This window comes from Streptomyces sp. NPDC051041, from assembly GCF_044456065.1.
GTDB lineage: Bacteria > Actinomycetota > Actinomycetes > Streptomycetales > Streptomycetaceae > Streptomyces > Streptomyces glaucus.
Genome location: NZ_JBITFM010000012.1, coordinates 140,578 through 182,155, shown reverse-complemented (window position 1 = coordinate 182,155; position 41,578 = coordinate 140,578). Strand labels below are relative to the sequence as shown.

The window sequence follows — 41,578 nt, the reverse complement described above, 5'->3', positions numbered from 1 at the left end:
GCCCGGTTACATTCCGAACCCGGAAGCTAAGCCTTACAGCGCCGATGGTACTGCAGGGGGGACCCTGTGGGAGAGTAGGACGCCGCCGAACAATTCTTGGAGGACCCCTGGTCGCCAGCGTACAGCTGGGACCAGGGGTCCTTTCGTTTTTCCGGAGCGCACCGGGTACCCGGCTGCGCGAGAATGATGTGCGGTACCGAAGACAGGAGTCACCGATGTCCACCAACTCTCCCGACGACCGACCGGAGCGCGATCAGCGGCGACGGGACAGTGGTGACCGTGGCGACCGCGGTGGCCACCGCGGAGACCGCGGCGGCTTCCGCCGTGACAACGAGCGCGGTGGCTACGGCCGTCGCGAAGGCGACCGAAGCGGTTTCCGCCGGGACGACCGTGGGGACCGTCCTTCCTTCCGTCGGGACGACGAGCGCGGTGAGCGTGGCGGTTTCCGGCGCGACGACCGGCGGGACGACCGTCGTGAGGGCGACCGTGGTGGGTACGGTCGGCGCGATGACCGTCGGGACGATCGGGACCGGGGCTTCCGGCGTGACGACCGGGGCGGTTTCCGGGGGCGCGACGACCGGCGGGACGACGACCGGGGCGGTTTCCGCCGGGACGACCGTGGGGACCGTCCCTCCTCCCGCCGCGACGACGACCGCGGCGAGCGTGGCGGTTTCCGGCGCGACGACCGTGGGGACCGTCCTTCCTTCCGCCGTGACGACAGCCGTGGTGGCGGCTACGGCCGGCGCGACGACCGTGACCGGGGCGGCTTCCGCCGGGACGACGACCGTGACCGGCGTGACCGGGGCGGTTTCCGTCGGGACGACCGTGGGGACCGTCCTTCCTTCCGTCGGGACGACGAGCGCGGTGAGCGTGGCGGTTTCCGGCGCGACGACCGGCGGGACGACCGTCGTGAGGGCGACCGTGGTGGGTACGGTCGGCGCGATGACCGTCGGGACGATCGGGACCGGGGCTTCCGGCGTGACGACCGGGGCGGTTTCCGGGGGCGCGACGACCGGCGGGACGACGACCGGGGCGGTTTCCGCCGGGACGACCGTGGGGACCGTCCCTCCTCCCGCCGCGACGACGAGCGCGGTGAGCGTGGCGGTTTCCGCCGGGACGACCGTGGGGACCGTCCTTCCTTCCGCCGCGACGACGAGCGCGGTGAGCGTGGCGGTTTCCGGCGCGACGACCGTGGGGACCGTCCTTCCTTCCGCCGCGACGACAGCCGTGGTGGCGGCTACGGCCGGCGCGACGACCGTGACCGGGGCGGCTTCCGCCGGGACGACCGCGGTGGGCGGTCCGGTGGCTTCCGCGGACGGGACGACCGCCGCGGCGGTGGGCGGTTCCACGAGGAGCGCGAGCGGGACCGGGAGCCGATCAAGCGGCTGCCGATCCCGGAAGGCGTCACCGGCGAGGAGCTCGACAAGGACGTACGGCAGGAACTGCAGAGTCTGCCGAAGACCCTGGCGGACGACGTCGCCAGGAACCTGGTGATGGTCGCGCGGCTCATCGACGAGGACCCCGAGGCCGCGTACGGCTACTCCAAGGTGGCGCTGCGGTTGGCGTCGCGCGTCGCCGCCGTGCGGGAGGCGGCCGGGTTCGCCGCGTACGCCAACCAGAAGTACGGTGAGGCGCTCGCCGAGTTCCGGGCCGCGCGGCGGATGACCGGGAACGTGGACCTGTGGCCCGTCATGGCCGACTGCGAGCGCGGGCTCGGGCGGCCGGAGAAGGCGCTGGAGATGGCCGGAGCGCCCGAGGTGCACAAGCTCGACAAGGCCGGACAGGTCGAGATGCGGCTCGTCGCGGCCGGCGCCCGGCGCGACATGGGGCAGCTGGACGCGGCCATCGTGACGCTGCAGAGCCCCGAGCTGGCCTCCAACGCCGTACAGCCGTGGACCGCGCGGCTGCGGTACGCCTACGCGGACGCGCTGCTGGCCGCCGGGCGGGAGAGCGAGGCACGGGAGTGGTTCGCGAAGGCCGTCGAGTCCGACCGGGACGGCAGCACGGACGCCTCCGACCGGCTCGCCGAGCTGGACGGGGTGGAGTTCGTCGACGCCCTCGACGAGAGCGAGGGTGAGGACGCCCCCGGGGAGGACGACAAGGACGACAGGAACTGACGTCTGACGTCCGTGCGAACTCGCGGGCGGGAAAGGGGCGGGGCCGTACGGTCCCGCCCCTTTCCCGTGTCACAGGTCCAGAGCGCGCAGCACCAGGCCCGAGGCCGGTTTCGGACCGAACGACGTCGACTTGCGGGGCATCATGACGCCCTGGCCGGCCAGGGCGCGGACGACGTCCTCGCGGACCGGGTGCATCAGGACCGCCGTACCGCCGTCGCGTTCCGCCTTCTCGATCGTGGCGGCCGTGTCGTGGATGTAGGAGACGCGGTCGGCCGAGTCCTCGGGGATGTGCCAGACGTGGGCGAGGAGCGTGGCGTGCAGGACCGTCGCGTCCAGGGCACGCCAGGCGGCGGGGCGGTCGGCGGGGACCGTGCGGGCCAGCAGGTCCGGGGCCGGGCGGTCGACCAGGTGGAAGGCGCCGTCGCCGGCGAGGAGGTAGGCGTTGCCCTCGCGGGCCGCGTCGGCGAGCGCGGCCAGGGCCTCGGCCTGCGGCACGTCGAGGCGGCGGACGCGGAACAGGCCGTCCAGGGCGGCCAGCGCGCCGGCCACCGGCAGCCCGTGCAGGAGGCGGTGGATGGCGCGGACGCGCAGCGGGTAGCGGGCCGTGTCGACCAGGAGGACCAGGCCGTGGTCCCAGGGACCGGGCGAGGGATGCTCCGCGCGGAGCCGGCGATAGGTCGCCCAGCGGTGGTGGCCGTCGGCGATGAGGGCCTGGCGCCGGGCCAGGTCCGCCTGGACCTCCGCCACCTCGGCGGGATCGGTGACCGACCACAGGCGGTGGCTGGAGCCGTCCTCCGTGGTGGTGGCGAGGAGCGGGGGCCGCTCGGCGGTGCGTTCCACGACGTCGGCCGCCGCGGCCGGCGAGCCGTCGCCGCGGTAGGTGAGCAGCAGAGGCTCCAGGTTCGCCGAGGTGGCGCGCATCAGGGCCGCGCGGTCGGCCACGACGTGCGGCATGACGTCCTCGTGCGGCAGGACTACCCGCTCCGCGGGATCCGACACGCGCAGGGCGCCGATGACGCCGCGTTGCAGCACGCCGTCGCCGTCGCGCTGCTCGTAGACGTACAGGCCCGGCTCGGGGTCGGCGGTCAGGACGCCCTCGGAGCGCCAGCGGCGCAGGGTGCCGGCGGCCTGCTCGTTGCGGGCGGCGGGGGTGGGGGCCTGCGGAAGGATCAGGCGCACGATGTTGTGCGGGTCGGCGGACTGGAGGTGGTGCAGGCCGTCGGGGCGGACCACGACGTCGTACGGCGGGGAGGTCACGGCGGCCAGGCTGCCGACCCGGTCGGGGTCGTAGCGGAGCCCTCGGAACGGGGTGAGTTCGAGGCCTCGGCGCGCCGTTGCTTCCGGGGGACCTGCTGTGTTCATCCCGGCATCGTACGTGTGCCGGTGGCATGGGGGATGATCGGGGGAAAGGCCGTCGAACGAGGAGCGATGCGGAATGAGCCGGAGCGTCAGGACGAGGCCCGAGGGCAGTGGGCAGGCCCTGAGCGAGGCGTACGACACGGCGCTGCTCGACCTGGACGGAGTGGTGTACGCGGGCGGGAACGCGATCGCGCACGCCGTCGACTCGCTCGCCGCGGCCCGGGCCGGCGGCATGCACCTGGCGTACGTCACCAACAACGCGCTGCGCACCCCGGACGCGGTGGCCGCGCACCTGACCGAGCTGGGCATACCGGCCGAGGCGGGCGACGTCGTCACGTCGGCGCAGGCCGTCGCCCGGCTGATCGCCGAGCAGGTCCCGCCGGGCGCGCGGGTGCTGGTGGTCGGCGGCGAGGGACTGCGGGTGGCGCTGCGCGAGCGCGGGCTGCGGCCCGTCGAGTCGGCTGACGACGATCCGGCCGCGGTCGTCCAGGGGTACGGCGGGCCCGAGCTGCCCTGGGGGCGGTTCGCGGAGGCGTGCTACGCCATCGCGCGCGGGGTGCCGTGGTTCGCGTCCAACACCGACCTGACGATCCCCGGCGCACGCGGCATCGCACCCGGCAACGGCGCCGCCGTGGAGGTGGTCCGGATCGCCACCGGCGCCGAACCGCAGGTCGCGGGCAAGCCGCTGCCGCCGATGCACCGGGAGACGATCCTGCGGACCGGCGCCGAGCGGCCCCTGGTGGTGGGGGACCGGCTGGACACGGACATCGAGGGCGCGTTCAACGGGGACGTGGACTCGCTGCTCGTGCTGACCGGGGTGACCGACGGCGCCCGGCTGCTGGCCGCGCCCCCGCAGCACCGGCCGACGTACGTCGACGCCGACCTGCGGGGGCTGCTCGCCGGGCAGCCGGAGGTCGCCGAGGCCGACGGCGGCTTCCGCTGCGGGGGCTGGACGGCCGCGGCCCGCGGCGAGCGGCTGGAACTGGAGGGGGAGGGCGAGGCCCTGGACGGGCTGCGCGCGCTGTGCGCGGCGGCCTGGACGGCGGCCGGGGAAGGTGTGTGCGAGCTCGATCCGGGGAAGGCCCTGGCACGGCTGGAGTTGTGACCCGGCGCCTGCGGCCGGCGGGACCGCGGTCGAGCGGCTCTCGGGATCGTGATCGCTTGCCAGGGTAGGCTAACCTAACCGCGTGTTGGTCGACAGTCCTCCCGAACAGCGCGCGGTGACCGCCCCCGCGCCCCCGAACCGCCGGGCGATACGTGCCGTCGGGCTGCTGGTCTCCGTCGCGATCCTGGTGCTCGTCGCCGTGGCGAGCATCGCGGTCGGCGCGAAGGAGCTGTCCCTGGAACAGGTCTGGCACGGCCTGTTCGACGACTCGGGCACCTACGGCGACGTGGTGGTGGGCGAGCGGCTGTCGCGGACCGTCCTCGGGCTGCTGGCGGGCGCCGCGCTCGGACTGGCCGGAGCCGTCCTGCAGGCGCTCACCCGCAACCCGCTGGCCGATCCCGGGCTGCTCGGCATCAACGCAGGCGCCTCCGCCGCGGTCGTCACCGCCCTCACCTACTTCGGCGTCACCTCGCTGACCGGCTATGTGTGGTTCGCCTTCCTCGGCGCGGCGGCGGTCGGGGCGCTGGTGTGGTTCCTCGGCGGCAGCCGGGGCGCGACACCGGTGCGGCTCGCGCTCGCCGGCACCGCGATCAGCGCGGCCCTCTACGGCTACCTCCAGGCCGTGATGATCATGGACGAGGCGGCGCTCGGCAAGATGCGGTTCTGGACGGTCGGTTCGCTGTCCTCGGCGAACGACTCGGTCATCTGGCAGGTCCTGCCGTTCCTGGCGGCCGGCTCGGTCCTCGCGCTGTTCCTCGCCCGGCCGCTGAACGCCATGGCCATGGGCGACGACACCGCCAAGGCCCTCGGCGCCGACCTCAACCGCACCCGGGCGCTGGCCATGCTGGCCGCGACCGTGCTGTGCGGGGCCGCGACCGCCGCCTGCGGTCCGATCATGTTCGTCGGACTGATGGTCCCGCACGTCGTCCGCTCCTTCACCGGGCCCGACCTGCGCTGGATCCTGCCGTACGCCACGGTCCTGTCGCCCGTGCTGCTGCTCGGCGCCGACGTCCTCGGACGGATCGTCGCCCGGCCCGCGGAACTCCAGGTCGGGATCGTCACCGCGATCATCGGCGGCCCGGTCTTCATCTTTCTCGTACGACGGCGGAGGACGGCCCAGCTGTGAGGACCAACCGTGCTGTGCGCACCCCGGGCGGGCTCTCGGTCCGGGTGGACGTACGGGCCCTGGCCGTCGTCGTGCTGCTGCTGCTCGCCGCGCTAGCCGCGAGCGTGGTGCTGATCGGCACCGGCGACTTCCCGATCCCGGCCGCCGACGTGCTCAAGACGCTGTTCGGCGAGGGCGACGCGGGACAGGAGTTCATCGTCACCGAGCTGCGGCTGCCGCGAGTCCTGGTCGGACTGCTGGTCGGCGCCTCGCTCGGGCTGGGCGGCGCGCTGTTCCAGGCCATCTCCCGCAACCCGCTGGGCAGCCCGGACGTGCTCGGCCTCGGCCAGGGGGCGACGGCCGGGGCGCTCACGGTGATCGTGCTGATGTCCGGGAGCGCCACCGAGGTCACCGTCGGCGCGCTGGTGGGCGGCCTGGCGACCGGTGCCGGCATCTATCTGCTCGCCTGGAAGCAGGGCGTGCACGGATACCGGCTCGTCCTGGTCGGCATCGGCGTGTCGGCGATCGTCACGGCGGTCAACGGCTACCTGCTCACCAAGGCCGACCTCGTCGACGCCACCCGCGCGGTGGTGTGGATGACCGGGTCCCTCAACGGCCGTGACTGGTCGCAGGTCTGGCCGCTGCTCGCCCTGTGCGCGGTGCTCGTGCCGCTGGTCCTCGCCAACGCGCGGGGGCTGCGGATGATGGAGATGGGCGACGACGTCTCCTACGCCCTCGGGGTGCGCGTCGAGCGCGTGCGGATGCTGCTGATGGTGGCCGCCGTGCTGCTCACCGCGGCCGCGACCGCCGCCGCCGGCCCGGTCAGCTTCGTCGCGCTCACCGCGCCGCAGCTCGCCCGCCGGCTGACCCGCTCGCCCGGCCCCAACCTGCTGCCCTCGCTGTGCATGGGCGCGGCCCTGCTGGTCACCGCCGACTGGGCCTCGCAGCGGGCCTTCGGCGCCGACCAGCTGCCCGTGGGCGTGGTCACCGGCGTGCTCGGCGGTGTCTACCTGCTGTGGCTGCTGGTCGCCGAGCGCAGGGCGGGACGGATATGAGCCGCCGCGGCGGCGCCGCGCGGGGCGGACCGGACACCAGCCACGGCAGCAGCACCGGCAGCGACCCGAACAACCCGAGGAGCACTGTGAACCGCCTGTCCGCCGAGAACGTCACGCTCGCCTACGACCAGCGGGTCATCGCCGAGCAGCTGTCGGTCGAGATCCCCGACCACTCCTTCACCGTGATCGTCGGCCCGAACGCGTGCGGCAAGTCGACGCTGCTGCGGGCGCTGTCGCGGATGCTCAAGCCGAGCCAGGGCCGGGTGCTGCTCGACGGGGAGGTCATCCAGTCGATGCCCGCGAAGCAGGTCGCGCGGACGCTGGGGCTGCTGCCGCAGTCGTCGATCGCGCCCGACGGGATCACCGTCGCGGACCTGGTGGGCCGCGGCCGCTACCCGCACCAGGGCATCCTGCGCCAGTGGTCGGCCGAGGACGAGCGGGTCGTGCGGGAGTCGATGGCGCAGACCGGGGTGGCGGAACTCGCCGACCGGTACGTCGACGAGCTCTCCGGCGGCCAGCGCCAGCGGGTGTGGATCGCGATGGCGCTCGCCCAGCAGACGCCGCTGCTGCTGCTGGACGAGCCGACGACCTACCTGGACATCCAGCACCAGATCGACGTCCTGGACCTGTGCGCCCAGCTGCACGAGGAGCAGGGCCGCACGCTCGTCGCCGTGCTGCACGACCTCAACCACGCCGCCCGGTACGCCACCCACCTCATCGCCCTGCGCGGCGGCAGGGTCATCGCCGAGGGCGCCCCCGACGACATCGTCACGGCCGAGCTGGTCGAGGAGGTGTTCGGGCTGCGCTGCCAGGTCATCGACGACCCGGAGACGGGCACGCCGCTGGTGGTGCCGGCGGCGCGCAGGGCGCGGGGACGGGCGGCAGGCGAGAAGGCCCTGGCCGAGGAGGTCTCCTGAGACAGGAGGCCGGGCGGCGGGGCCTGCCGGCCACGGAAGCTACAGAAGCTTCCTGAGGTGGAACAGGTCCCGCAGCCCCGCCTCCAGCCTCACCCGGCCCGAGCCCCAGGCCCGGGCGAAGTGCAGCTCGCCGTCGACGAGGGCCACCAGGTCGTCGCCGGTCATGGCGAGCCTGATCTGGGCCTTCTCACGGGGCGGGCCCTGGAGCGTCTCGTGCACCTCGATCCGGCCGCCCGTCATGCGGCCGGCGAACGTGACGTCCAGGTCCTTGATGTGGCAGCTCACCGACCGGTCCAGGGACGCCGCCTCGCGTGCGTCCCCCTCGGCGCGCTGCATGTTGTCCGAGAGCTTGTCGAGTGCGGCACGGCACTCCTCGATCGTGGCCATCGCGATCGACGGTACCCCAGCGGTTCGAGGTAGCGTCGGGGCATGAGCGACTCGGTTCCGCAGACGCAGGCCCCGGGGCGGACGGTGGAGGCCGGGCCCGCGCACGACCCCGCCGCCCCCGCCCCGCTGGACGTGCCCCGCACGCCCACCGGCAACGCCGAGGTGGACGCCCTGCTGGAGCGGCTCGCGGACGCCGACCACCTCGCCACGGACGGGCACATCGAGGTGTACGAGGATGTGCACCGGGGGCTGCGCGACGCGCTCACCGCGCTCGACGCCCGCCCGGAACCCCCGGCGGCCGCCCCCCGAGGAGGCCCTCCGGGCCACCAGCCGGACACGCCGTACGAACACAGGAGCTGAACCGAACGTGGCAGGAGCCGCACGCCGCCGTCTCGACGCGGAACTGGTCCGCCGGAAGCTCGCGCGCTCGCGCGAGCACGCCGGCCAGCTGATCGCCGCCGGGCGGGTCACCGTCGGCCGGACCGTGGCGACCAAGCCCGCCACGCAGGTGGAGACGGCGGCGGCCATCGTCGTCGCCGCCGACGACAGCGACCCGGACTACGTGTCGCGCGGCGGCCACAAGCTCGCCGGGGCGCTGGAGGTGTTCGTGCCCCGGGGACTGGTCGTCGAGGGGCGGCGGGCCCTGGACGCCGGGGCCTCCACCGGCGGCTTCACCGACGTCCTGCTGCGGGCGGGCGCCGCGCACGTCGTCGCGGTGGACGTCGGATACGGACAGCTCGCCTGGTCCCTCCGCAACGATGAACGCGTCACGGTCAAGGACCGTACGAACGTACGCGAGTTGACGCTCGAGGCGATCGGCGGGGCGCCGGTGGATCTCGTCGTGGGGGATCTGTCCTTCATCCCGCTGGGACTGGTGCTGCCCGCCCTGGCGGGGTGCGTGACACCGGACGCCGACCTGGTGATGATGGTGAAGCCGCAGTTCGAGGTGGGCAGGGAAAGGCTGGGCAGCGGAGGCGTCGTCCGCAGTCCGCAGCTGCGGGCCGAGGCGGTGCGGGGGGTCGCCGCGAAGGCCTGGGAGCTGGGGCTCGGGGTGCGCGGAGTCACCGCCAGTCCGCTGCCCGGGCCGTCCGGGAACGTCGAGTACTTTCTGTGGCTGCGGGCCGGGGCCCCGGAACTGGACCCGGCCGACGTCGACCGTGCAGTGGCGGAGGGGCCGCATTGACCGAGAACCGAGCTCGTACTGTTTTCCTGCTCGCCCACACCGGCCGGCCCGCGGCCGTGCGCAGCGCCGAGCTCGTGGTCAAGGGGCTGCTGCGCTCCGGGCTCGGTGTGCGCGTCCTGCGGGCGGAGGCGCGGGACCTGCCGCTTCCGCAGGAGGTGCAGCTCGTCGAGGAGGCCACCCCGCAGTGCCTCGACGGGTGCGAGCTGCTGATCGTGCTGGGCGGCGACGGGACGCTGCTGCGCGGCGCCGAGTTCGCGCGGGCGTCCGGGGTGCCGATGCTCGGGGTGAACCTCGGGCGGGTGGGGTTCCTCGCGGAGGCCGAGCGGGACGACCTCGAAAAGGTCGTCGACCGGGTGGTGTCGAAGGCGTACGAGGTCGAGGAGCGGATGACCGTCGACGTCGTCGTGCACCGCAACGGGGACGTCGTGCACACCGACTGGGCGCTGAACGAGGCGGCCGTGCAGAAGGTGTCCGCCGAGCGGATGCTCGAGGTGGTCCTGGAGATCGACGGGCGGCCGGTGACCGGGTTCGGCTGCGACGGGATCGTGTGCGCGACGCCCACCGGGTCGACCGCGTACGCCTTCTCGGCCGGGGGGCCGGTGGTGTGGCCCGAGGTCGAGGCGCTGCTGATGGTGCCGATCAGCGCGCACGCGCTGTTCGCCAAGCCGCTGGTGACCTCGCCGGACTCCGTGCTGGCGGTGGAGGTCCTGCCGCACGTGCCGCCGGGGGTGCTGTGGTGCGACGGGCGGCGGACGGTGGAGCTGCCCGCGGGGGCGCGGGTGGAGGTGCGGCGGGGGGCCGTGCCGGTGCGGCTGGCCCGGCTGCACCACGCGTCGTTCACGGACCGGCTGGTGGCGAAGTTCGCGTTGCCGGTCTCCGGGTGGCGCGGCGCCCCGCACTAGCACCGGGTTCCGCCGTCCGGACCGTCCCGGCCTCGCGCCGGCGCCGGCCCTCTCCTCGGCCCGGCAGCCGTGCGCGCCGGACCCCGCCGGGAGCGGCCGGAAGGCGCCGCGCCCTGGCCGGCCCGGCCCGGACGACGGGTCCCGGCAGTCCGCGGGCGCGGCGGAGCCGCGCGCCGGCACGGCCCCGCGCCCCTGGGCACGTCCACTCACGTGGGTGACACGGGCGGGCCGGTCGCACACGCCGCCCCCGACCTCGTAAGGTCGTGTCCGTGTTGGAGGAGATGCGGATACGGTCGCTCGGAGTCATCGACGACGCGGTCGTCGAGCTGTCGCCCGGATTCACCGCCGTCACCGGTGAGACCGGCGCGGGCAAGACCATGGTGGTCACCAGCCTCGGGCTGCTGCTGGGCGGGCGCGCGGACCCGGCGCTCGTGCGGATCGGTGCCGAGAAGGCGGTCGTGGAGGGGCGGGTCAGCGTGCCCCCGGACGCGCCGGCCGCCCTGCGGGCCGAGGAGGCCGGGGCCGAGCTCGACGACGGTGCGCTGCTGATCAGCCGTACCGTCTCCGCCGAGGGGCGGTCGCGGGCGCATCTGGGCGGGCGGTCCGTGCCGGTGGGGCTGCTGGCCGAACTCGCCGACGAGCTGGTGGCCGTGCACGGGCAGACCGACCAGCAGGGGCTGCTCAAGCACTCCCGGCAGCGGCAGGCGCTGGACCGGTACGCCGGGGACGCGGTCGCCGTGCCGCTGGCCAAGTACACCGAGGCCTACCGGCGGCTGCGGGCCGTCTCCGCGGAGCTCGAGGAGATCACCACGCGCGCGCGGGAGCGGGCCCAGGAGGCCGACATGCTGCGCTACGGCCTGGAGGAGATCGCGGCCGTCGAGCCGCGCCCCGGTGAGGACGCGGAGCTCGCGGAGGAGGCGGAGCGGCTCGGCCACGCGGAGGCGCTGGCCTCCGCGGCGAACGCCGCGCACGTGGCGCTCGCGGGCGACCCGGAGGACCCGGAGGGGATCGACGCGGCGACGCTCGTCGCGGGCGCGCAGCGCGCCCTGGACGCCGTGCGGTCGCACGATCCGGCGCTCGCCTCGCTCGCCGACCGGATCGGCGAGATCGGGATCCTGCTGCGCGATGTGGCGGGGGAACTCGCCGGGTACGCCGACGACCTGGACGCCGATCCGCTGCGGCTGGCGGCGGTGGAGGAGCGGCGGGCCGCGATCAACGGGCTGACGCGCAAGTACGGCGAGGACGTCGCCGCCGTGCTGGAGTGGGCCGAGCGGAGCGCCGCGCGCCTGACCGAGCTGGAGGGCGACGACGAGCGGATCGAGGAGCTGACCGCCGAACGGGACGCCCTGCGGGCCGAACTGGGCGGGCTGGCGCAGGCGCTGACGGACGCGCGGACGGAGGCCGCCGAGCGGTTCGCCGCCGCCGTGACCACCGAGCTGGCCTCGCTCGCCATGCCGCACGCGCGCGTGTCCTTCGCCGTCCGGCAGACCGAGGACCCGGACGGCGTGGAGGTCGGCGGGCGGACGGTCGCGTACGGGCCGTCGGGTGTCGACGAGGTCGAACTGCTGCTCGCCCCGCACCCGGGGGCGCCGCCGCGGCCCATCGCCAAGGGGGCCTCCGGCGGTGAGCTGTCCCGGGTGATGCTCGCCGTGGAGGTCGTGTTCGCGGGGACGGATCCGGTGCCGACGTACCTCTTCGACGAGGTCGACGCCGGCGTGGGCGGCAAGGCCGCGGTGGAGATCGGGCGGCGGCTGGCCCGGCTCGCCAGGACCGCGCAGGTCGTCGTGGTGACGCACCTGCCGCAGGTGGCGGCCTTCGCCGACCGTCAGCTGCTGGTGGAGAAGACCAGCGACGGCTCCGTGACCCGGTCCGGGGTGAAGGTGCTGGAGGGCGAGGAGCGGATCCGGGAGCTGTCCCGGATGCTCGCCGGGCAGGAGGACTCGCAGGCCGCCCGGGCGCACGCGGAGGAACTGCTGGCGACGGCCCGGGCGGACCTGTAGGGCCCGCACGGGCCCTCGGGCCGAGCGGGTCCATAGACTGGCCGGATGATCGACAAGGCTCGCCGGACCGGTGCGTTCGTCCTCGCGGCCGTCCTCACCCGGGCCGGGACCGCCGCCCTGCGCGCCGAGGCGCCCGGCGGCCGCGCCCGATGGGAGCGGAGGAACCACGCCGGGCGGGCCGTCGGGCTGTACGCCGGGCCCGCCTCCGCCCTGGCCGTCGCGGTCGGGGCCGGACGCGTCCGGCCCGCCGCCGGGCTGGCGGTCCTGGCCGTCGGCGCCTGCGGGGCGTACGACGACGTCGCCGGGGCCGGGGATCCGCGGCGCGGGTTCCGGGCGCATCTGGCCGCGCTGCGGGACGGTGAGGCCACCAGCGGGGCGGTCAAGCTGTTCGGCGTCTCGGCGGCCGGGCTCGCCGCGGGCGCCCTGCTCAGGGAGCGGCCGCTCGACAAGGTGCTGGCGGGCGTCGTGATCGCCTCGGCCGCGCACTGCGTCAACCTCGTCGACGTACGTCCGGGCAGGGCCGCCGCCGCGGTGCTGGCCCTCGGCGCGCCGGGACTGCTGCGGGAGGGGGCCGGGGCGGAGCTGGCCGCCACGGCGCTGGGGGCCGCCGCGGCCGTGCTGCCGGACGACCTCGGCGAGCGGACCATGATCGGGGACACCGGCGCGCACGCGCTGGGGGCCGCCCTGGGCACCGCCGTCGCCGCCGGCAGCGGACGGGCGGGGCTGGTCGCGCACGCCGTCGCGTTCGTGGCCGCGACGGTGTGGGGGGAGCGGGTGAGCGCGGTGGCGCGCGCGGGACGGCGTTCCCGGGTCACCACCGGAACTCACTCGTGTGAGTGACCCGGTCCGGTGCCGCGTCGGGTTCTCGGGGAGCCGGCGCTCCCGGAACGGCCGTGCGTCCTGGCATCCTTGGCCGAGTAGGCGTACGAAACCGCCGGTACGCCTTCCCCGTTCCATCCTTCTGTACGTTCTTCGGGACCGCCCGATGCCGAACCAGGAGCCCCGGTCACGTGACCTCCGTGAGCAGTCACTCGCCGCACGGCCAGGCACCGCTGCGCACCGTGCAGGTGCTGGGCGGAGGCAACGCCGCCAGCAGCGCGCACGTGCGCTCCCTGGCCGCGGGGCTGGTCGCACGGGGCGTGAAAGTCACCGTGTGCGCTCCCTTCGAGGCCGAACGCGTCCACGACTTCACCGGCGCCGGCGCGGACCACGTGCACGTGCCGCGCAGCAGCGACCCGGTCGCGGTGGCGGCCCTGCGGACGGCCTGCGCCGGCGCCGACCTGGTGCACGCCCACGGGCTGCACGCCTCCTTCCGCGCCGCGCTCGCCCTCGGCGGGCGGCGCGTGCGCACCCCGCTCGTCGTCACCTGGCACGACCGGGCGCACGCCGAGGGAGCCCGCGCCCATCTGCTGCGCGCGCTGGAGCGGCGGGTGATGAGGACGGCCACCGTGGTGCTCGGCACCACCTCCCAGCTGGTCGACCGGGCGAGGCGGGCCGGGGCGCGGGACGCCCGGCTCGCCGCCGTCGCGCTGCCCGCCCCCCGCCGGCCCGCCGAGCCCGGGGACCCCGACCCGCTGCGGCCCAAGGCGCGCGCCGAACTCGGCGCCACCGGCCGCCCGCTGCTCCTCGCGGCCGGCTCCCTGGACCGGCACCGGGGACACGACGTCCTGCTCGACGCCGCGGGCGCGTGGCGCGGTCTCGACCCCGTGCCGCTGCTCCTCGTCGCCGGGGAGGGGCCGCTGCGGGCGGAGCTGCAACGGCGGATCCAGGACGAGGAACTGCCGGTCCGGCTCCTCGGGCGGCGCGACGACATCGCCGAACTGCTCGCCGCGGCCGACCTCGCCCTGCTGCCGAGCGGCCGCGAGGCACGCTCCGCCCTCGCCCAGGAGGCCCTGTACGCGCGCGTGCCGCTGGTCGCGGCCGAAGCCGGCAGCGTCCCCGAACTCGTCGGCGACGCCGCCGAGTTCGTCCCGTACGGCGACTCCGGGGCGCTCGCCGACGCCGTCGTACGGCTGCTCGGCGATCCCGAGCGGCGCCGGGAACTGGGGGAGAAGGGCATACGGCAGGCGGCGACCTGGCCGACGGAGGACCAGACCGTGGCTCAGGTCCTCAGCGTTTACGACGAGTTGACGCAGCCCGAGCCGATGCTCTAGCGCCCGGGCGGGCGCCTCCCGCCCTGGCGCGTCGCCCGGCGCGTCCCCCGCCGCACGGGCGCGGGAGCCGTCCCCGCTCGCCGCACCGGCCGGGAACCCGAGCGCGTCCGGCACGGGGCTTCCGGCCGGCACGCCGGCCGGCACGCACCGGGCGCCGCGCGGGACGACGGGACGACGGCGCCGCCTGCGCCCGGAGCGGCAGGGGCTAGGAAACGTGCCGGCGGGCGCGCAGGGCCAGACTCAGCGCCAGGACGGTCTGCGGGTCGTCGAGGTCGGTGCCGAGCAGCTCGCCTATGCGGGCCAGGCGGTTGTAGAGCGTCTGCCGGTTGAGATGCAGCTCGCGTGCCGTCTCCGCCTTGCGGCCCGCGTGCGCCAGATAGGTCTCCAGGGTGGGCAGCAGGGGCGGCCTGGAGCGGTCGTCGTGGTCCCGCAGCGGACCGATCGTCCGGTCCACGAAGGCCGCCAGGTCCGGATGGTCGCGCAGCCGCCACAGCAGCAGGTCGATGTCGAGGCGCCGGGCGTCGTACCAGGGCCGGTCGGACAGGCCCTGTGCCGCGGTCGCCGTCTCCGCCGCGTGCCGCAGCCCCGCCGGGACCGCCGCCCAGCCGCCGGCCACCCCGACGACCACCACCGGCGGCCGCGTCCCCGGCCGCAGCATCCCGGCCCGCTCCGCGCCCGCCCGCAGCGCCGCCGCGACCCGGTCCGCCACCGCCGGCCGGTCCGCCTCCGACCGCAGGCCCAGCAGCAGCGGCACCCGCCCCTCCACGGGCCGTACGCCCAGCAGCGCCGGCACCCCCACCGGGGCCAGCTCCTCCGCCACCGCCCGCGCCAGCACCGCCCAGCCGCCCCCGGCGGGCGACAGGGCGTCCCCGAGCCGCATCACCACCGGCAGCAGCGGGCCGTCGCCCGGCTTGAAGCCCAGCACCCGTGCCTGGGCCGGGGCGTCCTGAGCCGCGATGCGGCCCTCGGCGAGGTCGGTGAGGAAGTCGCCGCGCCCGCGCGCGGCCAGCTCCTCCTCCTGCCGGGCCTGCATCAGCACCACCGCCAGGACGCCCGCCGCCCGCTCCGCCGCCATGCGGTGCACCGGTGCGAGCGGGGACCGCACGGGCAGCAGGACCAGCCGGGCGCGCACCGGACCCGGGCCGGGGCCGGGCACGTCCACCAGGACCGAGCCCGCCGGCGGGGCGTCCCGGTGCCGGCCGCGCAGCCCCTCCCACACCTGCAGCGGATCCGCGCCCTCGGGCCCGGCCCCGGCGGCGTACAGCAGCCGGCCGTCCGCCGTCTCCAGGAAGACCGGGTTGCCGCCGAAGTCGGCCAGGACGCCGAGGACCCGGGGCACCCCGCCCCCGTCCAGCAGGGCCCGCGTGCAGCGGCGGTGCACCTCCTCGGCCCGTTGCAGCAGCGCGTAGTGGCCGTTGACGATCTCGGTGTGGATCTCCTCGGTGACCGTCACGAACGGCACCTCGCGGTGCAGCTGGACCAGCGGCAGACCGGCCGCCCGCGCCGTGTCGACGAGGGCGGCGGGCAGCCGCGTGAAGCGCGGGCCGAGCTCGACGACGAGGGCCGCGATGCCGCGCTCGGCGAGGGTGCGCACGAACGCCCGCTGGTCGGCCGGCCGCGTGCCGAGGCCGTAGCCCGTGGTCAGCAGCAGCTCGCCGCCCTTGAGCAGCGAGGCGATGTGCGGCACCTCGCCCGCGTGCACCCAGCGCACCGTGCGGTGCAGCAGGTCGTCGCCCGCCAGCACCTCCGGCAGCCCGCTGCGCAGGCCGGGCAGCTCCAGCGCCCGCCGTACGGTGATCCCGGCGCCCCGGGTGTCGAATCCGCTCTCCGTAGCGCTGTCCATGAGCCGGACGCTACCCGCGTGCCCGCCGGGGGCCGGTCCGGGCCCGGCCCCGTGACGCGGGAGCCGCGGGGCCGGGCCGGAAACGCCCGGCCGGCAGGCGACGGGAGGGAACCACGAGCCGCGGGCCCTTCCCGGTCACCGGCGCCGGTGGGAAGGGCCCGCCGGGGCCCCGGGGCCGGACCCCGGCCTCAGCCGCCGTACGCCCCGGAGGCCGTCAGCCGCAGGGCCGTGTCGATCAGCGGCACGTGGCTGAAGGCCTGCGGGAAGTTGCCGACCTGGCGCTGCAGGCGCGGGTCCCACTCCTCCGCCAGCAGCCCGAGGTCGTTGCGCAGCGACAGCAGCTTCTCGAACAGCTTGCGGGCCTCGTCCACGCGGCCGATCATCGCCAGGTCGTCCGCCATCCAGAACGAGCAGGCGAGGAACGCGCCCTCGTCGCCGGGCAGGCCGTCGACGCCCTCGTGGTCTCCCTGCGTGGGGTAGCGCAGGATGAAGCCGTCCGGCGTGGACAGCTCCCGCTGGATCGCCTCGACGGTGCCGATGACCCGCTTGTCGTCCGGGGGCAGGAAGCCCACCTGGGGGATCAGCAGCAGCGAGGCGTCCAGCTCCTTGGAGCCGTAGGACTGCGTGAAGGTGTTGCGCTCCTTGTCGTAGCCCTTCTCGCACACGTCCCGGTGGATGTCGTCGCGCAGTTCCCTCCAGCGCTCCAGGGGGCCGTCCGCGTCGCCGGACTCGATGAGCTTGATGGTGCGGTCGACGGCGACCCAGGCCATCACCTTGGAGTGCACGAAGTGGCGGCGCGGGCCGCGCACCTCCCAGATGCCCTCGTCCGGGTCCTGCCAGTGGTTCTCCAGGTAGCTGATCAGCTTCAGCTGGAGCAGCGAGGCGTAGTCGTTGCGGGCCAGGCCGGTCATGTGGGCCAGGTGCAGGGCCTCGGTGACCTCGCCGTAGACGTCCAGCTGGAGCTGGTGCGCGGCGCCGTTGCCGACCCGGACCGGCGCGGAGTTCTCGTAGCCGGGCAGCCAGTCCAGCTCCGCCTCGCCGAGCTCGCGCTCACCGGCGATGCCGTACATGATCTGAAGGTTCTCCGGGTCGCCGGCCACCGCCCGCAGCAGCCACTCGCGCCAGGACCGGGCCTCCTCGCGGTAGCCGGTGCGCAGCAGCGAGGACAGGGTGATCGCCGCGTCCCGCAGCCAGGTGTAGCGGTAGTCCCAGTTGCGGACGCCGCCGATGTCCTCCGGCAGGGACGTGGTGGGCGCGGCCACGATGCCGCCGGTCGGGGCGTACGTGAGGGCCTTCAGCGTGATCAGGGAGCGGACCACGGCCTCGCGGTACGGACCGTGGTACGTACAGTGCTCCACCCACTCGCGCCAGAACTCCTCCGTCGCCTCCAGCGACTGCTCCGGCTCCGGCAGCGGCGGCGGCTCCTTGTGCGAGGGCTCCCACGAGATGGTGAACGCGATCCGCTCACCCGGAGCGACCGTGAAGTCCGCGTACGTGGTCAGCGACTTGCCGTAGGTCTCGACGGATGTGTCGAACCACACACTGTCCGGGCCCGCGACGGCCACCGTGCGGCCCTCGTGCTTGTGCACCCACGGCACGACCCGGCCGTAGCTGAACCGCATCCGGAGCGTCGAGCGCATCGGCACCCGGCCCGAGACGCCCTCCACGATCCGGATCAGCTGCGGGGCGCCGTCCCGCGGGGGCATGAAGTCGATCACCCGGACCGTGCCGCGCGGGGTGTCCCACTCCGATTCCAGGATCAGCGAGTCGCCGCGGTAGCCGCGCCGGGCGGCGGTGGGCGGCTGCTGGTCGGGGGCGTGCGCGGGCCCCAGCCGCCAGAAGCCGTGCTCCTCGGTGCCCAGCAGGCCGGCGAAGATGGCGTGCGAGTCGAAGCGGGGCAGGCACAGCCAGTCGACTGTCCCGTCCCGGCAGACCAGCGCAGCGGTCTGCATGTCTCCGATGAGTGCGTAGTCTTCGATGCGCCCGGCCACGTGCAACTCCAGTCGAACGGCCACGTCACCCCGCGAGGGGGCGTTCGTCAGTGCGGTCAAGGGGTTTTGTCATGCGTCGTTGAGCGTTAAAGCAAAACAGACGCTCGGCTGCGACGCCGAACAACAATTGTTGTCCAACGAACGGGCGAGCTCTCGTTGTTCCGGTGAATACGGGCGGGGGTGGTGCCGTGTTGCCGGCCGGGCTCGGCAGCGAGTGTCCGAGCAGGATACGACGCACGTAGATGATCTGCGTGCCGCTCCGGGCAACCCGCGTCCGCCGGCCGGGTGAGCGGCGGGCGGCGGACGCGCGTCCGTGTCGGCCCGTGCGCGGAGCGTGGCCGGAAGCCATCTCCCCGCGGCGCTGATACGCTGGTAGCCCGTGGACCGGTGGGCGCCCCTCCCCGGAGGGGAAAATCCGAAAAGGAACCCCCGAACCGCAGCGACGGCACCCCCCGGAAACCTCCGGCAGACACGCCGTACCGCACCCCAGACCGCGACCACGGGAGCCCCCTCTTGGCCATGCCGCCCGCTGCTTTCCGAAACAGCACAGCCTCGACGACCAAGCACATCTTCGTCACCGGGGGCGTCGCCTCCTCCCTCGGCAAGGGCCTGACCGCCTCCAGCCTCGGCATGCTGCTCAAGGCCCGGGGCCTGCGCGTCGTGATGCAGAAGCTCGACCCGTACCTCAACGTCGACCCGGGCACGATGAACCCCTTCCAGCACGGCGAGGTGTTCGTCACCAACGACGGCGCCGAGACCGACCTGGACATCGGCCACTACGAGCGCTTCCTCGACCGCGACCTGGACGGCTCGGCCAACGTCACCACCGGCCAGGTCTACTCGACGGTGATCGCCAAGGAGCGGCGCGGCGAGTATCTGGGCGACACCGTGCAGGTCATCCCGCACATCACCAACGAGATCAAGCACCGCATCCGCCGCATGGCGACGGACGAGGTGGACGTCGTCATCACCGAGGTCGGCGGCACGGTCGGCGACATCGAGTCGCTGCCGTTCCTGGAGACCGTCCGCCAGGTGCGGCACGAGGTCGGCCGCGACAACGTCTTCGTCGTCCACATCTCGCTCCTGCCGTACATCGGCCCCTCGGGCGAGCTGAAGACGAAGCCGACCCAGCACTCGGTCGCCGCCCTGCGCAACATCGGCATCCAGCCGGACGCGATCGTGCTGCGCTGCGACCGCGAGGTGCCCACCGCGATCAAGCGGAAGATCTCGCTGATGTGCGACGTGGACGAGGCCGCCGTCGTGGCCTGCCCCGACGCCCGCTCGATCTACGACATCCCCAAGGTCGTGCACTCCGAGGGCCTGGACGCCTACGTCGTGCGCAAGCTGGACCTGCCGTTCCGCGACGTGGACTGGACGACCTGGGACGACCTGCTCGACCGCGTCCACAACCCCGACCACGAGATCACCCTCGCCCTGGTCGGCAAGTACATCGACCTGCCCGACGCCTACCTGTCGGTGACCGAGGCGCTGCGCGCCGGCGGCTTCGCCCACCGGGCCCGGGTGAAGATCAAGTGGGTCACCTCCGACGACTGCAAGACCCCGGCCGGCGCCAAGGCGCAGCTGGCGGACGTCGACGGCATCTGCATCCCGGGCGGCTTCGGCGACCGCGGCGTGCTCGGCAAGGTCGGCGCCATCCGCTACGCCCGCGAGAACCGGATCCCGCTGCTCGGCCTCTGCCTCGGCCTGCAGTGCATCGTGATCGAGGCCGCGCGCAACCTGGCCGGCATCAGCGACGCCAACTCCACCGAGTTCGACCCGGCCACCGCCCACCCGGTCATCTCCACCATGGCCGAGCAGCTGGACATCGTCGCCGGCGAGGGCGACATGGGCGGCACGATGCGGCTGGGCATGTACCCGGCCAAGCTGGCCGAGGGCTCCATCGTGCGCGAGGTGTACGACGGCAAGGAGTACGTCGAGGAGCGCCACCGCCACCGCTACGAGGTGAACAACGCCTACCGGGCCGAGCTGGAGAAGAAGGCGGGCATCGTGTTCTCCGGCACCTCGCCGGACGGCAAGCTCGTCGAGTACGTCGAGTACCCGCGCGACGTGCACCCGTACCTGGTCGCCACCCAGGCGCACCCGGAGCTGCGCTCCCGGCCGACCCGTCCGCACCCGCTCTTCGCCGGCCTCGTGAAGGCCGCGGTCGAGCGGAAGAACGCGAAGTAACGCACCGGTTGTACGGTGGCCGGGGTGCATGCCTCCAGAGGCGGGCACCCCGGTTTCCTTTTGGGCACGTGGAAGGACAGGGCATGACGATCAGGGACATCCCCGAGGAGTGGGAGATCCGGGCGACGGACACCCCCTTCAGGGGCAACAAGACCTCCGTGCGCACCGACGACGTGGTCATGCCCGACGGCACGGTCGCCACCCGCGACTACCAGGTCCACCCCGGTTCCGTGGCCGTCCTCGCGCTCGACGACGCCGACCGCGTCCTGGTGCTGCGCCAGTACCGCCACCCGGTGCGCCACAAGCTGTGGGAGATCCCGGCCGGCCTGCTCGACGTCCCCGGCGAGAACCCGCTGCACGCCGCCCAGCGCGAGCTGTACGAGGAGGCGCACGTCAAGGCCGAGGACTGGCGGGTGCTGACCGACGTCTACACCACGCCCGGCGGCTGCGACGAGGCCGTGCGGATCTTCCTCGCCCGCGACCTGTCCGAGGCCGAGGGCGAGCGCTTCCAGGTGGAGCACGAAGAGGCCGACATGGAGATCGCGCGCGTCCCCGTCGAGGACCTGGTCCGCGGGATCCTGGCCGGCGAGCTGCACAACAACTGCCTCGTGGTGGGTGTCCTGTCGCTGATGGCGGCGCGGCAGGGCGACGGGCCCGACGCGCTGCGCCCGGCCGACGCGCCCTGGCCGGCGCGCCCCTTCGAGGCCTGAGCCCACCCGCCCCGACATCGATGTGACGATCGGCTGATCCGATCGGGGGATGTGCCCGCCGCGCTCCACCGGGAACGTGGCAGAGCGTCAACTAGGCTCTGCAACGCCCGAACCGGAGTCCCCGGCGGGCACCGGCATGAGGTGGGATCGGGAGTGTGGCCCGTGGCGGATCAGGCGGTGGACGCGGACGGCCTGCGCATGGCGGAAGGCGTTGCCCACGAGAGCCGGTTCCTGGGGCGCGCACGGGAGCTGAAGGAGCTGCGGGCCGACATCGAGCGCGCCGGCCTGGACACCCTCGCCGGCCGCAAGGCGCCCCGCGCGCGGGTGCTGCTCATCGCCGGCCGCCCCGGCTCGGGCCGCACCGCGCTCGCCGAGGAACTGGTCCGCCAGGTCGCCGGCGCCTACCCGGACGGGGTGCTGCGCGCCCGCCTGAGCGAGCCCGACGGCACCCCCGTGCCCGTCGAGCGGACCGCCCGGGAGCTGCTCGCGGCCCTGGACCGGCAGGCCCCGGCCGGGGCCGCCGAGGACGACCTGGCGGCCGCGTTCCGCGAGGCCCTGACCGACCGCCGGGCGCTGCTCCTGCTCGACGACGCCGCCGACGCCGGGCAGGTCGACGCCCTGCTGCCGGACACCCCGGACTGCCTGGTCGTCGCGGTCGCCCGGGGGCCGCTCACCGGCATCACGGACGTCCGCCCGTGCACCCTCGGCGGCCTCGACACCAAGTCCGCGGTGGAGCTGCTGACCCGGCACGCCGGCTCGGTGCGCATCACCGTCGACCCCCGCGCCGCCGAGAGCCTGGTCGAGATCTGCCAGGCCCAGCCCGCCGCGCTGACGCTGGCCGGCGGCTGGCTCGCCGCCCGCCCCAAGGCGACCGTCGCCGACCTCGCCAAGCAGCTGAGCGCCAGGGACGACGAGGGCGGCCCGCTCCGCCGGGTCTTCCGCCTGGCCTACACCTCCCTGCCGGGCCCCGCCGCCCGGATACTGCGGCTGCTCTCCCTCGCCCCGGCCGGCCTCGCCGATCCGCACACCGCCTCCGCGCTGGCCGGCTGCTCGGTGGACACCGCCCGCGCCACCCTGGACGACCTGGTCGCCCTCGGCCTGCTGCACGCGGTGGACTCGCCGCTGCCGCAGTACGCGGTCCCCGGCTGCCTGCACCCCCTGCTGCGGACCCTGGCCGAGACCCAGGACCGCCCGGCCGAGCTCCAGCTGGCCCGCGCCCGCATGCTGGAGCGGACCGTGCGGCTGCTGCAGTCCTGCCGCGCGATCACCGAGACCGACAGCCCCCGGGCCCACGCCAGGCTCCTCGGCATGCCGCGCGCCCTGCGCTTCCCGCACCCCCGGGCCGCCGCCGAGTGGCTGCGCATCCGCCGGCCCGCACTGCTGGCAGCGGCCCGCCTCGCGGTCGCCGACGGCGAGCTGGACACCCTGGCCCGGCGGCTGATGTCCCAGCTGGTGCGGGCGATGGCGGCCCACTTCGGCACCGAGGCCGCCGCCCCCGACCTGTACGGCATCCACCGCCTCGTCCTCGACGTGGCCGAGCGCCGGAACCTGCCCCGGGAGAAGGCCGCCGCCCTGCTGAACCTCGGGGACCTGGACGCCCGCACCGGCCGCACGGCCGACGCGCTGGCGCGCTACCGGGCCGCGCTGGACGCCGGGCGCGAGGCGGACGACCCGTACGCGACCGGCCGCGCGATGGAATCCGTGGGCGGCGCCCATCTGGAGCTCGGCGACTACGACCGGGCCGCCGACTGGTTCGGCCGGGCCCTCGTCCAGCGGCTCGCCCGCGACGAGCGCGCGGACGCCGCCCGGCTGTACGGCCGGATCGCCACCGCCCACACCTACGCCGGCCGCTACGGCGAGGCCGTACGCAACTGGCGCGCGGCGGTGGCCGGGCACCGCAGGACCGGCGACGTGGCCGCCCACGCGCGGGCGCTGAGCGAACTGGCCCGCGTCCAGGAGTACGCCGGGCACCCGGAGGAGTCGCTGCTGACCTGCCACGAGGCCGTGGAGTGGGCGCGCCGGGCCGAGGACGTCCGGCTGCAGGCGGCGCTGCACCTGCGGCTCGCCGACACCCTGGAGCACCTCGGCGACCCCACGGCGGCCCACCTGCACCGCAGCGCGGCCCGGCGGATGCTGGGGGAGGAGCGGCAGGAGGACAGCCCGGAGCCGGAACACGACGCTAACGCCTGCGAAATCCGCAGTACATCCGCTGAAGATTGATGCAATGAAAGGCTAGACAGCGGGAACACCTTCATTAAACTGGCTCTGCCGCACATTCTCCTGCGGTCTCTCCCGGTGTGCCCATGTGCGCCCGGGTATGCCTAGCAACATCCCCATCCTCTGAGCCAAGGACCGTGATCGACGTGAAGGTCGGCATCCCCCGCGAGGTCAAGAACAACGAGTTCCGGGTGGCCATCACCCCCGCCGGCGTGAACGAGCTGGTGCGCAACGGCCACCAGGTCGTCATCGAGCGCGGCGCCGGGCTCGGCTCGTCGATCACGGACGACGAGTACGCCGCCGCCGGTGCCGGGATCCTGGACACCGCCGACGAGGTGTGGGCCACCGCCGATCTGCTGCTGAAGGTCAAGGAGCCGATCGCCGAGGAGTACCACCGCCTCCGCAAGGACCAGACGCTCTTCACCTACCTGCACCTGGCCGCCTCCAAGGAGTGCACGGACGCCCTCCTGGAGTCCGGCACCACCGCCATCGCCTACGAGACGGTCGAGCTGCCCGGCCGCGGGCTGCCGCTGCTCGCCCCGATGTCCGAGGTCGCGGGCCGGCTGGCCCCGCAGGTCGGCGCCTACCACCTGATGCGGGCGGGCGGCGGCCGGGGCGTGCTGCCCGGCGGCGTCCCCGGCGTGCCGGCGGGCAGGGCCGTCGTCATCGGCGGCGGCGTCTCCGGCTGGAACGCCGCGCAGATCGCCATCGGCATGGGCTTCCACGTCACCCTGCTCGACAAGGACATCAACAAGCTCCGGGAGGCCGACAGGATCTTCGGCACGAAGATCCAGACCGTGGTCTCCAACGCCTTCGAGCTGGAGAAGGCCTGCCTGGAGGCCGACCTCGTCATCGGCGCCGTCCTCATCCCGGGCGCCAAGGCGCCGAAGCTGGTCACCAACGAGCTGGTCTCCCGGATGAAGCCCGGAAGTGTCCTTGTCGACATCGCGATCGACCAGGGCGGCTGCTTCGAGGACTCCCGGCCGACCACGCACGCCGAGCCGACCTTCCAGGTCCACGAGTCGGTCTTCTACTGCGTCGCCAACATGCCCGGCGCGGTGCCCAACACCTCCACCTACGCGCTGACCAACGCCACGCTGCCGTACATCGTCGAACTCGCCAACCACGGGTGGGTCCAGGCGCTGCGCCGCGACCCGGCGCTGGCCAAGGGCCTCAACACCCATGACGGCAAGGTCGTGTACCGCGAGGTCGCCGAGGCGCACGGACTGGAGCACGTGGCGCTCGACACCCTGCTCGGCTGAGCCGCCGGCGGCGTGAGCCGTCAAGTCGCCAAGCGGTGAAGGCGATACGTCAACGGGCGTCGTCAATGCCGTGCACCTGACCGGACCTTGTCCCACAAGGTCCGGTCAGGTGTGTGTATGGTCACTTTGCGATTCTAGGTCAACTAGTCTCGAACATAACCCTTCACCCCATTCGCGCACCGGTGAAACCTGCCGTGCGACGGCCGTACGCCCTTGACAGCGGGATGTTTCATTGCCGACACATCGGGCCGGGTCCGGCGGATTGTGTTGCTGCGAACCGCCGACACGCCATAGAGTCGCCAACCGTCGGCATGGTGCCACGCTGACCTGTCTAGAAGTTTCCTGGTCACCAAGGAGGTAAGACGACTTGTGAATGAGTCGACATTTACTCCCGGGGGTGGTCAACCAGGAATGCCCGCACGGGGCCAGGCCCCCGGGCGGCACGAGGCTGTCGGCTCCGTCGCGGTGCGCACCTTCGCAGCCCACCAGAGTCCGCAGGCGACTCGGACACACCAGAGCATGGATGGCCAACACGTGAACGCCATGGCCGGCGACGGAAGTGGCGCGTCCCACAACCACTTCGCCGACTACGACGAACTGCCCGACGGGCACTTCTACGACCCCGACGCGGAGTACGAGCCCGATCCCGAGTACGCGGCCACGCTCGCGCCCGACGCGGCCCGCCAGCGCCGCGAGCGCATCGGCCCGACCGGACGCCCGCTGCCGTACTTCCCGATCCCGGGCCCGCTGACCGACCACGGCCCCGCCAAGATCATCGCGATGTGCAACCAGAAGGGCGGCGTCGGCAAGACGACGTCGGCCATCAACCTGGGCGCCGCGCTCGCGGAGTACGGGCGCCGGGTGCTGCTCGTCGACTTCGACCCGCAGGGCGCGCTGTCGGTCGGCCTCGGCGTCAACCCGATGGAACTCGACCTCACCGTCTACAACCTGCTCATGGAGCGGGGCATGTCCGCCGACGAGGTGCTGCTGAAGACGGCGGTCCCCAACATGGACCTGCTGCCCAGCAACATCGACCTGTCGGCCGCCGAGGTCCAGCTGGTCTCCGAGGTCGCCCGCGAGTCCTCGCTCGCGCGCGCCCTGAAGCCGCTGCTGCCCGACTACGACTACATCGTCATCGACTGCCAGCCCTCGCTCGGCCTGCTCACCGTCAACGCGCTGACGGCCGCGCACAAGGTGATCGTGCCGCTGGAGTGCGAGTTCTTCGCGCTGCGCGGTGTGGCGCTGCTGACGGAGACCATCGAGAAGGTCCAGGAGCGGCTCAACCCGGAGCTGGAGCTCGACGGGATCCTCGCCACGATGTACGACTCGCGCACGGTGCACAGCCGAGAGGTGCTCGCGCGGGTCGTCGAGGCGTTCGACGACCACGTCTACCACACGGTCATCGGGCGCACGGTCCGCTTCCCGGAGACCACGGTCGCCGGCGAGCCGATCACCACGTACGCCTCCAACTCCGTCGGTGCCGCCGCCTACCGCCAGCTCGCCAGGGAGGTGCTCGCCCGGTGTCACGCCGAGTGAGTCTGCCGGGGGCCGACGAACTCTTCCGCACCACGGGGGGAATGGCGCTGCAGCCGTCCACGCCCCGGCGCCAGGCCAACGGCGACGCCCGGGTGCCCGCTCCCGCGGGCGAGGGCGACGCGGCGGCGGCGCTGGAGGACGCGCCGCAGTCGGTGCCCGCGCAGGGCGGCGACGGCGAGGGCGCCGAGCACGTCGCGGCGCACGCGGAGCCGGTGGACGCCGGGGAGTCCCGCAGCCGGGGCGCGGAGCGCGCCGCCGCGCGGCGCACGGGCGCGCAGGAAGGTTCTGCCGCGCCGCCCGCCGGCGCGGCGCCGCGCAAGCGCGGGCGGGCGGCCACGCGGCGGCCCAGCGGCCGGGAGCGGCACGACGAGAAGATCACCGTGTACGTGTCCGCCGAGGAACTCATGGACCTGGAGCACGCCCGTCTCGTGCTCCGCGGGGAGCACGGGCTGGCCGTCGACCGCGGGCGGATCGTCCGCGAGGCGGTCGCGGTGGTGCTCGCCGACCTGGAGACCCGTGGGGACGCCAGCATCCTCGTACGGCGGCTGCGCGGGCGGTAGCGGTAGCCTGCGGGGGCCATGACCTCGCACGACGCTCCCGCCCCCGGCCCGCCCGCCGGCCGCCGGCGCACGCTGGGCCGGGGGCCGGGAACGGCACCGGCGGCCCCGCCCGTACCACCGGTCGAGCCGGTCCCGCCGGTCGAGCCGGTCCCGCCGGTCGAGCCGGTCCCGGAACCGCAGGCTCCGGTGGCACCGGCGCCCGGCGCCGTACCGGAGCGGGAGCCGATCGCCGCCGCGGGGCCCGAGCCGGCGGCCGTCCTCCCGGCGGACGGGACCGGACCGGCGTCCGCGGCGACGCCGGCCGGCCCGGAAGCCGCCGGGACCGGCGGACCGCCCGCCGGCCCGAAGACGGCCGGGCCCGGCGAACCGTCCGCCGGGCAGCCCGCGCCGTCCTCCGAGGAACCCGGCGACGGGGTCTTCACGGTCCGGCTCTCGAACTTCGAGGGGCCCTTCGACCTGCTCCTCCAGCTGATCTCCAAGCACAAGCTGGACGTCACCGAGGTCGCCCTGTCCGAGGTGACCGACGAGTTCATGGCGCACATCAAGGCGATGGGGCCGGACTGGGACCTCGACGCCACGACCGAGTTCCTGGTGGTGGCGGCCACCCTGCTCGACCTGAAGGCGGCGCGGCTGCTGCCCGCCGCCGAGGTGGAGGACGAGGCCGACCTCGCGCTGCTGGAGGCCAGGGACCTGCTGTTCGCGCGGCTGCTGCAGTACCGCGCGTACAAGCAGATCGCCGCGATCTTCGGCGAGCGGCTCGACGCGGAGGCCCGCCGCCATCCGCGGACCGTCGGCCTGGAACCGCACCACGCCGAGCTGCTGCCCGAGGTCGTGATCACCGTGGGCGCGCAGGGCCTGGCCCGGCTCGCCGGCAGGGCGATGCGGCCCCGGCCCGAGCCGCGGGTGTACGTCGACCACATCCACGCCCCGCTGGTCAGCGTGCGGGAGCAGGCCGGGATCGTGGTCGCCCGGCTGCGGGAGCTGGGCGAGACCGACTTCCGGACGCTCGTCGAGGACACCGACGACACGCTCACCGTCGTCGCCCGCTTCCTCGCCCTGCTGGAGCTGTACCGGGAGAAGGCCGTGGCCCTGGAGCAGCGGACCGCCCTGGGCGAGCTGACCGTGCGCTGGACCGGCGGGGACGGCGCGCCGGCGGTCACCGACGAGTTCGACCGGCCGCCCGAAAGACTTAAGGAGACCCAGGAGAGCGAGGAGGACACGGCGTGAGCGAGGAGAGCGGCGAGCGGCCGGCGGGTCTGCGGCCCGTCGCCGAACTCGATCTCAAACCCGCCCTGGAGGCGATCCTCATGGTCGTGGACGAGCCCGCGACCGAGGAGCACCTCGCGGGCATACTGCAGCGGCCCCGGCGGCAGGTCGCGGACGCCCTGCGCGCGCTGGCCGACGAGTACACCGTCCAGGGACGCGGCTTCGAGCTCCGCCCGGTGGCGGGCGGCTGGCGCTTCTACACCCGCCCCGAGTACGCGGCGGCCGTCGAGAGCCTGGTCCTGGACGGCCGGCAGGCCCGGCTCACCCAGGCCGCGCTGGAGACCCTCGCCGTCGTCGCCTACCGCCAGCCGGTGAGCCGCAGCCGCGTCTCGGCCGTGCGCGGAGTCAACTGCGACGGCGTGATGCGCACCCTCCTGCAGCGCGGTCTGGTCGAGGAGGCGGGCACGGAACCCGAAACAGGTGCGATCCTGTACAGGACGACGAACTACTTCCTGGAGCGGATGGGCCTGCGCGGCCTGGACGAGCTCCCGGAGCTCGCGCCCTTCCTCCCGGAGGCGGAGGCGATAGAGGCCGAGACCCAGGAGGGGGTGCCGTCGTTCGACCCGGACGCGCCGGACGCGGACGACGACCACACGACGAACACGACGACGACGGAACTTTGATGCGAAGCAGCGGCAGCGGCAAGAGCGGCGGGCGGGGTAACTACCGCGGCGCCGGCAACAACAGGGACCAGAAGCAGGGGCAGGGCCGCCCCCGCAAGCCCCGCCCCGAGGAGCGCCGCTACGACGTCGGCCCCGGGGCGACGAAGGACGGCCCCAGGTCCGGGCGCGGCGGCACGGCCCGGGGCGGTGCCAAGGGCGGACCCGCGCAGGGCCCGCAGAAGGGCGGACGGGGGCGTACGGCCCCGGCGCGCCCGCGCGAGTACGAGGTGCAGCTCGAGGAGCGCAACCGGGCGCGCTACGCCGACAAGAAGGACGTCAGGCTGCCCAAGACCTTCCCGGGCGCCGAGCAGGAGGGCGAGCGGCTGCAGAAGGTGCTCGCGCGCGCGGGCTACGGCTCCCGGCGGGCCTGCGAGGAGCTGATCGAGCAGGCCCGGGTCGAGGTCAACGGCGAGATCGTCACCGAGCAGGGCCGGCGCGTCGACCCGGAGAAGGACGAGATCAGGGTCGACGGACTGACCGTCGCGACCCAGTCGTACCAGTTCTTCGCGCTCAACAAGCCCGCCGGCGTCGTGTCGACGATGGAGGACCCCGAGGGCCGGCAGTGCCTCGGGGACTACGTCACCAACCGCGAGACCCGGCTCTTCCACGTGGGGCGCCTGGACACCGAGACCGAGGGCGTCATCCTGCTCACCAACCACGGCGAGCTGGCGCACCGGCTGACCCACCCCAGGTACGGCGTGCGCAAGACCTACCTCGCGCACATCGTCGGCCCCATCCCGCGCGACCTCGGCAAGCGCCTGAAGGACGGCATCCAGCTGGAGGACGGCTACGCGCGCGCGGACCACTTCCGGGTCGTCGAGCAGACCGGCAAGAACTACCTCGTCGAGGTCACCCTGCACGAGGGCCGCAAGCACATCGTGCGCCGCATGCTGGCGGAGGCCGGCTTCCCCGTCGACAAGCTGGTGCGCACCGCCTTCGGCCCGATCACCCTGGGCGACCAGAAGTCGGGCTGGCTGCGCCGGCTGTCGAACACCGAGGTCGGCATGCTGATGAAGGAAGTCGACCTCTAGCGGCGCCGGTCACGGGCGCTGCCGGCGGCCGCGGAGCCGGTCGTCGCACGAACCCCCGGCGCGGCGCGGCCCCGGACGGGCCGCACCGCACCCGGGGCCCCGGCGTCCCGCCGCGGCGCTCGGCCGCCGCCCGCCGTCGGCGGGCGCGGCCGAACCGCGCCCGCTCCGGCCGTCCCGTCGGCCGGAGCGTCCCCTCGGCGCCGGGGAGCGGAGCGCGCCCCGGCGCTCCCGCGATGAAGCGGAAGCAACCGCGGTGAAACGGGGGCAACCGGGGGGAACGCCGTGTCGCACGCGCCGTCTCAACCGGCGGGCGCCCCGCACCGGCCCGGACCGGGCTGACTAGGCTGGACGGACCGAGGAGCCGATACGCAGGGCAGAGGAGCATCACCGTGGCGGTACGAGCGGTCCGGGGCGCCGTCCAGCTGGAACGGGACGAGGCCGGCCACATGGACGAGCAGGTCGGAGCCCTGCTCACCGCCATCCTGGAGCGCAACGGGCTGACCCCGGACGACCTGATCAGCATCTGGTTCACGGCCACGCCCGACCTGCACAGCGACTTCCCGGCGGCCGCCGCCCGCAAGCTCGGCATCGTGGACGTCCCGCTGATCTGCGCCCAGGAACTCGACATCGAGGGCGCCATGCCGCGCGTCGTCCGCGTCCTCGCGCACATCGAGTCCGACCGGCCCCGCGCCGAGATCGCGCACGTCTACCTCGGCGCCGCGGCGGCCCTGCGCAAGGACATCGCCCAGTGAGGACCGCACTCGTCATCGGCACCGGGCTGATCGGCACCTCCGCCGCCCTCGCCCTCACCCGGCGCGGCGTCGTCGTCCACCTCGCCGACCACGACCCGGAGCAGGCCCGTACGGCCGCCGCGCTCGGCGCCGGCACCGACGAGGCCCCGGACGGACCCGTCGACCTGGCGATCGTCGCCGCCCCGCCCGCGCACGTGGCCGACGTGCTCGCCGACGCCATGCGCCGCGGCGCGGCCCGCGGCTACGCCGACGTGGCCAGCGTCAAGGGCGGCCCGCGCCGCGAGCTCCGGGAACGCGGCCTGGACCTGTCGTCGTACATCGGCACGCACCCCATGTCGGGCCGTGAGAAGTCCGGCCCGCTGGCGGCCACCGCCGACCTCTTCGAGGGCCGCCCCTGGGTGCTGACCCCCACCCGGGACACGGACACCGAGGTGCTGAACCTCGCCCTGGAGCTGGTCTCGCACTGCCGGGCCGTGCCGGTCGTCATGGACGCCGACGCCCACGACCGGGCCGTCGCCCTCGTCTCCCACATGCCCCACCTGGTCTCCAGCCTGGTCGCCGCCCGTCTGGAGCACGCCGAGGAGGCCGCCGTGCGGCTGTGCGGGCAGGGCATCCGCGACGTGACCCGGATCGCCGCCTCCGACCCCCGGATGTGGATCGACATCCTCTCCGCCAACCCGGGGCCGGTCGCCGACCTGCTCACCGACGTCGCCGCCGACCTGGAGGAGACCGTCCGGGCGCTGCGGGCCCTGCAGTCCCGCGACGAGGACAAGCGGCGGGAGGGCGCCGCCGGCATCGAGGGCGTGCTGCGCCGCGGCAACGCCGGCCAGGTCCGCGTCCCCGGCAAGCACGGCTCCGCTCCACGCCGGTACGAGACGGTCGTGGTCCTCATCGACGACCAGCCCGGGCAGCTGGCGCGGATCTTCGCGGACGCGGGCCGGGCCGGCGTCAACATCGAGGACGTGCGCATCGAGCACGCCACCGGGCAGCAGGCCGGCCTGGTGCAGCTGATGGTGGAGCCGAAGGAGGCGCCCGTGCTGACGGCGGCGCTGCGGGAGCGGGGCTGGGCGATCCGGCAGTAGGGACCGGCCCCGGGTACGGCCGATCGGGGGACGCACACCCAGTAACCTTGTCCGGGGCAGTCGCGCCCCGTCCCCCGCCCCAGGTCCAGGAAGGTCCCCACTGTGGAAAGCGCCGCGCCAGTGATTGTCGCCATCGACGGCCCCTCCGGCACGGGCAAGTCCAGCACGTCGAAGGCCGTGGCCGCACAGCTCGGCCTGCGCTACCTGGACACCGGCGCCCAGTACCGGGCGATCACCTGGTGGATGGTGACCAACGGCATCGACACCGACGACCCGCAGGCGATCGCCGCCGCGGCCGGCAAGCCCGAGATCGTCTCCGGCACGGACCCGGCCGACCCCACCATCACCGTCGACGGCGTGGACGTCTCCGGCCCGATCCGCACCCAGGAGGTCACCGCCAAGGTCAGCGCGGTCAGCGCCGTCCCCGAGGTGCGCGCCCGGATCACCGAGCTGCAGCGCTCGATCGCCGCCGCCGCGGAGCACGGCATCGTCGTCGAGGGCCGCGACATCGGCACGACCGTCCTGCCCGACGCCGACCTGAAGATCTTCCTCACCGCCTCCGCCGAGGCCCGCGCCGCCCGTCGCAGCGGCGAGCTGAAGGGCGCCGACGTCGACGCCACCCGCGAGGCCCTGATCAAGCGGGACGCGGCGGACTCCAGCCGCAGGACGTCGCCGCTCGCCAAGGCGGACGACGCGGTCGAGGTGGACACCACCGACCTCACGCTGGCGCAGGTCGTCGAGTGCGTCGTCACCCTCGTCGAGGAGAAGCGGGCCGGAAAGTGAGCCTGCCGTCCGAAAGGGGCGCCGAGGTCGGACGGCGCATCGGCGTCGGCCTGATGTACGGGCTGTGGAAGCCGCGCGTGCTCGGCGCCTGGCGGGTGCCCGCGACCGGCCCGGCGATCCTCGCCGTGAACCACTCCCACAACATCGACGGTCCGATGGTGATGGGTGTGGCGCCCCGGCCGGTGCACTTCCTGATCAAGAAGGAGGCCTTCGTCGGGCCTCTCGACCCCTTCCTGACCGGGATCGGCCAGCTGAAGGTGGACCGGCACTCCACCGACCGCACGGCGATCACACGGGCGCTCGGCGTCCTCGCGGCGGGCGGCGTGCTCGGCATCTTCCCGGAGGGCACCCGCGGCGAGGGCGACTTCGCCGCGCTGCGCGCCGGGCTCGCCTACTTCGCCGTCCGCAGCGGCGCCCCGGTGGTGCCGGTGGCGGTGCTGGGAAGTTCCGACCGGCGCGGACGGTTGATACGGGGGCTGCCCCCGCTGCGCCACCGCGTCGATGTCGTCTTCGGCGACCCGTTCGAGGCCGGCGACGGCAGCGGGCGGCGCACGCGCGGGGCGCTGGACGAGGCGACCGAACGCATCCGGAAGCAACTGACCGCGCACCTGGAAAACGCCAGGCGCCTGACCGGGCGCTAGGCGACACTGAGTAGTGGATCACCCCTTTTGTGCCGGGCGGTCCACCGATCACCACGATGAACGAGGTACGGACTTCATGAACGACCAGATCCACTCCGAGGGCTCGGGCGGGGAGCACGACCACGGAGCGCTTGGCGACGCCGAGTACGCGGAGTTCATGGAGCTCGCCGCGGAAGAGGGCTTCGACCTGGAGGACGTCGAGGGCGCGATCGAGGCGGCCGGGCACGGCCCGCTGCCCGTGCTCGCCGTCGTCGGCCGGCCCAACGTCGGCAAGTCGACCCTGGTGAACCGGATCATCGGCCGCCGCGAGGCGGTCGTCGAGGACCGGCCGGGCGTCACCCGCGACCGCGTCACCTACGAGGCCGAGTGGGCGGGCCGCCGCTTCAAGGTCGTCGACACCGGCGGCTGGGAGCAGGACGTCCTCGGCATCGACGCCTCCGTGGCCGCGCAGGCCGAGTACGCCATCGAGGCCGCCGACGCGGTCGTCTTCGTCGTCGACGCCAAGGTCGGCGCGACCGACACCGACGAGGCGGTCGTACGGCTGCTGCGCAAGGCCGGCAAGCCGGTCGTGCTGTGCGCCAACAAGGTGGACGGCCCCAGCGGCGAGGCCGACGCGGCGTACCTGTGGTCGCTGGGCCTGGGGGAGCCGTACCCGGTCTCGGCGCTGCACGGCCGCGGCACCGGCGACATGCTGGACAAGGTCCTGGAGGTGCTGCCGGACGCCCCGGAGCAGACCTTCGGCACCGCCGTCGGCGGCCCGCGCCGGGTCGCGCTGATCGGCCGCCCGAACGTCGGCAAGTCCTCGCTGCTGAACAAGGTGGCCGGCGAGGAGCGCGTCGTCGTCAACGAGCTGGCCGGCACCACCCGCGACCCGGTCGACGAGCTGATCGAACTCGGCGGCAGGACCTGGAAGTTCGTCGACACGGCGGGCATCCGCAAGCGCGTCCACCTCCAGCAGGGCGCCGACTACTACGCCTCGCTGCGCACCGCCGCCGCCGTCGAGAAGGCCGAGGTCGCCGTCGTCCTCATCGACGCCTCCGAGTCCATCTCGGTGCAGGACCAGCGCATCGTCACCATGGCCGTGGAGGCGGGCCGCGCGCTCGTCCTGGCGTTCAACAAGTGGGACACCCTCGACGAGGAGCGCCGCTACTACCTGGAGCGGGAGATCGAGACCGAGCTCGGCCAGGTGGCGTGGGCGCCGCGGGTGAACGTCTCCGCGCGCACCGGGCGGCACATGGAGAAGCTGGTCCCGGCGATCGAGACGGCTCTCGCAGGCTGGGAGACCCGGGTCCCGACGGGCCGGCTCAACGCCTTCCTGGGGGAGCTGGTCGCCGCCCACCCGCACCCGATCCGGGGCGGCAAGCAGCCGCGCATCCTGTTCGGCACCCAGGCGGGCACCAAGCCGCCGCGGTTCGTCCTGTTCGCCACGGGCTTCATCGAGGCCGGCTACCGCCGCTTCATCGAGCGTCGGCTGCGCGAGGAGTTCGGCTTCGAGGGGACGCCGATCCACCTCTCGGTGCGGGTGCGCGAGAAGCGCGGCGCGAGGAAGAAGTGACGTGACGGAGAAGTGACGCGAAGGGCGGCCCCGGCGGGGCCGCCCTTCGCCGTTCCCGCCCGCCCGCTCAGACGCCTCGGCGGGGGGCCGGGGGGAGCGCGGCCGGCACGCGGTGCGTCCCGGTGCCGTACGGGCCGACGTAGCCGACGCGCTGCCACTGCGTCCTGCGGGCGATGTTCCCGAAGGCGGTGAACTCCAGGTCCTCCTCGCCGCTGCGGTCACCCGGCAGCGAGCGGAAGGACATGACGTACTCGGCGTAGAGGGCGTCGTAGATCGGCGTGGCCGAAGGGCCGTCCTGAGGGGCGTGGGCCGCCCGGGCGGACGGGACCGACGGGTAGGACGGGCGGCGGGGGACGTCGTAGGTGTGCACGTATGTCCAAACGACCCGGCAGCCGAAGGGATGCGGCCGCGCGGTGCCGCCGAAGGGGTGCGGGGCCGCGGCGTGGCGCGGGCACGGCCGGCCGCGCCCGGCCCGCGGCCGCCGAACGAGGCGTGGTCCCCCGGGCCGCACGCGGTGTCAGGCCCCGGCGAGAGGCAGCGCGGCGGCGACCAACCGCCCGTCGGCCGCCGCCTTGTCCAGCGCCTCGCGCAGCAGGTCCTCGCGGGGCTGCCGCCCGATCGATCCCACCGGCGCGGCGAACATCAGCACCTGCTGATGCTTGCCGGCCGCGGCGCGCCAGCCCTCGGTGACCTGGAGCGGCTGGTGCGCCTGCCACCAGGCCACCGGCTGCCCGCCGCCCGCCGTCGGCTGCAGCACGGCGTGCAGCCGCCCCAGGGCGAGCAGCACCGACCAGCCGTGCAGCACCGGCGGTACGGCGGACAGCTCGGTCACCGGCGTGAATCCCTGCTCGACGAGCAGCGGCAGGAAGTCGTCGCCGCCGCCCGTCGCGCCGGGCCGTGCGATGGGCGCGGTCGGCTCCACGACCAGGGCCGGGTGCAGCTCCCCGGCGATCAGGACCAGTCCGCTGGTCACCCCGAGCACGGCCTGCTCGGAGGCGGCCTGTCCGGCTTCCGGGTCCGCGGTGCCGCCGCTGATGGACCGCACGGCACCCCGGAGCTGCTCCTCGGTGACCTGGACGACCTGCGAGGGCAGGCAGTCGGCGTGGGCGAAGGCGAGGACGGCGGTCTCCTCGCCGATGAACAGCACGGTGCTGGTGCGCTCCTGCTCCGAATCGCCCGGGGTGCGGCAGGAGGTGCAGTCGTAACTGCCCGGGGCGGTCTCTCCGGCGAGCAGGCGGTCGGCTTCTTCGTCGCCGATCTCGGCGCGTACCTCGTCGCTGACGTCGAGCATGCGCGGCACGGGTGGCTCCCTCGGGATGCGGTACGTGACGGGGCCGGGTGGCTCCCGGCCCGTGGTCCGGGCGGGTCCCCGGCTCATGAAGAAGACAACGGGCGATCCGTGGCGGGAGTCACGCCCGGCAGCGAACGGAATCGAACCATCCGGCGCGCGGAGCGACGGGCCCGGCGGAACCGGGCACTCACCGTCAACTCCTGGATGGAGGAAGGATGTTGCCGGGACGAAGTGGGGCACGGATCGACGCGGCGGCCGGTCGACAAATCCTGACATCGGCGAATGAAGGAAGTGGCCGGAAAGGGTTGTTGCTCTCGGTAATGATCAACTGGCCTCGAAAGGCGGGGAATCGGCTGATCCGCACCGGGCCGACACCCCGCGTTCCTCGGCCGTGTGCGGCGAGCGCCGCTCGGGCGCGTCCGCCGGCCCCGCGCGTGCGCGGGCGTGCGGAGGGCCTCACCGGCCCCGTGGCCGCCGTGCGGCCGGCGCCGCGTGCGGGCGGGGCCGGGACCGGGCGAGCCCGCGCTGCCCGCTGCCGGACCGGGGCCGGCGCGGCGCGCGGGAAGCAGCCGCGGCCGGGGCGGGCGGCGCGCGGCAGTCCGGCGCTCCGGCGGCGGGGCCGGGTTCCCGCGGACGGTGCGGGAGCCGGCCGCCCGCCGTTCCGGCCCCGGCGGACCCGGGGCGGACCCGCGGACTTCCACCCCAAAGGCGGAAGGCGGGCCGGGAGCGTACGGAGATCCTGTGCCGGAATCGTGCGCTTCCTGTGCGATCCGGGCTGTCGCGGCTCCCGCGCCGGGCCGGAATGCAATGGAGTGCCGGAGCGCTTCCGTCGATGCTTTCCGGCGGCTATTCGAGGCGCTGCCGGGACACGCGGGAATTTCCCCCGAATGGCTGGGGAAGGTTCCTGGAACGGGCCATCCGGGTGAACGGTCCGGGCGCAAACCCCCGTCGTGATCCTGTGACAGAAGTGTGACCCCGGAGGGAGACATGACAAGGGTTCGGATGCCGGACTTCCGCGCTCACCGGTCAGCGCATAGCGTGGCCGCATGGCACCGATTCCGACACCCCCGGACGAACCGCAGGACAGCCCGGAGGCCTACGTGGGCCTCGAATCCGGCGCCGCCGAACGGCTCGCGCGGGAACGCGGATGGCCGACGGTGCGCTCCCTGCCGCCGGGCGCGGTCATCACCATGGAGTACCGCGTGGGCCGGCTGAACTTCGAGGTGAGGGACGGCCGGGTGGCGCGGGCCTGGAAGGGCTGAGGCACGGCGACGGCCCCGGCTCCCGAGGGGGAGCCGGGGCCGTCGGACGCCGGGGTGTGCGTACCGGTCCCGCGCCGCCGGCGGCGTCAGCCGCCGGACAGGGGACGGGCCGTCGGGGACGTGCCGCGCGGCGAGCGCTCCGGCTGGGCCGGGCGGCGGCTGCCGGCCGGGGTGACCGGCGTGCGCTCCGCGCGGGTGGAGTGCGGGCCCGGGGCCAGGTAGGCGGGCGGCCGGGAACGGGCCGCGGAGACCGGCTCGCGGGCCGTGGCGTCGTCCCGGTCGGCGGGGCAGGACTTGACGAGCACCACGGGCGCGGCGGCCGGGGCGGCCGGCCGCGCCGTACGGCCGCGGCGGGTGAGCAGGCGGTCGCGCAGGGCCAGGATCCAGGTCTCGGCGCGGGCGATCAGCGGCTCGCACCACGGCAGCGCCAGCAGGATCAGCAGGCCCGCGGCCCAGCCGAGCAGCACGTCGCTCAGCCAGTGCGTACCGAGGTAGACGGTGGACATCCCGACGCCGAGCGAGGTCACCGCGGACAGGGCGGACAGCCAGCGCCGCGCTCTGGGCGTCGAGGCCAGATAGGCCAGGATCCCCCAGGTCACGACGGCGTTGGCGGTGTGGCCGCTGGGGAATATATCCCCGCCGAGCCACATCTCGTTCGAGCCGATCTCGGTCGCGTAGTGCGGGCCGAGGCGGCCCATGCCGTACTTGGCGGCGCCGACCGTGACGTTGAGCAGCAGCAGCGCGGCGCCCAGCGCGAGCAGCGGGCGCAGCGTGTGCTGCCGCCAGGAGCGCCAGCCCAGCCAGGCCGCGACCATCACGGCGGTGGGGCCGCGCTGGCCCAGCACCACGTAGTAGTCGACGAACGCGTGGATCTCCGACCACTGCTGGTACGGCCGGAAGAACATGACCTGCCAGTCGAGCCGGACCAGCCAGGAGGTGATCACCACGGCCCACACGATCGCGAGATAGAAGGCGAGGGTCGAGGCGAACAGCACGACCCGGTGCCGGCTCATCCGCGGCACGTCGATGTGGGCCGGCCGTTCCGGCTCGCGGTCCAGCCTCGCGAACACCCGGTCCAGACGGGTGAGCTTCCGTTCGGTACGCACCCAATCGACGTTACAGCGAGTGAGTGCCGAACTCCGTCGAATCAACGGCTTTGTGATGACGATGTGATGTGGGATTCCTCTCAGCGGGCGGGTTATTTCCAGGCATTCTGCAAAGCGCCCGCGCTGTGGCCTTCAATTCCTTTGATCATTCCAGGGAGCCTGTTTTATTGTGCTTATGGATTCGTTCACCGAATGCTGGTGCGGAATTATCCGGCCGCTCATCGGCCGTCCGTGTCCGGTCAGGGCGGACCGGTGCCGTTCAGCCAGAACGCCCCGTAGCCGGCCGACACCAGTGCGACCGCCCCGAGCAGCAGCGCCGACCTGGCGGTCCGCAGCCGGGACAGGGCCACGGCCAGGGGCAGCAGCAGGGGGAAGGCGGGCAGCAGCAGGCGGGGTTTCGAGCCGAAGTAGCTCGACGCGCACAGGGCGAGGGCGGTGACGGCCCCCGCGTACACCAGCAGCGGCAGCGGCTGGCGCTGCCGTACGCAGACGGCGTACAGCCACAGGAGCAGGCCGACCCCGGCGATCAGCCCGACGCCCGCCAGGGCCGACGGGAACGACGTGAACTTCCCGGCGACGAAGCGCGCGAAGGCGTAACCGCCGTCGAAGCCGTTGCGCCAGCCGGCCTGCACGTCGAGATAGCCGAGCGGGCCCCTGCCGGTGCGGTGACCGACCCACAGGACGTAACCGGCGACGCCGAGGGGGGCGAGCAGCAGGCCGAGCGCGATCCGCGTGCCGGGGGCGCGTAGACGGGCGCGCGGGGTGTCCCGCGCGCTGTCCGGTGCCGGGACGCGCCGGCCGCGGTGGCTGTCGGCCGCGCGCGGGGCGCGTTCCGTGCGGCGGGCGCCGCCGGCCGGCGCGGTGCCCCGGTTCCGCACGAACGAGGCGACGCCCCCGGCCCGCCCCAGTGCCGCGACGCCGGCCGTCCACACCGCCGCCACCACCGCGAGCCCCACCGGCCGGGTCAGCCCGGCGAGCAGGGCCAGGGCACCCGCCGTCACCCAGCGGCCGGTCAGCACCGCGTACAGCGTCCAGGCGGCCGCCGCGGTGAACAGCGACTCGCTGTACGCCATCGACTGCACGATCCCGACCGGCAGCACCGCCCACAGCAGCACGGCGCAGGCCCCCGCCCGGCTGCCGTACAGACGCTCCGCCACCGCGAAGATCCCGCACGCCGCGGCGAGCGAGGCGAGCACGCCGACGGCGAAGCCCGCGTCGGCGTACGACAGCGGGGTCACCGCCGCGCCGAGCCGCTCCAGCCAGGGCAGCAGGGGGAAGAACGCGAGGTCGGAATGCACGTCCCCGCCGGGCAGGCGCACCTCGTAGCCGTAGCCCCGTTCGGCGACCCTGGCGTACCAGAGCGCGTCCCAGCGGGCGGTCAGCAGCGTGTACGCGCTCTTGCCGCGCGCGGCGCTCCACAGGGCCAGGACGATCAGGCCCAGGGCGCGTACGGCCGCGTAGCCCAGGAGCGCCGGGGCGGCCCGGCGCGGAAGTCCCGGCGTGCGCGTTCCAGGATCGGTCATCCGCCGATTATCCGGAGGCCCCGGAACCGGGCGGCCCACCGGCCCCGGGCAGGGGGAGTGGCACACGCCACACGGCTTCCACGGATCCATGAGAGGTCCGCCACGTGGCCCCCGCACGGACTCGCGTACTCTGCGTGTCACTCGCCGTTCGTTGCGCGGGCCGGGGACCGCCGCTCCTTCCCGGCCGAGTCGCGGGGACCCCCCGCCCCGCGAGCCCGCCGAGCGCGAGGGAACTTCTGGGAGGTACGTACATGTCCGGGACGACCACGGCTGCCGTCGGGCCGCGCCGCCGGACGGCCGGGGCCGGCGCCAACCGCTGGCTGGTGCTCGTCGTCCTCTGCGTCAGCCTGCTGCTCGTCGCCGTCGACGCCACCGTGCTGCACGTGGCGGTCCCCGCCGTCACCGAGGACCTCAGGCCCGGCGCGATGGAACTGCTCTGGATCGTCGACGCCTACCCGCTGGTCTGCGCCTCGCTGCTGATCCTGTTCGGCACGCTCGGCGACCGGGTGGGCCGCAGACGGGTGCTGCTCCTCGGCTACGGCCTCTTCGGCGTCGCCTCCGGTCTGGCGGCCTTCGCGGACGGCCCCCGCATGCTGATCGCGGCGCGGGCGCTGCTCGGCGTCGGCGGAGCGATGATCATGCCCGCGACGCTGTCGATCCTGCGGCAGGTCTTCCCCGACCGGCGGGAACGGGCGGTCGCGATCGGCGTCTGGAGCGCGGTGGCCGCCGTCGGCGCGGCGGTCGGCCCGCTGCTCGGCGGCTTCCTGCTGGAGCACTTCTGGTGGGGGTCGGTCTTCCTGGTCAACATTCCGCTGATGCTGGTCAGCCTGCCGGTGGGACGGCTGCTGCTGCCCGAGTCGCGGGGGAGCGGGGACGGCCCCTGGGACGTGGCCGGCGCGCTGATGGCGGCGGCCGGGCTGTTCGGCGTGGTGCTCGGCGTGAAGCGGCTCGGCGGCGGCGGGCCGGCCGCCGGCCCGGCGACCGTGCTGCCGCTGCTGGCGGGCGCCGCCCTGCTGGTGCTGTTCGTCCGCCGGCAGCGACGCCGCCGGCATCCGCTGGTGGACCTCGGGATGTTCGCCCGGCCCGCGTTCAGCACCTCCGTCGGCTGCATCGTGCTGGCGATGCTCGCGCTGGTCGGCCTGGAGCTGATCGCGGCGCAGTACCTGCAGCTCGTGCTGGGGCTGTCCCCGCTGGAGACCGGGCTGCGGCTGCTGCCGCTGACGCTCGCGGCGATGGCGGCGGGCCTCGCCGGGGCGCGGATGCTGCGGCGGTTCGGCCCCCGGCGGATGGTGTGCTCCGGCTTCTGCCTGACGGCGGCCGCGGTGGTGCTGCTGACGGCGCTGGGCCGGACGGACCACTGCGCGCTGATGCTGTGCGGGTTCGTCCTGCTCGGCTTCGGCCTGGAGACCACGCTCTTCGGGGCGTACGAGTCGATGCTCAGCGAGGCGCCGCAGGAGCGGGCCGGCGGGGCCGCCGCGATCGGGGAGACCTCGTACCAGCTGGGCGCGGGCGTCGGGATCGCCCTGCTGGGCAGCGTGATGAACGCGGCCTACGCCCCCGGCCTCGCGGGCGTGCCGGGCGTGCCGCCGTCCGCGTCGGCCGCCGCGGGGCACTCGCTCGGCGAGGCCCTGGAGGTGGCCGGGCACCTCGGCGGGCCGGCCGGGGCGGCCCTGCGCCGGGCCGCGCGGGACGCCTTCGTGCACGGACTGCATGTGACTCTCCTGGTCAGCGCCGGGCTGCTGCTGCTCGGCGCGGTGATGGCGCTGCGGCTGCCGCGGGTGATGAGCTGCGAGGCGCAGGCCGTGGCGGTGCCCGCGCCGCGGGACGCCGCGGAGTCCCGGGTCTCGGTGTGACCCCGCCGTGCCGGGCCCCGGCGCGCGCTGTGCCCGGTGGGCTGGACGTGCGGGACACTGCGACGTAACGTCCCGCTCGGAGCCGTGACTAGCGTTGCTAGTTTTAGTCCTCGGAGGGTGTCCCATGTCCGCGTCCCCGAAGCCGCCCCCGTTCGACCCCGCCGACCCGCTCGGCCTCGACG

General features: G+C 74.4%; 37 protein-coding genes and 1 rRNA gene (1 of these 38 cut by a window edge). 29 read left to right on the top strand and 9 right to left on the bottom strand.

All coding sequences use genetic code 11. The annotated features are described in order from the left end of the window. Window positions 1-91 (top strand): 5S ribosomal RNA (gene rrf / locus ACIBAI_RS20205); the annotation flags it as partial. Window positions 92-209: 118 nt separating this feature from the next. Here the strand turns inward: rrf and ACIBAI_RS20200 are convergent. Next, window positions 210-1,349 (bottom strand): hypothetical protein, encoded by a 1,140-nt coding sequence (locus tag ACIBAI_RS20200; protein WP_399036047.1) that lies wholly within the window; start codon window positions 1,347-1,349, stop codon window positions 210-212. 36 nt (window positions 1,350-1,385) lie between these two features. Between ACIBAI_RS20200 and ACIBAI_RS20195 the strand changes: the two genes are divergently transcribed. After that, on the top strand, window positions 1,386-2,117 hold the full coding sequence (locus ACIBAI_RS20195) for a tetratricopeptide repeat protein (RefSeq protein ID WP_399036045.1): 732 nt from the start codon (window positions 1,386-1,388) through the stop codon (window positions 2,115-2,117). Window positions 2,118-2,186: 69 nt separating this feature from the next. Here ACIBAI_RS20195 and ACIBAI_RS20190 read toward each other — a convergent pair whose 3' ends face one another. Further along, window positions 2,187-3,479, bottom strand: a complete 1,293-nt coding sequence (locus ACIBAI_RS20190) for a DUF1015 domain-containing protein (RefSeq protein ID WP_399036034.1) — start codon at window positions 3,477-3,479, stop codon at window positions 2,187-2,189. A gap of 73 nt (window positions 3,480-3,552) precedes the next feature. Between ACIBAI_RS20190 and ACIBAI_RS20185 the strand changes: the two genes are divergently transcribed. The 4 genes from ACIBAI_RS20185 (at window position 3,553) to ACIBAI_RS20170 (ending at window position 7,658) form a co-directional block, all read left to right on the top strand. Continuing rightward, the gene (locus ACIBAI_RS20185) at window positions 3,553-4,581 is read left to right on the top strand and encodes an HAD hydrolase-like protein (protein ID WP_399036032.1); all 1,029 of its coding nucleotides are present in this window, start codon (window positions 3,553-3,555) and stop codon (window positions 4,579-4,581) included. A gap of 82 nt (window positions 4,582-4,663) precedes the next feature. Beyond that, a complete protein-coding gene (locus tag ACIBAI_RS20180; RefSeq protein ID WP_399036030.1) occupies window positions 4,664-5,707 on the top strand; it encodes a FecCD family ABC transporter permease in 1,044 nt (347 codons plus the stop codon). Further along, a complete protein-coding gene (locus ACIBAI_RS20175; RefSeq protein WP_399036028.1) occupies window positions 5,704-6,741 on the top strand; it encodes a FecCD family ABC transporter permease in 1,038 nt (345 codons plus the stop codon). The genes ACIBAI_RS20180 and ACIBAI_RS20175 overlap by 4 nt, the downstream gene beginning before the upstream one ends. Beyond that, window positions 6,738-7,658 (top strand): ABC transporter ATP-binding protein, encoded by a 921-nt coding sequence (locus ACIBAI_RS20170; RefSeq protein ID WP_399036026.1) that lies wholly within the window; start codon window positions 6,738-6,740, stop codon window positions 7,656-7,658. The genes ACIBAI_RS20175 and ACIBAI_RS20170 overlap by 4 nt, the downstream gene beginning before the upstream one ends. Before the next feature lie 39 nt (window positions 7,659-7,697). Here ACIBAI_RS20170 and ACIBAI_RS20165 read toward each other — a convergent pair whose 3' ends face one another. Then, entirely contained in the window at window positions 7,698-8,045 is a 348-nt protein-coding gene (locus ACIBAI_RS20165; protein WP_399036024.1) for a sterol-binding protein, read from the bottom strand. Between the two features lie 42 nt (window positions 8,046-8,087). On the opposite strand from ACIBAI_RS20165, the gene ACIBAI_RS20160 reads away from it, so the two are divergent. The 6 genes from ACIBAI_RS20160 to ACIBAI_RS20135 all read left to right on the top strand — a co-directional run bounded on the left by ACIBAI_RS20160 (window position 8,088) and on the right by ACIBAI_RS20135 (window position 14,283). Continuing rightward, a complete protein-coding gene (locus ACIBAI_RS20160) occupies window positions 8,088-8,405 on the top strand; it encodes a hypothetical protein (protein WP_399036023.1) in 318 nt (105 codons plus the stop codon). Between the two features lie 7 nt (window positions 8,406-8,412). Beyond that, window positions 8,413-9,228, top strand: a complete 816-nt coding sequence (locus ACIBAI_RS20155; RefSeq protein WP_399036021.1) for a TlyA family RNA methyltransferase — start codon at window positions 8,413-8,415, stop codon at window positions 9,226-9,228. Next, complete coding sequence (locus ACIBAI_RS20150; RefSeq protein ID WP_399036019.1) at window positions 9,225-10,130, top strand: NAD kinase; 906 nt, start codon at window positions 9,225-9,227, stop codon at window positions 10,128-10,130. The genes ACIBAI_RS20155 and ACIBAI_RS20150 overlap by 4 nt, the downstream gene beginning before the upstream one ends. Before the next feature lie 281 nt (window positions 10,131-10,411). After that, the gene (gene recN, locus ACIBAI_RS20145) at window positions 10,412-12,130 is read left to right on the top strand and encodes a DNA repair protein RecN (RefSeq protein ID WP_399036043.1); all 1,719 of its coding nucleotides are present in this window, start codon (window positions 10,412-10,414) and stop codon (window positions 12,128-12,130) included. 45 nt (window positions 12,131-12,175) lie between these two features. Continuing rightward, complete coding sequence (locus ACIBAI_RS20140) at window positions 12,176-12,970, top strand: hypothetical protein (protein WP_399036018.1); 795 nt, start codon at window positions 12,176-12,178, stop codon at window positions 12,968-12,970. Between the two features lie 170 nt (window positions 12,971-13,140). Then, entirely contained in the window at window positions 13,141-14,283 is a 1,143-nt protein-coding gene (locus tag ACIBAI_RS20135; RefSeq protein ID WP_399036016.1) for a glycosyltransferase family 4 protein, read from the top strand. A gap of 205 nt (window positions 14,284-14,488) precedes the next feature. Here the strand turns inward: ACIBAI_RS20135 and ACIBAI_RS20130 are convergent, their stop codons facing one another. Both ACIBAI_RS20130 and ACIBAI_RS20125 read right to left on the bottom strand, forming a co-directional pair. Beyond that, window positions 14,489-16,126 carry a PucR family transcriptional regulator gene (locus ACIBAI_RS20130; RefSeq protein WP_399036015.1) on the bottom strand — a complete coding sequence of 546 codons (1,638 nt, stop codon included), beginning with the start codon at window positions 16,124-16,126 and terminating at the stop codon, window positions 14,489-14,491. Between the two features lie 188 nt (window positions 16,127-16,314). Then, the gene (locus tag ACIBAI_RS20125) at window positions 16,315-18,117 is read right to left on the bottom strand and encodes a glycoside hydrolase family 15 protein (protein ID WP_399036041.1); all 1,803 of its coding nucleotides are present in this window, start codon (window positions 18,115-18,117) and stop codon (window positions 16,315-16,317) included. 519 nt (window positions 18,118-18,636) lie between these two features. Between ACIBAI_RS20125 and ACIBAI_RS20120 the strand changes: the two genes are divergently transcribed. From ACIBAI_RS20120 to der, 14 genes are all read left to right on the top strand, one after another. Further along, on the top strand, window positions 18,637-20,304 hold the full coding sequence (locus tag ACIBAI_RS20120; protein ID WP_344608465.1) for a CTP synthase: 1,668 nt from the start codon (window positions 18,637-18,639) through the stop codon (window positions 20,302-20,304). Window positions 20,305-20,387: 83 nt separating this feature from the next. Continuing rightward, window positions 20,388-21,014, top strand: coding sequence for an NUDIX domain-containing protein (locus ACIBAI_RS20115; protein WP_399036013.1), 627 nt, complete (start codon window positions 20,388-20,390; stop codon window positions 21,012-21,014). A gap of 162 nt (window positions 21,015-21,176) precedes the next feature. Continuing rightward, complete coding sequence (locus tag ACIBAI_RS20110; RefSeq protein ID WP_399036011.1) at window positions 21,177-23,234, top strand: tetratricopeptide repeat protein; 2,058 nt, start codon at window positions 21,177-21,179, stop codon at window positions 23,232-23,234. 134 nt (window positions 23,235-23,368) lie between these two features. After that, window positions 23,369-24,493: an alanine dehydrogenase gene (ald, locus tag ACIBAI_RS20105; protein WP_344608471.1), complete on the top strand. Its 1,125-nt coding sequence runs from the start codon at window positions 23,369-23,371 to the stop codon at window positions 24,491-24,493. A 411-nt stretch (window positions 24,494-24,904) separates the two neighbouring features. Continuing rightward, window positions 24,905-26,029, top strand: a complete 1,125-nt coding sequence (locus ACIBAI_RS20100) for a ParA family protein (RefSeq protein WP_399036010.1) — start codon at window positions 24,905-24,907, stop codon at window positions 26,027-26,029. Continuing rightward, window positions 26,014-26,589, top strand: coding sequence for a hypothetical protein (locus ACIBAI_RS20095; RefSeq protein ID WP_399036008.1), 576 nt, complete (start codon window positions 26,014-26,016; stop codon window positions 26,587-26,589). The genes ACIBAI_RS20100 and ACIBAI_RS20095 overlap by 16 nt, the downstream gene beginning before the upstream one ends. 18 nt (window positions 26,590-26,607) lie before the next feature. Next, window positions 26,608-27,816, top strand: a complete 1,209-nt coding sequence (locus ACIBAI_RS20090; RefSeq protein WP_399036007.1) for a segregation/condensation protein A — start codon at window positions 26,608-26,610, stop codon at window positions 27,814-27,816. Further along, entirely contained in the window at window positions 27,813-28,478 is a 666-nt protein-coding gene (gene scpB / locus ACIBAI_RS20085; protein ID WP_399036005.1) for an SMC-Scp complex subunit ScpB, read from the top strand. The genes ACIBAI_RS20090 and scpB overlap by 4 nt, the downstream gene beginning before the upstream one ends. Next, window positions 28,478-29,548 (top strand): pseudouridine synthase, encoded by a 1,071-nt coding sequence (locus ACIBAI_RS20080; protein WP_399036003.1) that lies wholly within the window; start codon window positions 28,478-28,480, stop codon window positions 29,546-29,548. Before scpB ends, ACIBAI_RS20080 begins: the two co-directional genes overlap by 1 nt. 389 nt (window positions 29,549-29,937) lie before the next feature. Continuing rightward, window positions 29,938-30,300, top strand: coding sequence for a chorismate mutase (gene aroH, locus ACIBAI_RS20075; protein WP_344608483.1), 363 nt, complete (start codon window positions 29,938-29,940; stop codon window positions 30,298-30,300). Beyond that, complete coding sequence (locus ACIBAI_RS20070) at window positions 30,297-31,382, top strand: prephenate dehydrogenase (RefSeq protein ID WP_399036001.1); 1,086 nt, start codon at window positions 30,297-30,299, stop codon at window positions 31,380-31,382. The genes aroH and ACIBAI_RS20070 overlap by 4 nt, the downstream gene beginning before the upstream one ends. A gap of 120 nt (window positions 31,383-31,502) precedes the next feature. After that, window positions 31,503-32,165 (top strand): (d)CMP kinase, encoded by a 663-nt coding sequence (gene cmk / locus ACIBAI_RS20065; RefSeq protein WP_399035999.1) that lies wholly within the window; start codon window positions 31,503-31,505, stop codon window positions 32,163-32,165. Window positions 32,166-32,218: 53 nt separating this feature from the next. After that, the gene (locus ACIBAI_RS20060) at window positions 32,219-32,806 is read left to right on the top strand and encodes a lysophospholipid acyltransferase family protein (RefSeq protein WP_399036040.1); all 588 of its coding nucleotides are present in this window, start codon (window positions 32,219-32,221) and stop codon (window positions 32,804-32,806) included. Window positions 32,807-32,882: 76 nt separating this feature from the next. Next, window positions 32,883-34,361: a ribosome biogenesis GTPase Der gene (der, locus tag ACIBAI_RS20055; RefSeq protein WP_399035997.1), complete on the top strand. Its 1,479-nt coding sequence runs from the start codon at window positions 32,883-32,885 to the stop codon at window positions 34,359-34,361. Window positions 34,362-34,428: 67 nt separating this feature from the next. On the opposite strand, the gene ACIBAI_RS20050 is transcribed toward der, so the two are convergent. Both ACIBAI_RS20050 and ACIBAI_RS20045 read right to left on the bottom strand, forming a co-directional pair. Continuing rightward, on the bottom strand, window positions 34,429-34,731 hold the full coding sequence (locus ACIBAI_RS20050; RefSeq protein ID WP_399035995.1) for a hypothetical protein: 303 nt from the start codon (window positions 34,729-34,731) through the stop codon (window positions 34,429-34,431). Between the two features lie 147 nt (window positions 34,732-34,878). Beyond that, entirely contained in the window at window positions 34,879-35,661 is a 783-nt protein-coding gene (locus ACIBAI_RS20045) for a hypothetical protein (RefSeq protein WP_399035994.1), read from the bottom strand. A gap of 1,037 nt (window positions 35,662-36,698) precedes the next feature. On the opposite strand from ACIBAI_RS20045, the gene ACIBAI_RS20040 reads away from it, so the two are divergent. Beyond that, window positions 36,699-36,914 carry an I78 family peptidase inhibitor gene (locus ACIBAI_RS20040; RefSeq protein WP_399035993.1) on the top strand — a complete coding sequence of 72 codons (216 nt, stop codon included), beginning with the start codon at window positions 36,699-36,701 and terminating at the stop codon, window positions 36,912-36,914. Between the two features lie 86 nt (window positions 36,915-37,000). Here the strand turns inward: ACIBAI_RS20040 and ACIBAI_RS20035 are convergent, their stop codons facing one another. Beyond that, on the bottom strand, window positions 37,001-38,020 hold the full coding sequence (locus ACIBAI_RS20035; RefSeq protein WP_399035991.1) for a phosphatase PAP2 family protein: 1,020 nt from the start codon (window positions 38,018-38,020) through the stop codon (window positions 37,001-37,003). A gap of 239 nt (window positions 38,021-38,259) precedes the next feature. After that, entirely contained in the window at window positions 38,260-39,543 is a 1,284-nt protein-coding gene (locus ACIBAI_RS20030) for a hypothetical protein (RefSeq protein ID WP_399035990.1), read from the bottom strand. Between the two features lie 251 nt (window positions 39,544-39,794). On the opposite strand from ACIBAI_RS20030, the gene ACIBAI_RS20025 reads away from it, so the two are divergent. Both ACIBAI_RS20025 and ACIBAI_RS20020 read left to right on the top strand, forming a co-directional pair. Next, window positions 39,795-41,396, top strand: a complete 1,602-nt coding sequence (locus tag ACIBAI_RS20025; protein ID WP_399035988.1) for an MFS transporter — start codon at window positions 39,795-39,797, stop codon at window positions 41,394-41,396. A 124-nt stretch (window positions 41,397-41,520) separates the two neighbouring features. Beyond that, window positions 41,521-41,578, top strand: partial view of an acyl-CoA dehydrogenase family protein gene (locus tag ACIBAI_RS20020; RefSeq protein ID WP_399035986.1) — the start only. Its footprint extends 1,133 nt past the window's final position; only the first 58 of its 1,191 coding nucleotides appear in the window; it begins with the start codon at window positions 41,521-41,523; its stop codon lies off the right edge, out of view.

Bases quoted from the DNA above. Each gene is read 5' to 3' on its own strand.
- ACIBAI_RS20190 (WP_399036034.1), bottom strand. From the start codon at position 3,479: ATGAACACAGCAGGTCCCCCGGAAGCAACGGCGCGCCGAGGCCTCGAA.
- ACIBAI_RS20185 (WP_399036032.1), top strand. From the start codon at position 3,553: ATGAGCCGGAGCGTCAGGACGAGGCCCGAGGGCAGTGGGCAGGCCCTG.
- ACIBAI_RS20170 (WP_399036026.1), top strand. From the start codon at position 6,738: ATGAGCCGCCGCGGCGGCGCCGCGCGGGGCGGACCGGACACCAGCCAC.
- ACIBAI_RS20165 (WP_399036024.1), bottom strand. From the start codon at position 8,045: ATGGCCACGATCGAGGAGTGCCGTGCCGCACTCGACAAGCTCTCGGAC.
- ACIBAI_RS20160 (WP_399036023.1), top strand. From the start codon at position 8,088: ATGAGCGACTCGGTTCCGCAGACGCAGGCCCCGGGGCGGACGGTGGAG.
- recN (WP_399036043.1), top strand. From the start codon at position 10,412: ATGCGGATACGGTCGCTCGGAGTCATCGACGACGCGGTCGTCGAGCTG.
- ACIBAI_RS20140 (WP_399036018.1), top strand. From the start codon at position 12,176: ATGATCGACAAGGCTCGCCGGACCGGTGCGTTCGTCCTCGCGGCCGTC.
- ACIBAI_RS20130 (WP_399036015.1), bottom strand. From the start codon at position 16,126: ATGGACAGCGCTACGGAGAGCGGATTCGACACCCGGGGCGCCGGGATC.
- ACIBAI_RS20120 (WP_344608465.1), top strand. From the start codon at position 18,637: ATGCCGCCCGCTGCTTTCCGAAACAGCACAGCCTCGACGACCAAGCAC.
- ACIBAI_RS20115 (WP_399036013.1), top strand. From the start codon at position 20,388: ATGACGATCAGGGACATCCCCGAGGAGTGGGAGATCCGGGCGACGGAC.
- ACIBAI_RS20100 (WP_399036010.1), top strand. From the start codon at position 24,905: ATGCCCGCACGGGGCCAGGCCCCCGGGCGGCACGAGGCTGTCGGCTCC.
- ACIBAI_RS20090 (WP_399036007.1), top strand. From the start codon at position 26,608: ATGACCTCGCACGACGCTCCCGCCCCCGGCCCGCCCGCCGGCCGCCGG.
- ACIBAI_RS20080 (WP_399036003.1), top strand. From the start codon at position 28,478: ATGCGAAGCAGCGGCAGCGGCAAGAGCGGCGGGCGGGGTAACTACCGC.
- ACIBAI_RS20060 (WP_399036040.1), top strand. From the start codon at position 32,219: ATGTACGGGCTGTGGAAGCCGCGCGTGCTCGGCGCCTGGCGGGTGCCC.
- der (WP_399035997.1), top strand. From the start codon at position 32,883: ATGAACGACCAGATCCACTCCGAGGGCTCGGGCGGGGAGCACGACCAC.
- ACIBAI_RS20040 (WP_399035993.1), top strand. From the start codon at position 36,699: ATGGCACCGATTCCGACACCCCCGGACGAACCGCAGGACAGCCCGGAG.
- ACIBAI_RS20030 (WP_399035990.1), bottom strand. From the start codon at position 39,543: ATGACCGATCCTGGAACGCGCACGCCGGGACTTCCGCGCCGGGCCGCC.
- ACIBAI_RS20025 (WP_399035988.1), top strand. From the start codon at position 39,795: ATGTCCGGGACGACCACGGCTGCCGTCGGGCCGCGCCGCCGGACGGCC.